54 protein-coding genes, 2 tRNA genes and 1 other RNA gene (1 of these 57 cut by a window edge) are annotated in these 55,696 nt (G+C 67.2%); 37 read left to right on the forward strand and 20 right to left on the reverse strand.

Annotation, left to right across the window (positions count from 1 at the left end):
* The coding region (locus tag ILT43_RS13340; RefSeq protein ID WP_204199474.1) for a transglutaminase-like domain-containing protein at positions 1-745 on the reverse strand (745 nt) is incomplete at its 3' end.
* A 99-nt stretch (positions 746-844) separates the two neighbouring features.
* Positions 845-1,585, reverse strand: coding sequence for a Bax inhibitor-1/YccA family protein (locus ILT43_RS13345; protein WP_204199475.1), 741 nt, complete (start codon positions 1,583-1,585; stop codon positions 845-847).
* A gap of 157 nt (positions 1,586-1,742) precedes the next feature.
* Here ILT43_RS13345 and thpR point away from each other — a divergent pair, with 157 nt between their 5' ends.
* Positions 1,743-2,321 carry an RNA 2',3'-cyclic phosphodiesterase gene (gene thpR / locus ILT43_RS13350; RefSeq protein WP_204199476.1) on the forward strand — a complete coding sequence of 193 codons (579 nt, stop codon included), beginning with the start codon at positions 1,743-1,745 and terminating at the stop codon, positions 2,319-2,321.
* Between the two features lie 13 nt (positions 2,322-2,334).
* Positions 2,335-2,877 (forward strand): superoxide dismutase family protein, encoded by a 543-nt coding sequence (locus ILT43_RS13355; RefSeq protein ID WP_204199477.1) that lies wholly within the window; start codon positions 2,335-2,337, stop codon positions 2,875-2,877.
* 54 nt (positions 2,878-2,931) lie between these two features.
* Here the strand turns inward: ILT43_RS13355 and ILT43_RS13360 are convergent, their stop codons facing one another.
* The 3 genes from ILT43_RS13360 to ILT43_RS13370 all read right to left on the reverse strand — a co-directional run bounded on the left by ILT43_RS13360 (position 2,932) and on the right by ILT43_RS13370 (position 6,527).
* Entirely contained in the window at positions 2,932-4,494 is a 1,563-nt protein-coding gene (locus tag ILT43_RS13360; protein ID WP_204199478.1) for a spinster family MFS transporter, read from the reverse strand.
* Positions 4,495-4,569: 75 nt separating this feature from the next.
* Positions 4,570-5,316, reverse strand: coding sequence for a hypothetical protein (locus ILT43_RS13365; protein ID WP_204199479.1), 747 nt, complete (start codon positions 5,314-5,316; stop codon positions 4,570-4,572).
* Positions 5,289-6,527 (reverse strand): TIGR04063 family PEP-CTERM/XrtA system glycosyltransferase, encoded by a 1,239-nt coding sequence (locus ILT43_RS13370; protein ID WP_204199480.1) that lies wholly within the window; start codon positions 6,525-6,527, stop codon positions 5,289-5,291. Before ILT43_RS13370 ends, ILT43_RS13365 begins: the two co-directional genes overlap by 28 nt.
* 296 nt (positions 6,528-6,823) lie before the next feature.
* Between ILT43_RS13370 and ILT43_RS13375 the strand changes: the two genes are divergently transcribed.
* From ILT43_RS13375 to ILT43_RS13385, 3 genes are read left to right on the forward strand one after another with little or no spacing between them, the layout of a single operon-like run.
* Entirely contained in the window at positions 6,824-6,967 is a 144-nt protein-coding gene (locus ILT43_RS13375; protein ID WP_204199481.1) for a hypothetical protein, read from the forward strand.
* On the forward strand, positions 6,960-8,300 hold the full coding sequence (locus ILT43_RS13380) for a putative O-glycosylation ligase, exosortase A system-associated (RefSeq protein WP_204199482.1): 1,341 nt from the start codon (positions 6,960-6,962) through the stop codon (positions 8,298-8,300). Before ILT43_RS13375 ends, ILT43_RS13380 begins: the two co-directional genes overlap by 8 nt.
* Positions 8,252-9,370 (forward strand): acyltransferase family protein, encoded by a 1,119-nt coding sequence (locus ILT43_RS13385; protein WP_204199483.1) that lies wholly within the window; start codon positions 8,252-8,254, stop codon positions 9,368-9,370. Before ILT43_RS13380 ends, ILT43_RS13385 begins: the two co-directional genes overlap by 49 nt.
* Positions 9,371-9,461: 91 nt before the next feature.
* On the opposite strand, the gene ILT43_RS13390 is transcribed toward ILT43_RS13385, so the two are convergent.
* A complete protein-coding gene (locus ILT43_RS13390) occupies positions 9,462-10,025 on the reverse strand; it encodes a type 1 glutamine amidotransferase domain-containing protein (protein ID WP_211534529.1) in 564 nt (187 codons plus the stop codon).
* 112 nt (positions 10,026-10,137) lie between these two features.
* Here ILT43_RS13390 and ILT43_RS13395 point away from each other — a divergent pair, with 112 nt between their 5' ends.
* Both ILT43_RS13395 and ILT43_RS13400 read left to right on the forward strand, forming a co-directional pair.
* Complete coding sequence (locus ILT43_RS13395) at positions 10,138-11,130, forward strand: DNA topoisomerase IB (RefSeq protein WP_204199484.1); 993 nt, start codon at positions 10,138-10,140, stop codon at positions 11,128-11,130.
* Between the two features lie 11 nt (positions 11,131-11,141).
* Positions 11,142-12,305, forward strand: a complete 1,164-nt coding sequence (locus ILT43_RS13400) for a mechanosensitive ion channel family protein (RefSeq protein ID WP_204199485.1) — start codon at positions 11,142-11,144, stop codon at positions 12,303-12,305.
* Positions 12,306-12,357: 52 nt separating this feature from the next.
* Here ILT43_RS13400 and ILT43_RS13405 read toward each other — a convergent pair whose 3' ends face one another.
* Positions 12,358-12,750, reverse strand: a complete 393-nt coding sequence (locus ILT43_RS13405; RefSeq protein ID WP_204199486.1) for a hypothetical protein — start codon at positions 12,748-12,750, stop codon at positions 12,358-12,360.
* Between the two features lie 222 nt (positions 12,751-12,972).
* Between ILT43_RS13405 and recN the strand changes: the two genes are divergently transcribed.
* The 6 genes from recN to ILT43_RS13435 all read left to right on the forward strand — a co-directional run bounded on the left by recN (position 12,973) and on the right by ILT43_RS13435 (position 22,211).
* Positions 12,973-14,631 carry a DNA repair protein RecN gene (recN, locus tag ILT43_RS13410; protein ID WP_204199487.1) on the forward strand — a complete coding sequence of 553 codons (1,659 nt, stop codon included), beginning with the start codon at positions 12,973-12,975 and terminating at the stop codon, positions 14,629-14,631.
* On the forward strand, positions 14,628-14,795 hold the full coding sequence (locus ILT43_RS13415; protein ID WP_204199488.1) for a hypothetical protein: 168 nt from the start codon (positions 14,628-14,630) through the stop codon (positions 14,793-14,795). Before recN ends, ILT43_RS13415 begins: the two co-directional genes overlap by 4 nt.
* A gap of 151 nt (positions 14,796-14,946) precedes the next feature.
* Positions 14,947-17,073 carry an NAD-dependent DNA ligase LigA gene (gene ligA, locus ILT43_RS13420; protein WP_204199489.1) on the forward strand — a complete coding sequence of 709 codons (2,127 nt, stop codon included), beginning with the start codon at positions 14,947-14,949 and terminating at the stop codon, positions 17,071-17,073.
* Between the two features lie 169 nt (positions 17,074-17,242).
* Positions 17,243-19,843, forward strand: a complete 2,601-nt coding sequence (locus ILT43_RS13425) for a TonB-dependent receptor (RefSeq protein ID WP_204199490.1) — start codon at positions 17,243-17,245, stop codon at positions 19,841-19,843.
* Positions 19,844-20,367: 524 nt separating this feature from the next.
* A complete protein-coding gene (locus tag ILT43_RS13430; protein ID WP_239474816.1) occupies positions 20,368-21,405 on the forward strand; it encodes a sensor histidine kinase in 1,038 nt (345 codons plus the stop codon).
* Positions 21,402-22,211: a LytR/AlgR family response regulator transcription factor gene (locus ILT43_RS13435; protein WP_204199492.1), complete on the forward strand. Its 810-nt coding sequence runs from the start codon at positions 21,402-21,404 to the stop codon at positions 22,209-22,211. Before ILT43_RS13430 ends, ILT43_RS13435 begins: the two co-directional genes overlap by 4 nt.
* Before the next feature lie 346 nt (positions 22,212-22,557).
* On the opposite strand, the gene ILT43_RS13440 is transcribed toward ILT43_RS13435, so the two are convergent.
* The 3 genes from ILT43_RS13440 to ILT43_RS13450 form a co-directional block, all read right to left on the reverse strand.
* Entirely contained in the window at positions 22,558-23,268 is a 711-nt protein-coding gene (locus tag ILT43_RS13440) for a L,D-transpeptidase family protein (RefSeq protein WP_204199493.1), read from the reverse strand.
* A gap of 14 nt (positions 23,269-23,282) precedes the next feature.
* Positions 23,283-24,539 carry a hypothetical protein gene (locus ILT43_RS13445; protein ID WP_204199494.1) on the reverse strand — a complete coding sequence of 419 codons (1,257 nt, stop codon included), beginning with the start codon at positions 24,537-24,539 and terminating at the stop codon, positions 23,283-23,285.
* Between the two features lie 104 nt (positions 24,540-24,643).
* Positions 24,644-26,998, reverse strand: coding sequence for a TonB-dependent receptor (locus ILT43_RS13450; protein ID WP_239474794.1), 2,355 nt, complete (start codon positions 26,996-26,998; stop codon positions 24,644-24,646).
* Between the two features lie 304 nt (positions 26,999-27,302).
* On the opposite strand from ILT43_RS13450, the gene ILT43_RS13455 reads away from it, so the two are divergent.
* Positions 27,303-29,177, forward strand: coding sequence for an ABC-F family ATP-binding cassette domain-containing protein (locus ILT43_RS13455; RefSeq protein WP_204199496.1), 1,875 nt, complete (start codon positions 27,303-27,305; stop codon positions 29,175-29,177).
* A gap of 967 nt (positions 29,178-30,144) precedes the next feature.
* Here the strand turns inward: ILT43_RS13455 and ILT43_RS13460 are convergent.
* Entirely contained in the window at positions 30,145-30,417 is a 273-nt protein-coding gene (locus tag ILT43_RS13460) for a DUF3297 family protein (protein WP_204199497.1), read from the reverse strand.
* Positions 30,418-30,509: 92 nt separating this feature from the next.
* Positions 30,510-30,899, reverse strand: coding sequence for a hypothetical protein (locus ILT43_RS13465; RefSeq protein ID WP_204199498.1), 390 nt, complete (start codon positions 30,897-30,899; stop codon positions 30,510-30,512).
* 125 nt (positions 30,900-31,024) lie between these two features.
* Between ILT43_RS13465 and ILT43_RS13470 the strand changes: the two genes are divergently transcribed.
* Positions 31,025-31,426: an EVE domain-containing protein gene (locus ILT43_RS13470; protein WP_204199499.1), complete on the forward strand. Its 402-nt coding sequence runs from the start codon at positions 31,025-31,027 to the stop codon at positions 31,424-31,426.
* On the opposite strand, the gene ILT43_RS13475 is transcribed toward ILT43_RS13470, so the two are convergent.
* Positions 31,421-32,059 (reverse strand): DNA-3-methyladenine glycosylase family protein, encoded by a 639-nt coding sequence (locus ILT43_RS13475; RefSeq protein ID WP_204199500.1) that lies wholly within the window; start codon positions 32,057-32,059, stop codon positions 31,421-31,423. The genes ILT43_RS13470 and ILT43_RS13475 overlap by 6 nt on opposite strands.
* 84 nt (positions 32,060-32,143) lie before the next feature.
* Between ILT43_RS13475 and ILT43_RS13480 the strand changes: the two genes are divergently transcribed.
* The 3 genes from ILT43_RS13480 (at position 32,144) to ILT43_RS13490 (ending at position 34,657) form a co-directional block, all read left to right on the forward strand.
* Complete coding sequence (locus ILT43_RS13480) at positions 32,144-32,461, forward strand: 2Fe-2S iron-sulfur cluster-binding protein (protein WP_204199501.1); 318 nt, start codon at positions 32,144-32,146, stop codon at positions 32,459-32,461.
* A gap of 418 nt (positions 32,462-32,879) precedes the next feature.
* Positions 32,880-34,037, forward strand: coding sequence for a hypothetical protein (locus tag ILT43_RS13485; protein ID WP_204199502.1), 1,158 nt, complete (start codon positions 32,880-32,882; stop codon positions 34,035-34,037).
* The gene (locus ILT43_RS13490; protein ID WP_204199503.1) at positions 34,037-34,657 is read left to right on the forward strand and encodes a hypothetical protein; all 621 of its coding nucleotides are present in this window, start codon (positions 34,037-34,039) and stop codon (positions 34,655-34,657) included. Before ILT43_RS13485 ends, ILT43_RS13490 begins: the two co-directional genes overlap by 1 nt.
* 118 nt (positions 34,658-34,775) lie before the next feature.
* Here ILT43_RS13490 and rlmB read toward each other — a convergent pair whose 3' ends face one another.
* Both rlmB and ILT43_RS13500 read right to left on the reverse strand, forming a co-directional pair.
* A complete protein-coding gene (rlmB, locus tag ILT43_RS13495) occupies positions 34,776-35,522 on the reverse strand; it encodes a 23S rRNA (guanosine(2251)-2'-O)-methyltransferase RlmB (protein ID WP_204199504.1) in 747 nt (248 codons plus the stop codon).
* Entirely contained in the window at positions 35,522-37,126 is a 1,605-nt protein-coding gene (locus ILT43_RS13500; protein WP_204199505.1) for a M20/M25/M40 family metallo-hydrolase, read from the reverse strand. Before ILT43_RS13500 ends, rlmB begins: the two co-directional genes overlap by 1 nt.
* A gap of 138 nt (positions 37,127-37,264) precedes the next feature.
* Between ILT43_RS13500 and ILT43_RS13505 the strand changes: the two genes are divergently transcribed.
* Together ILT43_RS13505 and ILT43_RS13510 are read left to right on the forward strand one after the other, a co-directional pair.
* Positions 37,265-37,350: transfer RNA gene (locus ILT43_RS13505), tRNA-Tyr, on the forward strand.
* A gap of 28 nt (positions 37,351-37,378) precedes the next feature.
* Positions 37,379-37,452, forward strand: a tRNA-Gly gene (locus ILT43_RS13510).
* Between the two features lie 45 nt (positions 37,453-37,497).
* Here ILT43_RS13510 and ILT43_RS13515 read toward each other — a convergent pair.
* On the reverse strand, positions 37,498-38,019 hold the full coding sequence (locus tag ILT43_RS13515) for a DUF1993 domain-containing protein (protein ID WP_204199506.1): 522 nt from the start codon (positions 38,017-38,019) through the stop codon (positions 37,498-37,500).
* 131 nt (positions 38,020-38,150) lie between these two features.
* On the opposite strand from ILT43_RS13515, the gene ILT43_RS13520 reads away from it, so the two are divergent.
* The gene (locus tag ILT43_RS13520) at positions 38,151-38,708 is read left to right on the forward strand and encodes a YkgJ family cysteine cluster protein (protein ID WP_204199507.1); all 558 of its coding nucleotides are present in this window, start codon (positions 38,151-38,153) and stop codon (positions 38,706-38,708) included.
* 30 nt (positions 38,709-38,738) lie between these two features.
* On the opposite strand, the gene ILT43_RS13525 is transcribed toward ILT43_RS13520, so the two are convergent.
* On the reverse strand, positions 38,739-39,506 hold the full coding sequence (locus ILT43_RS13525; RefSeq protein ID WP_204199508.1) for a crotonase/enoyl-CoA hydratase family protein: 768 nt from the start codon (positions 39,504-39,506) through the stop codon (positions 38,739-38,741).
* A 92-nt stretch (positions 39,507-39,598) separates the two neighbouring features.
* Between ILT43_RS13525 and ILT43_RS13530 the strand changes: the two genes are divergently transcribed.
* Together ILT43_RS13530 and ILT43_RS13535 are read left to right on the forward strand one after the other, a co-directional pair.
* Positions 39,599-40,066: a PaaI family thioesterase gene (locus ILT43_RS13530; RefSeq protein ID WP_204199509.1), complete on the forward strand. Its 468-nt coding sequence runs from the start codon at positions 39,599-39,601 to the stop codon at positions 40,064-40,066.
* Entirely contained in the window at positions 40,063-40,446 is a 384-nt protein-coding gene (locus ILT43_RS13535; RefSeq protein WP_204199510.1) for a PaaI family thioesterase, read from the forward strand. Before ILT43_RS13530 ends, ILT43_RS13535 begins: the two co-directional genes overlap by 4 nt.
* 217 nt (positions 40,447-40,663) lie before the next feature.
* On the opposite strand, the gene ILT43_RS13540 is transcribed toward ILT43_RS13535, so the two are convergent.
* Positions 40,664-41,794: a PQQ-dependent sugar dehydrogenase gene (locus tag ILT43_RS13540; protein WP_204199511.1), complete on the reverse strand. Its 1,131-nt coding sequence runs from the start codon at positions 41,792-41,794 to the stop codon at positions 40,664-40,666.
* A 207-nt stretch (positions 41,795-42,001) separates the two neighbouring features.
* On the opposite strand from ILT43_RS13540, the gene rimP reads away from it, so the two are divergent.
* The 13 genes from rimP (at position 42,002) to pnp (ending at position 54,369) form a co-directional block, all read left to right on the forward strand.
* Complete coding sequence (gene rimP / locus ILT43_RS13545; protein WP_204199512.1) at positions 42,002-42,580, forward strand: ribosome maturation protein RimP; 579 nt, start codon at positions 42,002-42,004, stop codon at positions 42,578-42,580.
* On the forward strand, positions 42,580-44,289 hold the full coding sequence (gene nusA / locus ILT43_RS13550; protein ID WP_204199513.1) for a transcription termination factor NusA: 1,710 nt from the start codon (positions 42,580-42,582) through the stop codon (positions 44,287-44,289). Before rimP ends, nusA begins: the two co-directional genes overlap by 1 nt.
* Positions 44,290-44,337: 48 nt before the next feature.
* Positions 44,338-45,153, forward strand: a complete 816-nt coding sequence (locus ILT43_RS13555; RefSeq protein ID WP_204199514.1) for a DUF448 domain-containing protein — start codon at positions 44,338-44,340, stop codon at positions 45,151-45,153.
* Positions 45,150-48,002: a translation initiation factor IF-2 gene (infB, locus tag ILT43_RS13560; RefSeq protein WP_204199515.1), complete on the forward strand. Its 2,853-nt coding sequence runs from the start codon at positions 45,150-45,152 to the stop codon at positions 48,000-48,002. Before ILT43_RS13555 ends, infB begins: the two co-directional genes overlap by 4 nt.
* Positions 48,003-48,009: 7 nt before the next feature.
* Positions 48,010-48,417, forward strand: a complete 408-nt coding sequence (locus ILT43_RS13565) for a glyoxalase superfamily protein (RefSeq protein WP_204199516.1) — start codon at positions 48,010-48,012, stop codon at positions 48,415-48,417.
* Entirely contained in the window at positions 48,410-48,802 is a 393-nt protein-coding gene (gene rbfA / locus ILT43_RS13570; RefSeq protein WP_204199517.1) for a 30S ribosome-binding factor RbfA, read from the forward strand. The genes ILT43_RS13565 and rbfA overlap by 8 nt, the downstream gene beginning before the upstream one ends.
* Before the next feature lie 31 nt (positions 48,803-48,833).
* Positions 48,834-49,115, forward strand: a complete 282-nt coding sequence (locus ILT43_RS13575; protein ID WP_204199518.1) for an AbrB/MazE/SpoVT family DNA-binding domain-containing protein — start codon at positions 48,834-48,836, stop codon at positions 49,113-49,115.
* Positions 49,112-49,504, forward strand: coding sequence for a type II toxin-antitoxin system VapC family toxin (locus ILT43_RS13580; protein WP_204199519.1), 393 nt, complete (start codon positions 49,112-49,114; stop codon positions 49,502-49,504). The genes ILT43_RS13575 and ILT43_RS13580 overlap by 4 nt, the downstream gene beginning before the upstream one ends.
* 1 nt (position 49,505) lies before the next feature.
* The gene (locus tag ILT43_RS13585; RefSeq protein WP_204199520.1) at positions 49,506-50,105 is read left to right on the forward strand and encodes a thymidine kinase; all 600 of its coding nucleotides are present in this window, start codon (positions 49,506-49,508) and stop codon (positions 50,103-50,105) included.
* Positions 50,106-50,130: 25 nt separating this feature from the next.
* Positions 50,131-50,496, forward strand: coding sequence for a DUF6491 family protein (locus tag ILT43_RS13590; protein WP_204199521.1), 366 nt, complete (start codon positions 50,131-50,133; stop codon positions 50,494-50,496).
* Between the two features lie 32 nt (positions 50,497-50,528).
* Positions 50,529-51,539 (forward strand): tRNA pseudouridine(55) synthase TruB, encoded by a 1,011-nt coding sequence (gene truB, locus ILT43_RS13595; RefSeq protein ID WP_204199522.1) that lies wholly within the window; start codon positions 50,529-50,531, stop codon positions 51,537-51,539.
* Positions 51,536-51,805, forward strand: a complete 270-nt coding sequence (gene rpsO, locus ILT43_RS13600; protein WP_055841353.1) for a 30S ribosomal protein S15 — start codon at positions 51,536-51,538, stop codon at positions 51,803-51,805. Before truB ends, rpsO begins: the two co-directional genes overlap by 4 nt.
* Positions 51,806-51,963: 158 nt before the next feature.
* Entirely contained in the window at positions 51,964-54,369 is a 2,406-nt protein-coding gene (gene pnp, locus ILT43_RS13605) for a polyribonucleotide nucleotidyltransferase (protein ID WP_204199523.1), read from the forward strand.
* Positions 54,370-54,458: 89 nt separating this feature from the next.
* Here pnp and ILT43_RS13610 read toward each other — a convergent pair whose 3' ends face one another.
* On the reverse strand, positions 54,459-54,662 hold the full coding sequence (locus ILT43_RS13610) for a hypothetical protein (protein WP_204199524.1): 204 nt from the start codon (positions 54,660-54,662) through the stop codon (positions 54,459-54,461).
* 318 nt (positions 54,663-54,980) lie between these two features.
* Between ILT43_RS13610 and ILT43_RS13615 the strand changes: the two genes are divergently transcribed.
* On the forward strand, positions 54,981-55,289 hold the full coding sequence (locus ILT43_RS13615; protein WP_204199525.1) for a hypothetical protein: 309 nt from the start codon (positions 54,981-54,983) through the stop codon (positions 55,287-55,289).
* A gap of 383 nt (positions 55,290-55,672) precedes the next feature.
* Here the strand turns inward: ILT43_RS13615 and ssrA are convergent.
* Positions 55,673-55,696: a transfer-messenger RNA gene (gene ssrA / locus ILT43_RS13620) on the reverse strand (it continues 343 nt past the right edge of the window).

The raw sequence follows: 55,696 nt of genomic DNA on the forward strand, positions 1-55,696 counted from the left end.
GAAGGCGGGTCAGGCCCCACACGGTCATGAAGGCGATGTCGGTCGCATCGCGCCCGGCGGTCACGACCGCGATCTCGCCCGCCGATCCCATGCCGGTCGCGTCGACCAAGCGCCACGCGCCGTCGAGCCACAGTTCCGCGACCGCATGGAAATCGGGCGGGTCGACGCCGGGGGCATAGGCCGCGACGCACCGCGCCGGGATTTCCGCCGCACGCGCCAGCGCGACGACGAGGTGCGCGTAATCGCGGCATACGCCCCGGCGCGACGCGAAGGTGTCGAGCGCCGTGGTCGTGCCCTCGCTGGCCCCCATCTGGTAGCGCAGCGCGCCTGCGGTCCAGTCCACCAAGGCTTGTGCCAGCGCACCGCCGGTCAGGCCCGCGAATTCACTGTCGACGAACCCCTCGAGCCGGTCCGACTGACAATAGCGGCTGGGCAGCAGGTACGGCACCAGCGCGCCGGGCAGCAGGCGCGGCGGCGTCGCGCCTAGCGTGGTCAGGTCGATATCGGAGCGCAGGATCCGGACTTCCGCCTCGTACTGTGCCCGGAACTGCCCCTCGCCGCGGCCCCAGCAGCGTTGGCCGATGCCGTCCTCGCCCACCGCCGCGGCGATGGGGTGATCGGACCAGACCGTCAGTTCCGATCGCTCCAGCACCTGCTCGGCGGTCTTCGCAACCTCGACCTGCAACAGCACGTCCGCCGCCGCGTCGAACCAGTAATCCAGCTCCACCGAAATCCCGAGCCGCATCCCACTATTCCCCCGTCACGTGCACAACCCGTCAGGCGCACAAAAAAGAGGCCCGGCGGTGTGTGCCGCCGGGCCTCCCCGATTCGCTATCTCAAGCTATCAGTCGCGGCCGGAGCCGAACAGACGCAGGATGAAGAGGAACATGTTGATGAAGTCAAGATACAGGCTCAGCGCCGACATGATCACGACCTTGCCCACCATGTCGGTGCCCTGCACCTGATAGTAGAGGCTCTTCGTACGCTGCGTGTCATAGGCCGTCAGGCCGGCGAACAGCAGGACGCCGACGAAGCTGATGACCAGACCCAGCGGGCCGGACTGCACGAACATGTTGATGACGCTGGCGACGAGCAGGCCGACGACACCCATGATGAGGAACGTGCCGAACGCCGACAGGTCCTTCTTCGTGGTGTAGCCGTACAGGCTGACCGCGGCGAAGCCCGCGGAGGTCGCGAAGAACGCCTGCGCGATCGCAACCGGGCTATACTGCAGGAAGATCGTCGACAGCGACAAGCCCATCAGCACCGCGAAGCCCCAGAACATCGCCTGAAGCGTGCCCGTGCTCATCCGGCTCTGGCCGAAGCTCATGCCGAATACGATCGCGAGCGGCGCGAACATGATGACGTACTTCAGCGGCCCGGGCTGCATGAACACGGCCTCCGCATAGCCGCTCATCGCGAACAGCAACGCCACGACGCCCGTCAGCAGGACTCCGGACGTCATGTAGTTGTAGACAGACAGCATATAGGACCGAAGACCCGCGTCGTAGGCCGCGTCACGCGGACGTGCCGCGCCTGCGCCGAACGAGGTCGCAGTCGGTCTGGGATCGGACCAGTTGGCCATTTGAATGTAGCTCCTTCGTACCGGCAAGGGGCCGGCCACCCGCATCATATCGGCAATGTTCGGTCCGACTTCAAGCATGAAGAAAATGTCATAAAAGATCGTGTATCGCCATAACGCACGTGGCGGCGCTACGGTCCATCGCGCTACAGCAACGCCTATGATTCGCCTGTTCGTCGCCCTGCGTCCGCCCCTTGCGATCCGGGAGGCGCTGTTCGATCTCATGGACGGCGTGCGGGCGGCCCGGTGGCAGGATGACGAGCAGCTTCACCTGACCCTGCGCTTCGTCGGCGAGGTCGAGCGTCCGCAGGCGGAGGACCTCGCCGCCGCGCTGTCGCGCATCGCCGCGCCGGTACCGGAGGTGGCGCTGGCCGGGGTTGGCAGCTTCGGCAAGGGCAACCGGCCCGATGCGCTATGGGCCGGCATCGCTCCCGCCGCGCCGCTGATCGCACTGCACGCCAAGGTGGAACGCGCATGCGTCATGGCCGGCCTGCCGCCGGAACGCCGCGCGTATCGGCCGCATATCACCGTCGCGCGGCTGCCCCGGTCCGCGAGCGGCGATGGCGACGTTGCCCTTTGGCTGGCGCAGCATGCAGGCCTGACCAGCGAGCCGTTCTCGCTGCCGCACATCGGGCTGTATCGCAGTCATCTGGGACGTGAGCGGGCAAGCTACGAACTGGTGGCGCGCTGGCCGCTCGGAACCCGCGACGCGGCTGCTGGTTGGCCTTCCACGGAATAGAGGGAGAATGACGATGCGGACCACCCTGGTGATGATGACGGCCGGCGCGGCGATGCTGGTGGGCCTGTCCGGCTGCGCGACCGACAAGGCGGAGATGGGCACGGTGACGCCGGGTGGCGGAACCGCGGTCGCCAGCCTGCGTACCGCGACCAACGCCGATGCCGGCCGCGCAACCGCGACGGAGGTCGAGGGCGGCCTGCGCGTCTCGCTCGACGCCAGCGCGCTGCCGCCGGGCACGCACGGCGCGCACATCCACATGGTCGGCCGCTGCGACGCGCCGGACTTCACGACCGCCGGCGGTCACTGGAACCCGACATCGAAGCAGCATGGCACGATGAACCCGGCGGGTCCGCACGAAGGCGACCTCCCGAACCTGATCGTCGGCACGGATGGTCGTGGCACGCTGGCGATCACGATCCCCGGTGCGACGATGGCCGGGCTGCTCGATGCGGACGGCAGCGCGATGGTGGTGCATGCCAGTGCCGACGATCTGCGCACCGACCCCTCGGGCAACAGCGGCGGGCGCATCGCCTGCGGCGTCTTCCAGGCGGGGTAAAACCTAACCTCACAATTCACGTCATCCCGGCATTCGCCGGGGTGACGTTTAAGCTCAGATCACCTCGCCCACCGCCCGTGCACGGTCTTCGCGGGTGGCTTCGGCGCGGGGGACGAGCCGATAGGCCATGATCGCCGCGGCGATGGTAATCGGCGCGCTGAGCATCAGCGACAGCATGCCGGTCGACAGGCTGCCTGAAAGGCTCGATACCCGCCCCGCCAGATACGGCCCGAGCGCCAACCCCAGCAACGTCGTGCCAATGAAGAACGTCGCCGTCGCGGTACCGCGCATTCGCGGCAGCACCAGGTCCTGCGTCGTCGCGGCCGCCGCGCCCAATGCAGTCGCCGCGCAGACCTGACCGATGAACAACATCGGGTAGAGCAGCCACGTCGACGACGCGGTGAACGCGGTCGCCATGAACGGCAACGGCGCGATCGCCCCGAAGATCACGACGATCAGCCGCCCCGCCGGATTGGTCCGCCGCAGCCGGTCCGCAACGATCCCGCCGAGCGTCACGCCCAGGAACCCGCCGAGCGCGCCGCTCGCACCGATAAAGAACCCCGCCTCCGCCGGCGCGGCGTGCAGCACGCGCAGCGCATAGGGCGCAGCCCAGAAGCTGGCGGCATAGGCGAGGAACGCGTTCAATCCGTATGCAACGACCGTCAGCACGAATGCCGGCGTCGCGACGATCAGGGCGAACGTCGCCGCGTCGCGTCGCCGCAACGCACAGCCCCAGGAGAAGACGGCATAGGCGCCGATCCCGACTGCGGTCCATTGCGGCCACGGCTCGCCCGCGCCGATCAGGCCCAGTACGACGGCCACGGTGATGCCCGCCGCCAGCAGGTTCATCGCAAGGGCGCGCGCCCCGCCCATCGCCGCGCCGATCAGCGTCAGCGGCGGGATGATCGTGACCAGCTCTCGCCCGAACTCCGCGAACGGTGCCGGATGCTTGGGCGGCGGCGGCAGACCCTCGACCGCGCCGCGGATCGGTTCCTTCAAGGTCGCGATCCACAGCGCGACGATGAGGCCGGGAAGCCCGACGGCCATGAACGCCGCCTGCCACCCGACCAGCCCCAGCGGCCCGCCGCCCGGATAGGCGCGGTTCCAGTTCTGGACGATCAGCCCGCCGATGAAGAGCGACACGCCACCACCGACGTAGAGGCCCGCCGAATAGATCGACAGCGCCGTCGCGCGCAGCCGCTTCGGAAACCAGTCGGAGATCAGCGAATAGGCGGAAGGGCTCGCCGTGGCCTCACCGATGCCGACGCCGATTCGCGCCGCCGCGAGATGCCCGCCACTGCGCGACAGGCCGGACAGCGCGGTCATCGTCGACCACAGGGCCAGGCCGATCACCATCAGCCGTCCGCGATGCCAATTGTCCGCCAGCCGCCCGAGGGGGATGCCGAACAGCGAGTAGAAGACACCGAATGCGGTGCCGTAGAGGAACCCAAGATCCTCATCGGCGAGGTGCAGGTCGCGCTTGATATCCTCCGCCAGGATCGAAATGATCTGACGGTCCACGAAGTTCAGGACGTAGACGAGAAACAGGATGCCGAGCACATACCAGGCGTAGCCGGACGCCTGCGCATCACCCCGCTCGGGAACCGTTTCGGCCATCACCCTCTCCTTATCGGAAAGGAAGGTATCAGAGGTTTCGAAGGTCGCCTACCGCTTTTCGGCGAATGGGTATGGTCAGCGCCGCGCCAGTTGCGCACGGCGTCCGACGCCCTGCTCCAGCCGGGCGATCAGGCCGTCGAGCGTCGAGGCGCGGTCGCCCGCGGCTGGCGACGGTGCGACCGTCACCTCCGGCATCGGCAATATGAAGGTTTCGATGCGCTCCTCCTCCGCCTTCTCCTCCTCCAGCGTCTCCACGGCGGGCAGCGCGATCGGGGCGACGGGGCGGACGGGCTCCAGCGGCTCGTCGAGGATCGCGCCGGGGTGGAATGCGGCGAGCGGCTGTTCGAGGTCGGCGGGGATCGGCTGCTCGACCGGAGGTGGCGGCGGCGCGATTCGCGGAGTGGGGGGAGATGGCGGCGTCCCGAGCTCCTCCGCCGACAAGGGGCGCCGCGTCGGCGCGTCCGGGTGCGTATCGGCACGGCGAGCGGTCGGCACGTCGCTCATGCCGCCGAACCGCACCGGCTTGGGCGCGAGGAACCCGCCCGGCCCCCAGATCAGGTACAGCGCCGACCAACTGACCGCACCGGCCAGCGCCGCGCCACCCAGCAGGATCAGCGCACGCGCGGTCAGCCCCAGCGGCGGCTTCGCCAGCGGCAGCAACTGCGCCAGACCGCTCGCGTCCACCGCCGCCTCCAGCCGCCAATCCGGCAGGATCAGGAAGAAGATCGCGGTCAGCGCCGCCGCCATGATCGCGCCGATCGTCGGGATCATGCCGGTCGAGAGGCGGCGGCCGGTCATGTGCGGGCGGGGTAAGCGGACCATCGGGACTTCCTGTTCGCGGCCTCGACCAGCCGCTGGTAAACGGTGTCGTAACGGCAAATATTTGACGACCAGTTACGCTCCTGCTCGACAAAGGCGCGTCCCCTCACCCGCCGCGTCTCCCATCCGGAGCGATCCGCGAGCAATCCGGCCAGCGCCGTCGCGATCGCCGCGGGATCGTCCGCCGCGAACAGCGTGCCGGTATCGCCGTCGCGAATCAGCTCGCGGTGGCCGCCGACATCGGAGGCCGCGACCAGCCGCCCCTGCGCCATCGCCTCCAGCGGCTTCAGCGGCGTGACCAGTTCGGTGAGCCGCATCGCCTTGCGCGGGTACGCCAGGACATCGACCAGCGAGTAGTAGCGCTCCACCTCCGCATGCGGGACGCGGCCGACGAAACGGATGCGCTCCGCCACCGGCGACGCCGCCGCCTGCGCTCGCAACGCAGCCTCCGCCGGGCCGCCGCCGACCAGCAGCAGGGTCGCACGCGGCCGCGCGGCGACCAGCGCCGGCATCGCCGCGATCAGGTCGTCCAACCCTTCATAGGGGTAGAAGCTGCCGATGAAGCCGATGACCTCGTCGTCGATCAGGCCTAGCGTCGCGGCGAGCGCGGCGTCTCGCGGGGCGGGGGTGCCGAACAGGGTCAGGTCGACACCGTTGGGCGACACCATGATCTTGTCCGCCGCGACCCCGCGTTCGATCAGGTCGCCGCGCAACCCTTCGCAGATCACTGCGACCGCATCGGCGCGATCGACCACGAAGCGTTCCAGCGTCCGCGTCGCCCGGTATTTCAGCGAGCCTTCTGTGCCGGTGCCGTTCCCGACCGCCGCATCCTCCCAGAAGGCGCGTATCTCGTAGAGCAGCGGCAAACCGTGCCGCCGCGCCACATGCCACGCCGCCAGCCCGTCGAGCGCCGGCGAATGCGCGTGGAGGATGTCCGGTAGAAAATGGGTCACGGCAGCGGCGATGCGCGTCGCGAAGCGAGCGATTCCGGTGATCTCGCCGACCAGCCCGCGCGGCGTGCCGTCGCCCGACGTGCGGTGAAAGGTCAGCCCGTCGACCGGCTCGATCCCGCCTGCGGACGCGCCCTGCCGCGGTCCGGTAACCGCCGCCACGACATGCCCCGCCGCCGCCTGCGCGGTGAGGATCGCCCGCGTGCGAAACGTATAACCGCTCTGCAAAGGTAGCCCGTGGTCGAGGATGTGAAGGATACGCATGGTCGCCGCTTGGCACGGACGCGCTTAAGGTTGCGCTAACCGGGGGGGGCGGGCTGACGCTGACTCTCACCCTCCCGTCGCTACGCTCATCCTTTTCTCTCCCAAGGGGAGAGGGACCGTAGACTACCCTCCTCCCACGGAGATGGGGTCAAGGCAACGGTTCCACCGCGCGCTTAACCCGCCTTCAACTCCCGCGCCCCTACACGCGTCCGGAGGGCACCCCCGCCCCCACCCACTCGCCGCTGCGCGGCTCCCTCCCTCTCAGGGAAGGGATCGAGACACAGGAGCGCGACCGGATGATCGACAATTTCGCGCTCGGCGTCACACATGGCCTGTTGATGCTCGCGGCGTGGCTGCTCCTGAAGCGGCCCGATCTCGACCGCGAGTCGCGTGCCGGCGATCAGCCTGCGACCAAGCCGGGACGCCGTCCGCGTGCGTGATCTCGCGTTCATCGCCTTTCTCGCGGCGCTGATGGGGATGGGGCTGCGGCGACCATTCCTGCTCGTGCTCGTCTACGTCTATATCGACATCGTCGCGCCGCAGCGACTGACCTATTATCTGTTGAACGCGATCCCGATTTCGCTCGTGTCGGTGGTGCTCGCGGTCGGGGCGTTCGCGCTGGCGGACGACAAGCGGGACAGCCGTTTCGCCCCGCGACAGGGCATGATCGTGCTGCTGCTGATCTATTGCTGGCTGACGACGATGGCCGCTGATTTCCCGGTGGAGGCGCAGGACAAATGGGGCTGGGTGTGGAAGGCGCTGGCGTTCGCTGCGTTCCTGCCGTCGACGTTGCGCACCCGGCTGCGGATCGAGGCGCTGCTGCTGTTCATGGTCGTCTCCGCCGCGTCGATCATCATCGTCGGCGGCGTCAAGACGCTCGTCTCGGGTGGCGGCTACGGTCAGTTGAACCTGATGGTCGACAACAACAGCGGCCTATACGAGGGGTCGACGATCTCCACCGTCGCGGTCGCGATCGTGCCGGTGATCTTCTGGCTGATGAGATACGGCACGATCTTTCGGCCGGACTGGCGCGTGAGGATTTTCGGCCTCGCGCTGGTGTTCGCGTGCCTGCTGATCCCGGTCGGCACGTCGACACGCACCGGCCTGCTCTGCATCGGCCTCGTCGCAGCGCTGTCGCTGCGCACCGTGAAGCGCAAGGCGACCTATCTGGCGGCGATCGGCGTGCTCGGCCTCGTCGCCGTACCGTTCCTGCCGTCGGCGTTCACCGAACGCATGGGCACGATCCAGAACCATCAGGCCGACGCCTCCGCCAGCACGCGGCTCGCGGTGTGGGCATGGACGTGGGAATTCGCGAAGACGCATCCCTTCGGCGGCGGGTTCGAGGCGTATCGCCAGAACCGCATCCGGCTCGAACTGGTGAACACGTCCGGCGGCAACTCGACGGAAACCGAGCAGACCGATCAGGGGCGCGCGTGGCACAGCGCCTATTTCGAAATGCTGGGCGAACAGGGCTATCCCGGCCTAGCGCTGTGGCTGACGATCAACCTCGCGGGACTGTTCCGGATGGAGGTGCTGCGCCGCCGGTATCGCACGGGTGACGAGGCGTGGGCCGGGTCGCTCGCCGCCGCGCTTCAGACCGGGCATATGGTGTACCTGCTCGGCGCGGGGTTCATCGCCATCGCGTTCCAGCCGTTCGTGTACATGCTGATCGGCGCGCAGGTCGGGCTCGACACCTATACCGCGCGTCGCCGGGCGGAGGCGACGTGCCGTCGCGTGCGCCCTGCCCGCGCCACGCCGCCGCTGCCGGCATGACGGAGATCCGCGCGCTGACCGGCGCCCGCGGCCTGGCGGCGTGGCTGGTCGTGCTGTTCCACATCCGCGGATCGATCGCAGGGGTGCCGGCGGGCCTCATTCGCGTGCTCGACAAGGGCTATCTGGCGGTCGATTTCTTCTTCCTGCTGTCCGGCTTCGTCATCTGGCTGGCGTGGCATGAGCGGCTACGGGATCGGCGCGCGATCCCGGCCTTCCTGCTCAAGCGGGTGCTGCGCGTGTGGCCGCTGCATGCGGTGATGCTGGCGGCTTTGGTCACGATCGTCGCCGCGCAGGGCGTGCTCGGGCACCCCGTGGGGGCGCAGTTCCCCTATCGCGACCTGCCGCTGCATCTGTTGCTGACGCAGGATTGGGGGCTGGTGCCGCCGACGACGTGGAACGTGCCCGCCTGGTCGATCAGCGCCGAGCTGGTCGCATATGCGCTCTTCCCGTTGCTGGTGCTCACCATCGATTGGCGGCGGTGTCCGACGCCGGTGGTGCTGCTCGGCGTGGCCGTACCGCTAGCGGCACTCGCTTGGGCGATGCGCGGGGAAACGATGCTGGGGCAGGATATCGCCGGCTTCGGCGTCCTGCGCTGCGTGACCGAGTTCGCGGCCGGGACCGCGGTGGGCGCATTATGGCTGCGCTGGCGTGGCGACGTGTCGGCGCGGTGGCCGATGCTCGCGGCGGCGGTCGGCGGGGTCGCGCTGGCAATCGGGGCACCGGAGGTCGTCGACGCGCCGGCCACGCTCGCGGCGCTCCTTCTGGCGCTGGCGCTCGGTGCGGGAACGCCGGGGCATGTGCTGGAGGGGCGAACGGTGCATTGGCTCGGCACGATCAGCTATGCGACCTACCTGTCGCATTACGTGCTCTGGCACGCCTTCAAGCTGGTGGCCGTCCGCAACGTTGCCGACGTCCCGCCGCTGTCGATCGCCATATTCCTTGCGCTGGTACTGGCCGCGTCGGCTTGCCTGTACACCTATGTGGAGGTTCCGGCGCAGCGCTGGCGTGGAGTGCGCGGCTGGTCTCCGCGATCCTCCCCGGCACGGGGAGGTGGCGCGCCGCAGGCGTAACGGAGGGGCAACCACGAACCGTTCGGCCTGTGGATGCCCCTCCGGCGCATTCGCGCCACCTCCCCTGAAGAGGGGAGGATCAAGGGTGCTTTTACTCCGCAGGCTCGTCCGCCAGCTCCTCGACCAGCGCCGCGATGATCGCCCGGTTGAACGCAGGAATATCGTCCGGCTTGCGGCTGGTGATCAGGTTGCCGTCGACCACGACCTCCTCGTCCACCACGTCGCCGCCGGCATTCTCCAGATCGGTGCGGATCGACGGATAGCTGGTCAGCCGGCGGCCATCGATCACGTCCGCCTCCGCCAGCAGCCACGGGCCGTGACAGATCGCCGCAACGATCTTGTCGTCCTCCATGAACTCCGCGACGATCTCGACCGCTCGGTCCTCCTGCCGCAGCTTGTCGGGATTGCAGGTGCCGCCCGGCAGCACCAGCGCGTCGTAATCGTCGGTATCCACCTCATCCAGCGTCAGGTCCGGCGTCGCCGTCTCCGCCTTGTTCAGGTCCTGCTCCATGCCCTGGATCGGGTCCGTCTTGATCGAGGCCAGCGTCACCGTCGCCCCGGCGGCCTCCAGTGCCTTTTTCGGCTCGAACAATTCCACCGTCTCGAAACCGTCGGCGGCCAGCATCAGCACGCGCGCCTTGGAAAGATCTGCCATCGGATGAACTCCTGTCGAGGTGGGAGCCGCCTCAACCCCCGCCTCACGGCCTCGTTCCGGAACGAAGCGACGAGTCCATGCATTGCCCGGACAAGAAGCGACCGGAGCATCAATGGCGACCCGCATAGTCTATTCCGATGACTCGAAGCCCGGCATCACGCGCCGTAAGGTGCGGAACGGATGGGCTTATTACGATGCGGGCGGTGACCGCATCACCGACCGCAACGAGATCGACCGGCTGAACGCGATCGGCCTGCCCCCCGCCTACAGAGACGCATGGTTCAACCCCAGGGCGAACGGCCATATCCAGGCCGTCGGCTGGGACGAGAAGGGCCGCAAGCAATACCGTTACCACACCGGCTTCCGCGAGGCGCAGGAGGCGGCCAAGTACGAGAAGTGCGCCGATTTTGGCCATTGCCTGCCGGCGATCCGCAAGAAGGTCGAGGCGGACCTGAACAAGCGTTCGCTCTCCCGCGACCGCGCCGTCGCCGCGGTCGTGCGGCTGCTGGATGTCGGTCACCTTCGCGTCGGCAATGAGGCGTACGTCGCCAGCAACGAGAGCTTTGGCGCGACCACGCTGCGCAAGCGTCATGGCGAGGTGAAGGGGCATACGCTCCGCCTTCGCTTCAAGGGCAAATCGGGCAAGGAACGCGACATGAAGGTCGCCGACCGCGCGCTCGCGTCGGCGGTCAAGAAGATGCAGGACCTCGACGAACAGCATCTGTTTGCCTGGGTCGACGACAAGGGCGAGGCGCATCCGGTCACCTCGTCCGACGTCAACGACTATATCCGCGAGGCGACCGGCCACGATTTCACCGCCAAGCATTTCCGCACCTGGTGCGCGAGCGTCTGCGCGTTCGAGGCTCTGGCCTCCGCCGAGCGGGACCTGAGCCTGAAGTCGCTGCTGGAGCCCGTCGTCGCAAAGCTGGGCAATACGCCCGCCATCGCGCGTAAGAGCTATGTCCACCCGTCGCTGATCGACCTCGTTAAAAAGGGTCAGTCGGCGTTTCGCAAGGCCACGCGCCTCCCCCGTGCCAAACGCTATCTGACGCGCGAGGAGCGCGGCCTGATCGCGTTCCTCGAAGCCGGCACGCCCACCACCTGAGTAAGTTCGCCATGTCCAAATCCCCCGCCGCCAACGCGCAGGAGCCGCTGTTCGACGCCTCCGGTTTCGCCACTCAGACGAGCGGACTGTTCACCGCCAGCCGGGAGTGGTTGCAGCATCACTGGCTCCAGATCCTGATCGCCTTCGCCATCGGGGCGATCATCGTCATCGTCCTTCACGCGGCCCGCCGCCTCGCCGGCAAGCTGGCGGTGCGCGATCCGGAAGGCCGCGCCGGCTGGGGCTCGATCATCGGCCGCGCGCTGGTGAAGACCAGCAACTTCTTCATCATCATGCTCGCCGCCAAACTCGTCGCGGGCTACGCGGGCGCACCGTCCCAGGTATCGAGCACGATCAACTTCCTGTGGACGATCGCCTCCGTCTTCCAGGCGGCGGCGTGGGTACGGGAGATCGCGCTGGGCGCGATCGAGCATCGTACCCAGTCGGCGCATTACTCGGGCGAGGCGCTGCTATCCGCGATGGGCCTGATCCGGGTCCTCATCACGTTCGCGCTGTTCGCGATCGCGCTGGTGGTGGTGCTCGACAATCTGGGGGTCAACGTCACTGGCCTCGTTGCGGGGCTTGGCGTCGGCGGTATCGCCATCGGTCTGGCGGCGCAGGGTATCTTCGGCGACCTGTTCGCGGCGCTGGCGATCATCTTCGACCGACCGTTCCGGCGCGGCGACAAGGTCCAGTACGACCAGACCGTCGGCGTGATCGAGTCGATCGGGCTGAAATCGACCCGCATCCGCTCGTTCGGCGGCGAAATGCGCGTCATCAGCAACCGGCAACTGCTCGACAAGGAGATCCAGAACATCTCCAACCGCGATCACGTCCGCGTCACCCTGACGATCGGCGTCGCGTACGAAACCCCGCCGGAAAAGCTGGAGGCGCTGCCCGACCTGCTGAAGGCCGTCTTCGAAGACGCCGGCGGCAAGGTTGCACGCGCCAGCTTCGAAACCTTCGGCGCGTCCAGCCTCGACTTCATCGTCCAGTTCGACGTGCCCGGCGACGACTGGCCCACCGCCCACGCGACCCGCAACAAAGCGCTGGTGCTGCTGATGCGCCGCTTCGCCGAACAGGGCATCGTCATCCCCTATCCCACCCAGACCACCTACACCGCCGCGCCCGACGGTACGCTGGTCATGCCCTATGCGGTGCAGAAGACCGAAGGTTAGGGCGGCCTGATTTCACCGTCATGCCGTGCTCGTCCCGGCACGGCGGACGATCCTATTGCTCTTCCACCAGAACCGTCATCGTCAACGGCGCCTGTCCGGAGCGGGTGATGCCGACCGTCGTCGCCTTCCCGATCTGTCCGGTCACTTGGGGAGACGCCACGCGCATCAGCTTGCCTCCGCTCCGAAGCGACAGGTCGGATGCGACCAGTCTCGCGTCTTCCCGACCGCCCGGCACGCGGGACAGCGTTGATCGCAGCGCAAACGCCCCGCTGCCCACCGTGCCGGTTCCCCCGTCGGCGATGATGATATGCGGTCTGCCGATGACGCGGTTTCCATCGACGATCTCGTATTTGATGACGAATGTCCGTGCATCCGATTGAGCTTGTTGAGCAACCGACCCGGTCCCGACGATTAGACACAGCATCGTGACGACCATCGATCGCATGATTTCAGCACCCCTTTATTCATAAGGCATACATCTATTCTCTGGTTACGGAGCGGCGGCAAGACAATTGCATTCGCGTGCTATTGCCCTCCCGGACAACGAAGCTGCGTCGCTGGTTAGGGTATCCCGGATACGCGCGGCACGATCGACGGGTTGCACGCCGTTGCCCCCGGAACATAAGCGGTTCAATTCCCCGCCAACCCGCACTAAACAGCACCTCAGATGCTGACCGCCCTTTCCATCCGCGACGTCGTGCTGATCGAAGCGCTGGACCTCGATTTCGGGCCGGGGCTCGGCGTGCTGACCGGCGAGACGGGCGCGGGCAAGTCGATCCTGCTCGATGCGCTCGGCCTCGCGCTCGGTGGACGCGGCGACAGCGGTCTGGTGCGGCACGGCGCGGCGCAGGCGGTGGTGACCGCCAGTTTCGAGCCCCCCGCCGCCGATCTCGCCGCATTGCTCGACGGCAACGGTGTCGAGGTGGAGCCGGGCGAGCCGCTGCTGATCCGCCGCATCGTGAAGGCGGACGGCGGCAGCCGCGCCTTCGTCAACAACCAGCCTGCATCCGCGACCCTGCTGCGCGAGATCGCGCCGCGCTTGGTCGAGATCCACGGCCAGCACGACGATCGCGGCCTGCTCAATCCCCGCGGCCACCGCGCGCTGCTCGATGCGTTCGGCCGGGTCGACATCGCCGACGCCGGCCGCGCCTGGAGCGCCTATCGCGAGGCGGAGTCCGCGCTGGCTGCCGCGCGTGCGGAGATCGAGACGGCGGCCCGCGACCGCGAGTGGCTGGAACATGCGGTCGGCGAACTGCGCACTCTCGCTCCCGAGCCCGGCGAGGAGGAGGCGCTCGCCGACAAGCGCCGGTCGATGCAGCGCGCGGAGAAGGTGGCGGACGACCTCGCCGCGATCGACGCGCATCTGGAGGGTTCGGACGGCGGCCTCGCGAAGCTGCGTCAGGCCGCCCGCGTGCTGGAGCGGGTCGCCGCCGACCATCCCGCCCTCGCCGAGGCACTGGCCGCGGTCGATCGCGCCGTGACGGAGGCGGACGCCGCCGAGGACAGCCTGCGCGAGGCCCGCACGGCGCTGTCGTACGATCCCCGCGCGCTGGAGGATGACGAGACGCGTCTGTTCGAACTGCGCGCCATGGCCCGCAAGCATCGCGTCCAGCCCGACGATCTCGCCGCCCTGGCCGACGACCTCGCCGCTCGGCTGGAGCGGCTGGAGGCGGGCGAAGGCGGCATCGCCAAGTTGCAGGCGACGGTGAAGACCGCGCACGCCGCCTATGACGCCGCCGCCGCAATTGTGTCCGATCAGCGCCGTGCCGCCGCCACGCGGCTCGACGTGGCGGTCGCGAACGAACTCGCGTCGCTGAAGCTGGACGCTGCGCGCTTCAAGACCGTCGTCGCGGAAGTTGCCGCCGAGGGCTGGTCCGCCGCCGGCCGCGACCGCGTGGAGTTCGAAATTTCGACCAACCCCGGCGCGCCCTTCGCACCGCTGACCAAGATCGCATCGGGCGGCGAGCTGTCCCGCTTCATCCTCGCGCTGAAGGTCGCGCTGGCTGAAACGGGCGGCGCGGCGACGATGGTGTTCGATGAGATCGATCGCGGCGTCGGTGGCGCGGTCGCCTCCGCGATCGGCGAGCGGCTGGCGCGGCTGGCGGAAAGTACGCAGTTGCTGGTCGTCACGCACAGCCCGCAGGTCGCGGCGCGAGGTGCCGCGCATCTGCTGATCGCCAAATCGTCGGACGGCACCGTCACCCGCACCGGCGTCCGCCATCTGGACGAGGACGATCGGCGTGAGGAGATCGCGCGCATGCTGTCCGGCGCGACGATCACCGACGAGGCGCGCGCGCAGGCCGACCGTCTGCTGGAAACCGCATGACCCCGGCGCAGCGCCGTGAAGGCCGGGTTGCGCTGGCCATGCTCCCGGTCGGCGGAATGCTGACGATCGGATCGGGATTGGCCGCGATCGGTTTCGTCGTAACGATGCTGCTCGGGCTTTACTGGGCGGCGATGTCGGGCAGCGGCTGGCGCTACGTCGCGTGACTGGCGGCGGGTGCGGTCGTTGCGGTCCGCAACACCATCGTCTCGATCGAGATCATGAGCGCCTTCGTCTGGCGGCCTGTTTTGTCCGTGCTGCTGCTATGGACGCTGGTCCTGCTCGCATGGCCGGGCTGGCTGCTTTAGGCGAACGCGCATGGACCCGTTGCCTGATTCGCCTGAGGCCGCCGCCGCCGAACTCGCTGCCCTCGCTGCCGAGATCGGCCTTCATTCGTCGCTCTATCACACCGACGATGCGCCCGAGATCAGCGACAGCGAATATGACGCGCTCGTCCGCCGCAACACCGCGATCGAGGCGGCCTATCCCGACCTGATCCGCGCCGACAGCCCGTCGAAGCAGGTCGGTGCCGCCCCCGCCGCGCACCTCGCCAAGGTCGCGCATGCGCGGCCGATGACCAGCCTCGACAACGCCTTCAACGACGAGGAGGTCGAAGAATTCGTCGCGCGCATCCGCCGCTTCCTGAAGCTGCCCAACGACAAACCCGTCGCGTTGACCGCCGAGCCCAAGATCGACGGCCTGTCCTGCTCGCTGCGCTACGAAGGCGGCGCACTGGTGCAGGCGCTGACCCGCGGCGACGGTGCGGTCGGCGAAGACGTGACCGCCAACGTCCTGACGATCGCCGACATTCCCCGCCGCCTCCCCGCCGACGCCCCCGCGATCTTCGAGGTCCGCGGCGAAGTCTATATGGACAAGGCCGCGTTCGCCGCGCTGAACGCCCGCCTGCTCGCCGAAGCGGAGACGACGGGCAAGGAGGCGCGCCAGTTCGCCAACCCGCGCAACGCCGCCGCCGGATCGCTGCGCCAGAAGGACGCCACCGTTACCGCCAGCCGCCCGCTGCGCTTCTTCGCACATGGCTGGGGCGAAGCGAGCGCAGTGCCGGGCGAGACGCAGCACGCGCTCGTTGAAACGCTGCGCCGCTGGGGCTTCCCGATCGCCGACGGGTTCGCACTGGCGGAAGACGTCACCGCCGCCCTCGCCGTGTACCGCGCGATCGAGACGACGCGCGCCGACCTGCCGTTCGACATCGACGGCGTCGTCTACAAGGTCGATCGCCTCGACTGGCAGGCGCGACTCGGTATCGTCGGGCGCACACCGCGTTGGGGCTTGGCGCACAAATTCCCCGCCGAGCGCGCGCAGACCACGCTGGAGCGGATCGACATCCAGGTCGGCCGCACCGGCGCGCTGACCCCTGTCGCGCGGCTCGAACCCGTGACCGTTGGGGGTGTCGTCGTGACCAACGCCACGCTGCACAACGCGGACGAGATCGCGCGGCTGGGCGTGCGCGAGGGCGACCGCGTCGTCCTGCAACGCGCCGGCGATGTCATCCCGCAGATCGTCGAGAACCTGACGCCCGACGCCGACCGCGCTCCCTACACCTTTCCCACAACCTGCCCCGCCTGCGGCTCCGCCGCCGATCGCGAGGAGGGCGAGGTCGTCTATCGCTGCACCGGCGGCCTGATCTGCCCGGCGCAACGCGTGGAGCGGTTGAGCCATTTCGTCTCCCGTCACGCGTTCGACATCACCGGCCTTGGCCAGACCCTGATCGAGGCGTTCTTCGCGGACGGCCTGATCCAGTCGCCAGCCGACATCTTCCGCCTTACCGAGGAGCAACTCGCCGCCCGCAAGAAGGACGGCCGGCTCTGGTCGCGCAAGCTGATCGAGGCGATCGACGCCAAGCGCAGCGTTCCACTGGACCGCGTCCTGTTCGCGCTCGGCATCCGCCATATCGGCGAGGTCACCGCACGCGATCTCGCCCGCCGCTACCGCACCGCCGCGGCGCTCGGCGCGATGCTCCGCTCCGCCGTGGCGCTGCGCCGCGCGACCCAGCCGCAGATCGGCGAGCCGGAACGCAAGTTCGTGCTGCGCCGCGACCGCCTGCTCGTCGCGCACATCGACACCGCCGGCATCGGCCCCGAAGTCGCCCACGCGCTGATCGGTTTCTGCGCGGAGGCGCATAACCGCACGGTCGTATTCGACCTACTGCGTCAGGTCCGGCCCGCCGACGTGGTCCACGAGACGCGCACCTCCGAAGTGTCCGGCCTAACCGTCGTCTTCACCGGCACGCTGGAGACGATGAGTCGCGACGAAGCCAAGGCGCAGGCCGAATCGCTCGGTGCCCATGTCGCGGGCTCGGTATCGAAAAAGACCGACATCGTCGTGGCCGGCCCCGGTGCCGGATCGAAACTGAAGAAGGCGGAGGATCTCGGCATCCGCGTCATGACCGAGGCGGAATGGGCGGAGGTCGTTTCCGCTACGGATTGAGCCGCCGCACGGGTCAGCAGCGTTGCCGTTTTGCAACGCAGCACGACAGAATTATCAAAGCCTTGGAACCATCTCGCATCTGTCACCGAAGCGTCATAATCGTGCCGCAGGGCGCGGATCGAAGCGGCAGTGACCGCCGACCGGAGCGTTGGGCTCAAGGGGACAATAGATGCGAACGAAGCTTTATTGCAGCGTGGCCTTTGCCGCGCTCATGATTCCGGCTGGCGCAATGGCGCAGTCGACCGGCACCGTCGAAGCCGAAGAGGGCGAAATCGTCGTTACCGGCAGCCGTGGCCCCGTCACCATCGACGGCATCCAGATTCCTGAAACTCCGAAGGCTCGCGCCGTGTTGACGCAGGAGCTGATCGAGCGCCGCGCGCCCGGCCAGACGATCCTCGACACGATCAACCTTATTCCGGGTGTCAGCTTCACCAACTCCGACGCTTACGGCGGCTCGGGCGGGCAGATCCGTATCCGCGGCTTTGATGGCAATCGCATCGCGCTGACCTTCGACGGCATTCCGCTGAACGACTCCGGCAACTACGCGATCTATTCCAACCAGCAGCTCGATCCCGAGCTGATCGAGCAGGTCAACGTCAACTTCGGCTCGGCCGACGTCGACTCTCCCACGGCCGCCGCATCGGGTGGCACGGTCAACTATCGCTCGCTGATCCCCACTGACGAGTTGCACGCCGCGGCAGTATACTCGCGCGGCACCAACGACATGAACCGCGCCTTCGTCATGCTGAACACGGGTCAGTTCACCTCTTTCGGCACCAAAGCGTGGCTGTCCGCCTCGACGCAGAAGTACGACCAGTTCCGCGGTCCGGGTACGATCTACAAGCAGCAGTATAACGGCAAGATCTACCAGCCGATCGGCAACAACGGCGACTTCGTGGCAATCGCTGCGCATTACAACCAGAACCGCAGCTACTTCTATTCGAACCCGACTTTCGCCAACATCCGGACGCGCGTCGCGGGTGCCGGTGCCACGATCCCGACGACCGGATCGGCGGCCAACCCCTATACGCTCGATCTGAGCAACAACGAATATGATTACGTGTTCGACGACACGTCCAGCACCTATCGCTACGATTACGCCTGCGACCTCCAGTCGCAGCCGGGCGGCACCGGTTCGCAGACTGATCGCAACAGCTGCAACAACATCTACACGACGGCCTTCAACCCGTCGAACACCGGCAACGTCCGTCTGAACTCCCGCTTCGAAGTCACCGACAAGCTCCTCTTCACGCTCGACGGCGCATTCTCGTTCACGCGTGCGAACGGCGGCGGCTCGGCGTTGCTGGCCGAAACGGACGCCAGCGCCACGAGCGCGAACGGCACCTATGCACAGCAATATGCACAGACATCGGGACGCCTCGGCGCCGGCATTGCGCCCGGAGTCGACATCAACGGTGACGGTGACCGTTCGGACTTCGTGCGCGTCTACTTCCCGTCGAACACGCGCACCCGCCGCTACACGGCGATCGCCGGCCTGCGGTACCAGATCAACGACGATCATCTGGTTCGCATAGCCTATACGTGGGACAGCGCCCGCCACCGCCAGACCGGCGAAGCGTCGCTGCTGACCAACGAGGGTCGTCCGCAATCGCCGTTCAGCTCGCTGGACGACGGCACGACGCCCGTTCTCGATGCCGCCGGCAACGTGTTCCAGAAGCGCAACCGCTTGTCCTATGCGATCCTGCATCAGGTCTCGGCGGAGTATCGCGGCGGCTTCTTCGACGACACGTTCAAGGTGGCGCTGGGCGTCCGCGCTCCGTTCTTCCGTCGCAACCTGAACAACTATTGCTACACGATCGCCGGCCAGTCGAGCGACGCCTACTGCACGTCGCAGACCGCGGCACAGGTCGCGGCCTTCGACACCGCCAACAACAGCGTGTCGCTGGGCGCGCCGTACACGCGCCGCATCAAGACCTATAATGCGGTGCTGCCGAACGTCGGCTTCACCTTCAACGCGACGCCGGCGATCAGCATGTTCGGCAGCTATTCGAAAGGCCTGTCGCTGCCGCGCACCGACAACCTTTACGGCTTCGACGACGTGTCCATCTCGCCCGTCTCGGCGGTCGATCCGGAGAAGACCGACTCGTTCGATCTCGGTCTGCGCTACACCAACCGCCTCATCCAGGCGCAGGTCGCCGGCTGGTACGTCCGTTTCAAGAACCGGATCATCAGCTCGCAGACGCTGCTCGACGGCAATCAGACGATCAACGTCGACCGCAACGTGGGTGACGTGAAGAGCCACGGCGTCGACGCCAGCCTGGCGATCAAGCCGGTCCGCTGGTTGTCGCTCTATGGTTTCGGCTCCTACACGATCGCTCGCCTCCAGGAGGATGCGACGGACCCGTTGACCGGTCGTGTCCTCGTCCCGACCGCCGGCAAGTTCGTGGTCGAGACGCCGAAGTGGCAGTATGGCGGTCGCGCGCAGCTCAACCTCAATCCGGTCTCGGTCGGTGTTCAGGCGAAGCGCACCGGCGACCGCTGGGTTACCGACGTCAACGACCTGAAGGCGGCTGGCTACACGCTCGTCGATCTGGACGCGCGCCTCGACCTCGGCTTCGCCGGGCTGGACCGCACGTTCCTTCAGCTCAACGTGAGCAACCTGCTAAAGGAGCGCTACTTCGGCAACCTGTCGACGGTGTCGAACGCGTTCCCCTACACACAGGGCACGGTGACCACGAACGCAGGCGGTCCGCGCCTGACCTTCGGCGCGCCGCGCACGTTCATCGGCTCGATCCACTTCGAGTTCTGATCCGCACCGACGCCTGAACGGGGCCGCCGCGAACCTTCGGGATCGCGGCGGCCCCTATATCGGGAATCACCGTGGGGTCAGCTATTACCAATATTGCTGGCATTCACCGATGAACGAACCCCAAAGATACCATCCAGCTTCAGACAGGTACGGCTTGGTACAAACCTCGGACCACCTCCTCGTCGCCTCCGTCTCAGCTGTAAGCATTGTGCTTGCTCCCGCTGAAGCAAAAGACAGTCCGGTAAAAGCGATTGCCGCCACGTATTTAAATTTTTTCATCAGACGCCGATCTATATGTGGGAACGTATTTTCCCCGTAAAAATGGTACGGTTATCGCCGTAGGTTGGAAAGCGTTTCCTTGGCAGGCGCTTGAGCGGCCTCGTAGCGAAATGTAGCTAGGCGCAGCTTTGCGCGATTTAGATAGGCGGTGTAGAAGCCGGCGGGTGGCATCGCTAACCGCCCCCTCCGCCGGCCGGACCATCAACGTCCGCCCCTTTTTCGAGAACAAGGCCCGCGCCTTCTGGATGCTTCAGGCAGTGGGCTGGGGCGGGTATCTGTTGCTGCGCGGCGTATCGGCCAGCTTTAACGGCTTTCAGCTTCAGATCATCATCCCGATCATCGTCGAGGCGATCGTCGGCTACTGTATTACGTTGCTGCTCTCGACCTTCTACGGCGCCTATCGTCACCTGCCGCGGATCACCAGCGTACCGCTTAGCATCATCACGCTGCTGGCAGGAGTGGCCCTCTATTCGACGCTGCAAGCCTTCACCTGGTCGTTCATCCAGACTGCGACGGCGTCGATCGATGTCACCCGCGTGCTGGGCTACAGCTTCCTGTACTTCACGGTGCTCGCCGGCTGGTCCGCGCTATATTACGCGATCAACTTCTTCCTGATCCTCGAAGAGCAGATCGACGAATTGCGCGCGCTGGAGCTACAGGCTTCGTCGGCGCAGCTGGCGATGCTGCGCTACCAGCTGAACCCGCATTTCCTGTTCAACACGCTCAATTCCATCTCCACGCTCGTCCTGCTGAAACAGACCGAGCGGGCGAATGCGATGCTGTCGCGCCTGTCGTCCTTCCTCCGCTACACGCTGGCGAACGAACCGACCGCGCACGTCACCATCGCGCAGGAGGTCGAGCAACTGAAGCTGTATCTCGAGATCGAGAAGATGCGGTTCGAGGATCGACTGCGTCCGAAGTTCGACATCGATCCCCGCGCCGAGCGCGGTCGCCTGCCCTCGCTGCTGCTGCAACCGCTGGTCGAAAACGCGATCAAATATGCGGTGACCCCGCAGGAGGAAGGCGCGGAAATCTGCGTCACGGTGCGGCTCGCCGGGGAACGGGTGCAGATCGGCGTATCCGATACCGGCCCCGGCTTGCATGAGGCGCGGATCAGTCCAAGCCTTTCAACCGGTGTCGGGCTCACCAATATACGGGAACGTCTGGTTCAGGCTTACGGCCCGGATCAGCGTTTCGAGACGCGCTCGACGCCCGCCGGCGGTTTCTCGGTCGAGATCGAGATTCCGTACCAGCTGGAAGACGTGAATAGAGAGGCCGCATGACCATTCGCACCATCCTCGTCGACGACGAGCCCCTTGCCATTCAGGGGCTGGAGCTTCGCCTCCAGGCTTTCGACGATGTGGAGATCGTCGAGAAGTGCATGAACGGGCGCGAAGCGATCCGCGCCATCAAGACCCACAAACCCGACCTCGTCTTCCTCGACATCCAGATGCCCGGCTTCGACGGCTTCTCCGTCGTTCAGGGCCTGATGGAGGTCGAGCCGCCGTTGTTCGTGTTCGTCACCGCCTATAGCGACCATGCCCTGCGCGCGTTCGAGGCACAGGCGGTCGATTACCTGATGAAGCCGGTGGAGGAGAGCCGCCTCGCCGACACGCTCGACCGGGTCCGCCAGCGCCTGTCGGAAAAGCGCGGCGCGGAAGAGGTCGACCGGTTGAAGGAAGTGCTCGCCGAACATGCACCCGAAGCCGCCGCGGCGGCCGACATTACCGACGGCGGCAGTGCCGATCTGGCGTCGAACCGGTTCGAAAAGCTCATCAACATCAAGGATCGCGGTCAGATCTTCCGCGTCGACGTCGACACGATCGAGCGCATCGACGCCGCCGGCGATTACATGTGCATCTACACCGGCGACAACACGCTGATCCTGCGCGAGACGATGAAGGACCTGGAAAAGCGCCTCGACCCGCGCCGTTTCCAGCGCGTCCACCGCTCGACGATCGTCAACCTCGACCTGGTCAAGCAGGTAAAGCCCCACACGAACGGCGAATGTTTCCTGGTCCTCGGCTCCGGCGCACAGGTAAAGGTCAGCCGCAGCTACCGCGACGTGGTGGCGCGCTTCGTCCACTAGGCTGGCGGCGGTCAGGCTCTACCTGGCCTTCCGGTCGCCTGCTCGTCCATTCCAGCATCTTCGCCCCGGACGTTCGATACTTAACCTTTCGAACACGACTGCGGCCTGCCCGCCCTCCCATGTGCTCCCGCGAAGGCGGGAGTCCAGTACTGGCTCCCCGCCTTTGCGGGGACACATGGTCGGCATATCTCTCAGGGGATAGACACCGACATGTTCCGGGTCCACCAGCGTCGCCCGCTGAGCCCTGTGCCGATGGGTGGACCCCGGAGCAAGTCCGGGGTGACCGCGTATCTGCGGCGATCGTCATAGTCCCGGCGTGGATGTACGCCCGAGAAGCGAAAGACGGTCAGGCGGCGGTGATCGCGCCGCCGATATCCAGCATCTCGCCGCGGGTGACGATCACCTTCGTGCCCAGCTTCGTCACCGCGAACAGCTTCTTCGCGAACACGGTGGGAACGCCGACGCAGCCGTGCGTCATGTATCCCGCCTGCACGTTCGACCCGTGGATCGACACGCCGTCGTTGGTCAGGCGCAGCATGTACGGCATCGGCGCGTCATAGATGTTGGAGACGTGATCCGCGTCGCGCTGGCTGACCTTGAACACGCCAAGCGGCGTCGGCTTCACGTCGGCCCCGTACAGCGCCACCGCCGTGCCGATCTCGTACCCGTCGCGGAACACGCTGAGCACCTGCGCCTCCAGATCGACGGTGATGACGATCTCCCCGGTCGCCGGTGCACCCGCCTCGTCCCAATGCCATTCGCCGAACTTCATCGGACTGGCGACGGGGAGGACGCGCCTGACGATGTAGGGCGCTTCCGTCGGCGACGGAGAAGGCGCGGGGCGAGGCGCGGCACGCGGAGCAGGCACACGAGCCAGGGGCTTCACCACCACGGGCACCGATACAGGCCGCGCATTGACGAACGCCAGCGCCGCAACGCCCGCCAGCGGCACCGCGATCCCGACCCAAGCCGCTGTTCTGCGCCAGTCCATTCCCACGTTCTGCCCCGATCCGCGCCGCCGTGCCACCCGATCCGCGGCGACGTCCCCCGCCGGCACATACGCCGTCCGGGTTAACGGTCCGGTCGCTCCGTTCCGGCGAGCGTCAGCAGCGCGGTCGCGGCGGAGGCGGGATCGGCCCGCTCCTCCAGCGACTGCCAGATCGCGCGCGCCGTCCTCGGTACCTTGCCCGCGAACACGACGCTGCCGTTCACCGTCACGAGCACCGGCCGGTCCAGATCGAGCAGGCGATCGGATAACCGCAGCGTCAGTCCCGGCGGCACGTCGCCCGCGATCGTGATCCCCTGCCCCGTCGCCGTCGCGACGACCGTACCACCGACCTTTAACTGCCCTGCATCGCCGATACCCAACCAGTAGAAGCGGTCGTGCGGCACGTCGTCCTGTACCCACACCACCCGCTTCGGCCACGGATCGCGCGTGAAGCGCGCCATCCACGGCAGCGCTTCGGCATCCCTGCGATCCATCCAGTGCGGCAAGCCCGGATAGATGCGCGACATAAAAGTGTAACCGCCGGGATCGGCCGCGTGCAGCCGCGCCAGCTCGGCGGTCTTCTCCGCCGCATGCCGGTTGCGATCATAGGCGCCGTCCGCCCCGCCCATGAACACGGCGAAGGGCAGGTTGCGCAGCGGCAGCAGGCTCGCATCGCCCGGATGCCCTGCCATCATCGCCGCCGCCGCGAAACGATCGGCCATGCGCGGCGCGAGTTGCCAGACGCCGTCGCCCCCCGCCGAATAGCCGAGCAGGTACACTTTGTCGGGGTTCACCCCGTTCACCGCAACCTGCGCATCGATCAGCCGCTGGAATAGTCCGTCGATATGCGGCTCGTGCCACAGGTTCCAGGTGTCGGTCGGTGCCCGCGGCGCGAGGTAGATGCCCTCTGCGGGTTCGTAGAGGCGGATCTGGTTGCGCCACTGACCGTCGTTCACGGCGGGCGACGCGTTGCCGCCGCCGTGCATCGATATCCACAGGCTGCGCCCCCCGGCGGGCGCTTCGCCGAAGACACGGGTTTCCCATTTCAGCGTCTTGTCGCCGATCGTCAGCGCCTTGGCAGCGATCGCCTCGCGGTCCTCCGCCGCCACCGTCGCCAGGCGCGCTTTCGCCATCGCGGCCAGCGCCCGCGCGGCGTCGGCCCTGCTCAAGGGCCGCGAGAAGGCGGGATCGTCGCCGCGACGCTCCGCCGCCGGCTGTCGGAGCCACGTCTCCACGCCAGCAACGTCGGTCGAGGCATGCGCCTGCCGCGCAGGCGGTTTGGCCGCCCCGGTGTCGGCGAACACGAACGCGGCAACGAGGGCAAGGATCGACAAGCGCATCGTCCGATCCTTACCCGCCAACCGCGCCCTGTCGACCCCAAACTTCGGCTGGCGAAACGCATTTGCGCCAGCCGAAGTCGTGGTCCATCAGCTCGCTTGACCGATCAGCGGAACTTACCCGACAGCGAGACGCCGATGATCCGCGGCTCGTTGAATACCGCGGCCATGTAATTCTCGATCACACCCTTCAGGTTCTTCTCGTTCGTGATGTTGCGGGCGAACACCGCCAGTTCGTACGCATCGCCGGGCGCGCTGTATCCGACCTTCAGGCCGCCCTCGAAATTGCCGTTCGAGGTGAACTCGGCGGTCTTGTAGAGGACGAACTGCGTGTAGCCCTGGATGTTGAAGTCACCCGCGACGAACGCGCGACCGCCATTGCCCAGCGGCTGGTCGAACCGCGCATTGACGTTGATGTTGTACTCCGGCGCATTCGGCAGCGGCTCGCCGTCGATCTTGACGAGGTACACCGGCCCGAACGCGCCCGGCACCGATCGCACCGGCGCGGACGGCGTGCAGACGACGACGCCGTTCAGCGCGCAGATCTGCGTCTCGGCTCCCCGATCCTTGATCTCGCTGTGCAGCCAGCTTCCGCCCAGCCCCAGCGTGACGTTGCGCACCGGCCGCCACGTCGCATCCGCCTCGACACCGTAAGCGTCGGCGCGGCGCGCGTTGAACAGGATGCCGTTGCCGAACACGTCGTTGCCGTTCAGCTGGATGTCCTTCACGCGGTAACCGAAGACCGTCGCGTTCAGGCTCAGCGTGTTGTTCAGCAGGCGGGTCTTCACGCCCGTCTCCCATGACAGGATCGTCTCCGAATCCGCGGTCGTGAAGTCGGTGTTGAACACCGCGGACCGGCCCTGGATCGTCGGTCCGCGGAAACCGCGGGCGACGCGCGAATACAGACTGATATCATCGCTGGCCGCATACAGCGTGCTGAAGTCCCAGCTCGGCTGCGTATCCTTCAGCGTCACGTCGCGTCGGCCGGTGGCGGGATACTGGTTGACGCCGGTCGCGCTCAGCACCGTCTTCAGCAACTGCGTGCGCTTCTTGTCCTCGGTCACGCGACCACCGGCGGTCAGCGTCAGCCGGTCGATCGTGTAGCTGACCTGCCCGAAGCCCGCCCACGACGTATTCACGTCGTGCAACCGCACCCAGTTGTTGGGATTGCGCGCCGGCGTCGTCAGGAAAAACGTACGCTGGTAGAAGTCCGTGATGTCGCGGCTGTCGAAGTACATGCCGCCGACCTGCCAGCGGAATGCGCCGTCGCCGTCGCTCGCCAGCCGCACTTCCTGCGTCCACTGGTCGAGATCGCGGATCTGGCCCTGTGACTCGCCGAAGCCGTTGGCGACCCCGCGCACCGGGAAATTCGCGCCCGCACCGCCGTCCGTATCGCCGCGGCTGTAACCGGAGGTCGTCTCGTACGCGGTAATCGAGGTCAGCGTCGCCGCACCGAAGTCGTATGCGGCGCGCACCGACCCGCCGAACGTGTCGTAGGACTGCGGATTATCGTTCGCCTCGTCATAGGCGACGCGGCCGCGCGGCTCGCGGGACACGTCGTTCGATCCCCTGGTCAGGGCGGCGCGGTGGAACAGTGTCGACGTGCCGTCATACCAGCGGGCGTGGCCCGACAAATCGACCGAGAAGTCCGATCCCGGCGTCAGCAGCAACTGAAGACGGACATTGCGATCGTCATAGCCGCCCATCGCGTTCTTGCGCGGCGTCGCGGTCGAGTCCGCGCTGGTGCCCGCAAAACTGTTGTCCACCCAATTCTCGCGGTGCTGGATCAGCGTCGACAGACGGAACGCCAAGACGTCGGCGATCAGTGGCCCGCCAACGCCCGCGTCCAGATTGACCGAGCCATAGGTGCCGACCGACGCGCTCGCGCGGCTGTCGAACGTCTGCGTCGGCTTGAACGTGTCGAACTTGATGATGCCGGCGGTGGTGTTGCGGCCGAACAGCGACCCTTGCGGCCCCCGCAGCACCTCCACCTGCTGCACGTCGTACACCGGGTTCGACTTCAGCACGACATGCTCCAGCACGACATCGTCCTGGATGATCGACACCGGCTGTGACGCGCCGAGATAGAAGTCGATGTTGCCGAGCCCGCGGATGTAGAAGCGCGGGAAGATGCGGCCTGTGGTCGATTCGATATACAGGCTGGGGACGCGGCCCGACAGCGACAGCAGCGTGTCGTCGCCGCCCGACGTATAGTCGCGCAGATTGTCGCCCGACACGACGCCGACCGACACGGGGACGCGCAACGTGTTCTCGGACCGGCGTTCGGCGGTGACGACGATATCGCCCAAACTGTCGTCCTGCGCGGCCGGAGCGGCCGGTGCCGCCTCCTGTGCGTGGACGGCGGTCGCGCCGGTGGCGGCGGTGAGCAGAAGCAACGCCCGGAGGGCGGCGGAAGCAGTCACGGTAATCCCTTTCGAAAACAACGACCCGGCACCGGTCATCCCGGACCCGGTGCGGGTCGCCGCTCCCGCTAGGCGTGATTTGTGACAGGATAGGGGCAGCTATGTCCTACACGGCACAGGCGTGACATAGTGGCAACATGCTGGAGATTTGTACCTTCCCGTCATGCGGGCTCGTCCCGGCATCCACGGCTCCGCATATCCGCAGTCCGCTGGCGCGCGGCGCCGTAGATGCCAGGACAAGCCCGGCATGACGGCCGAAGTGAAGCACACCTTCCGGTCGCCTCCACTTCCTCCACTTCGCCCCCTCTTCGCTGCACCGCCGCAATCTGCTATGGTGCCCCGCATGCTCAACCTGAACGGCATCACCGTGCGCCTCGGCGGCCGCACGATTCTCGACGGCGCGACCGCGACGCTTCCTCCCGGCAGCCGCGTCGGCCTGATCGGTCGCAACGGCGCGGGCAAATCGACGATGGTCCGCGTGATCGCGGGCCAGCTCGAACCGGACGGCGGCAGCGCCGACATGCCGCGCGGTGCCCGCATCGGCTATATCGCGCAGGAGGCTCCGCACGGCGAGGCGACACCGTTTGAAACGGTCCTGGCCGCCGATCTGGAGCGCGCCGCGCTGATGCACGCCAGCGAGACGGAGCAGGACGCCGACAAGCTCGGCGACATCTACGAACGCCTGATCGCGATCGACGCCTACACCGCCCCCGCCCGCGCCGCGCAGATCCTGATCGGGCTCGGCTTCGACGAGGCGATGCAGGCGCAGCCGCTCGACAGCTTCTCGGGCGGCTGGAAGATGCGCGTGGCGCTCGCCGCCCTGCTGTTCTCGCAGCCCGACCTGCTGCTGCTCGACGAGCCTTCGAACCACCTCGATCTCGAAGCGGTGATGTGGCTGGAGGACTTCCTGAAGTCGTACAAGGCGACGATCGTCGTCGTCAGCCACGAACGCGATTTCCTGAACAACGTCGTCGATCACATCCTGCACCTTCAGGGCGGCAAGATCACGCTCTACCCCGGCGGCTACGACGCCTTCGAGCGTCAGCGTGCGGAGCGGATGGCGCAGCTCGCCGCCGCCAAGGCCAATCAGGACGCGCAGCGCGCGAAGCTGATCGATTACGTCGCGCGCAATTCCGCCCGCGCCTCCACCGCCAAACAGGCGCAGAGTCGGCAGAAGATGCTCGCCAAGATGCAGCCGATCGCGGAAATGGCGAACGATCCGACGCTGTCGTTCGGCTTCCCCAATCCCGAAGAACTGCGCCCGCCGCTCATCACGCTCGACATGGCAAGCGTCGGTTACGCCGACACGCCGATCCTGCGTCGCCTGAACCTGCGCATCGATCCCGACGACCGGATCGCACTGCTCGGCCGCAACGGCAACGGCAAGACCACGCTCGCTCGCCTGCTGGCCGCGCAATTGTCGGCGATGGAGGGGGAGATGAATGCCACCGGCAAGATGAAGGTCGGCTATTTCACCCAGTATCAGGTCGAGGAACTCGATTCCGACGATACTCCGCTGGAGCATATGACCCGCATCATGCGCGGATCGACACCCGCCGCCGTGCGCGCGCAACTCGGCCGGTTCGGTTTCTCCGGCGAGCGCGCCACGGGCAAGGTCGGCAAGATGTCCGGCGGCGAGAAGGCGCGACTGGCGCTCGCGCTCATCACCCGTGATGCGCCGCATCTGCTGATCCTCGACGAGCCCACCAACCACCTCGACGTCGATGCGCGCGAGGCGCTGGTGCAGGCGCTGAACGACTATTCGGGCGCGGTCATCCTCGTCAGCCACGATCGCCATATGGTCGAACTCACCGCCGACCGGCTCGTGCTGGTCGACGAGGGCACCGCCAAGGAATTCGACGGCAGCCTCGACGATTACATCGCGTTCATCCTCAAGGGCGAACCGAACAAACCCGGTGAGAGCAAGGCCGATCGCAAGGCCGGCAAGAAGGCCGCCGCCGAAGCGCGCGACCGCGACCTCGCCCTGCGCAAGACCGTTCGCGATCTGGAGGAGGACACCGCGCGCCTCACGAAGGAGCGCAACGCGATCGACCGCGCGATGTTCGACCCGTCTGGCGCAGAGCCGCGCTTCGCCAAGCTGTCGATGAGCGATCTCAACCGCCGCCGCGCCGAGGTGCAGGCGAAGCTGGAAACGACCGAAGCCAAATGGCTGGAGGCGAGCGAAGCGCTGGAAATGGCGGGAGCGCAGGCGGCGTGATGGTGGATTCGGGGCGAATGCCTCGCGCTGTCCGCACCACCCCCGCGAAGGCCGGGGTCCAGTTGCCGGGCGCGTCGACGCGCGGGCTGACAGCCGTCACATCGATCGTGGCGACTAGACCCCGGCCTTCGCCGCGGTGGATGCCACTGCTGGCCGCCTCATTCCTCGCGACCACCCCCGCGGCCGCCAAGACCATCCTCTTCGTCGGCAACAGCTTCACCTTCGGCGCCGGCTCGCCCGTCCAGCACTACCACCCCGACCGCGTGACCGACCTCAACAAGGAAGGCATCGGCGGCGTCCCTGCCTTGTTCGCGACCTTCGCGGAGGAAACGAAGCAGGACTGGAAAGTCAGCCTCGAAACCTCGCCCGGCAAGGACCTCGCCTGGCACCTCGCGGAGAAGCGGCAACTGATCGACCGCAAATGGGATGTCGTACTGCTGCAGGGATTCAGCACGCTCGATGCCGCCCGGCCCGGCGATCCGACCAACCACGCCGCCGCCGCCCGTGCCCTCGCGGCGATGCTCAAGGTCCGCAACAAGGCGGCGAGCATCCATCTGACCTCGACATGGTCGCGCGCCGACCTGACCTATCGACCCGGCAGCCGCTGGTCCGGCCAGCCGATCACGCGCATGGCGGACGACCTGTACGCCGCCAATGCGCAGATCAGCGCCGCCGACCCGATGTTCGGCCGGCCGATCCCGGTCGGCACCGCATGGAACATCGCAATCCGCAACGGCATCGCCGACGGCAACCCGTTCGACGGCATCGCGTACGGGAAGGTCGATCTCTGGACCTACGACCAGTATCACGCCAGCAGCGCCGGCTATTACCTGTCGGCGCTGACGATCTTCGGCGCGGTCACGGGCATCGATCCGCGCACGCTGGGCCCGCGGGAGCAGGCGGCCGAGCATCTCGGGCTCGACCCGCTCGTCACGCAGCAGCTCCAGCGCATCGCCGCGGAGGCGCTTCAGCCCTCGTCGGTCGTCGCCTCGTCCGTCGCGGCAGGACGCTCGAACCACGCCTCGACCTCGCCCGACAATTTCAGGGTCAGCGGCCGGCCCTTGCGGTCGACCTTCTTGCCCAGCGCGACGCGGATCCAGCCGTCGGGGATCGAATATTCCTCGACGTCCTTCCGCTCGGCACCCTTGAAGCGGATACCGATGCCGCGCTCCAGCAGCGCTTGGTCGAAATAGGGGCTGTCGGGGTTGATCGAGAGGCGATCGGGGGGCGTATCGGTCATAATGCTGGCGGCTTACCGGGATACGACCCGCTGACAAGAAAAAACGGCGCGGGACCGAAGCCCCACGCCGTTCTCCCCGTGACGAACTGATATCAGTTGCAGACCTGCACCGGCACGCGGTCCCCGTAATAGGGATCGAACTGCCACTGCGTCCAACAGCGCGGCGCATAATAGCCGCCGTCGTAATAGCCGCGGTAGCGCACCGGAGGCGGCGGCGCATAATAGCCGCGATAGCCTCCACGATAGCCCCCGCCGCCATAGTAGCCGCGGTCGTAATAGCGGTTCCGGTTGCTCGATGCGATGGCCGCGCCGACGCCCAGACCCAGGATGCCGCCGAGCACCGCGCCAGCCGCGACATCGCCGCCGCCGCGGTGATGCCCGCGATATCCGCGCCAACGTTGTGCATCCGCGGGCGCCGCCGCCGTCAGGACCGTCGCGGCCATCACCGCACCCAGCCCAGCCTTCTTCCACAAACCCGTCATCTCAGACCTCCATACGCTATACCCGGTCCACCTGGTCAAAACGCACGAGCCGCGACCGTGTTGCCGTCATTAGCGATAACGTGCTGAATGCGCGCGGAACGGGATGTTTAACGGGAGTTCAGCCAATGCACTGGCTGCTGAAGTCGGAACCGGACAGCTATGGCTGGGACGATCTGGTCCGCGACGGCGGGACCGAATGGGACGGCGTCCGCAACCATGCCGCCGCCGGGCATCTGAAGCGCATGAGCGTCGGCGAGCTTGTGCTGGTCTATCACAGCGGCAAGGCCAAGGCAGCGGTCGGGATAGCCCGCATCGCCCGTGCCGCGCAGGCCGACGGCGACCCGGCGGACAATTGGGTGTCCGTCCGGCTCGAGGCCGTCGAGCCCCTGCCCGGCCCCGTCACGCTCGCGGCGATGAAGGCGGAGCCGGCGCTGGCGGACATGGCGATGCTGCGCCAGTCACGACTGTCGGTGTCGCCGGTCACCGACGCCGAATGGACGTGCATCGTGCGGCTCGCCGAATCATAACACCGTCATGTCCGCGCCATAATGGTGCCACGCGAAGATCGCCGCCGCGCCGCGATGCGGTCGCCATGCCTCCGCGACCTCCCGCGTGAGTTTTTCCGAGGGCCGCGTCTCGTGGCCGAGGATGCGACCGACCTCGATCTGGACCGCCAGATCGCCCGCTGGCCAGATATCCGCCCGCCCCTCCGCGAACAGCAGGTAGATTTCCGCCGACCAGCGGCCGATGCCCTTGACCCGCACCAATTGCGCGATCGCCTCCTCGTCGTCCGCGGGCAGCGCCGTCAGGTCGAGCCGCCCGCTCGCCACCTCGTCCGCCAGACTGCGCGCATAGCCCGCCTTCTGCCGCGACAGGCCGGCGGCGCGCAGCTGTTCGTCGCTCGCCGCGAGAATGGCGAGCGGATCGTCCGGCGAGCCGAGCCCAGCTTCGCTCAGCACCGCCTCCAGCTTCGCGTACACGGCGGCGGCGGAGGCGACGCTGACCTGTTGACCGACGATCGTCCGCAGCAAGGTGGAATAGCCCGGCCCACGATAGCGTGGCGCGGGATAGCCGATCCGGGCCAGCGCTGTGGCGAAGGCGGGCTCCACTTCGGCCAGCGCATCGAGGCTGGCGCGTATCTGGTCGGCAGTCAGGCCCATGACGTCGTTCCCGTGAAGAGTGTTGCCGCTTGATCCGCACGCGGCGCGCCGCCATGCACGAGACCGAGTTTCGGAGATACATCAATGCCCACGCTGATCGTCACCACCCGTGAAGGCGACACCCGCGAACTGAACGGCGAAGCGGGCCTGTCGGTGATGGAAGTGATCCGCGACGGCGGCGTCGACGAGCTGCTGGCGCTGTGCGGCGGCTGCCTGAGCTGCGCGACCTGCCACGTCCATGTCGATCCCGCCTTCGCCGACAAGCTGCCGCCGATCGGGATCGATGAGGACGATCTGCTCGACTCCACCAGCGACCGCGACGCGACCTCGCGCCTGTCGTGCCAGATCCCGTTCGGCCCGGCGCTCGACGGCCTGCGCGTGACGATCGCCGCGGAAGACTGATCGCGGCGGATCGCGCCTACCGGCTCCGCGCGCCGCAAAAGGTCCCAAAGGTCACGGGATAACGCGCGCAGCCGGGACCTTTCGCGCGTGGTCGCCGGCGATGATCCGGGGAAACACGGCAACGGGCGGGTGGCGGACATGCCCCACTGTATATCCGGCACCGTGCTGTAGGACAGCGTTAGCCGCACCAATCCGAGGTGAGGTTGCCGACATGATCGTCCTGCAGCGCCATCGACCCAGGCCGTCCGCCAGCCATCCGGCGCGTACCGGGCGATGATCCGGCGGATGACGGGCATGCCGTCGATATACGACCGACCGGGCAAGACAGGACCGCTGCCAGCGTGTCGGGCTAACCGAAACGCTTATGGAGCAGCTGGCAAGCGAGGCGTAGCGAGGGATTACCGGCAAGGAGTGAGCCATGACCTCAGTACTCTCGCTATTCACGTCCTCCGCAGCGGCAGCGGGAACACTCCCGCCAGGAAAAGGCGATCTCGCGACGCTGGCCAAGACGGCGGATGTGCCCACCCTGACGGTGCACGTCCGCCAACATCCGCAGGACCGCGATGCACTGGAGTCGGCGATGGTCAGGGCCGGTCGGTCGGGCGACGTGTCCCGCATGGCGCAGGCTTTGAAAACGCCGGATTACGAGGTGGCTGTGTGGAACCGGTATGGCAAGATCGGCGGGCCGGCGTTTCCCAACCGGGCGGCGGGCGACCCCGCATTCCGCGTGGGCGAGAGCGCGGCGTGGGAGACCCTGCAAGCCGCGGGCAAGGTGACTGCGCCCGAGCGCCACGTCATCAGCCATATGTCGGCCAGCGAGGGGCGGCTCGATTCGGTGCAGGCCTATGACAACCAGATCGTGTCGGTCGGTGCGATGCAGAAGACGGTCAACCCGCAGGGAACCGGCGAATTTCCGCGGCAGGTCTGGGACTTCAAGGAGGCGAATCCCGACAAATACCGGACGCTGTTTGCCGACCGGGGCTGGACGGTCGAGCGGGTTGCCAAGGGACATAGCGACGCATCGTTCGCACTGCGGCTGACGGTCGACGGCAAGACGCCCACCGCGCCGGAGACCGCCGCGTACATCAAGGATCGGAGCGCGCCGGACCATTGGGGCACCGCGCTCGATCCGCTGCAAAAGGCGGGTCGCGACCCCGATTTCCAGGCGCAACAGATCAAGGATTTCCAGACCCGGCTCACGGCGGCGGTCGGCACGGTTCCCGCCGGTGCCGCCTATACGCGCCCGGCCGGCGACTACGTCACGTCGGAACAGGGAGCGGCGATGATCCTGAACCACCACGTCAACCGTCCCGCCCATGTCGACAACGCATTCGGGGCGGCGCTCGACACCTTCTACGCCGCCAACCCCAAGGCCTCGCGTGATCCCGCCACCTGGACAGCCGAACAGCGAACGACCTATGAAGCGGACATTCTGGCCAATTACAGCACCGAGCGAGCGTCGACGAACTACAAGCCCCAGATGACGCATGCCACCGAGCGTGCCGAGCGGATCATGGGTCCGTCGTCGCCGCTCAGTGCCGTTCCCGGCTCCTTCACCCGGACAGCGACACCGTGATGATCCCTATGCTTCTCGCCACCGCCGCCAGTCAGGTCGCGGCACCCGCCGCCCGCTGGACGATCGATGGCCAGCCCGGCGCGGTCCGATCGGTCACCGCCGCGGTGAAGACGGGCGGGCGTATCGTAGCGGACGGTTTCGTCGCGGATGCGGCGGCGGCGCGCGCGGAGAAAAGCGAACTTGCGACGACCAAGGCACCCGCCGGCTCCTGCGCGCGGGCGGCGGCGGTGCGGCCGTTCACGCGGCTGCGCCGCTTCGCCAGGGATGGCCGCCTGCTGTGGCAGTGGCGTGTATCCGGTGAACAGCAGGCGCTGCGGCTGTTGTCGGGGTGGCCCGGCGATTGCCTGTCGCCCGATGGCGGGCGGCTGCTGGTCGTCAGCTATCGACTGGCCCCGGGCGAACCCGTCTCCGAACTGGGTGGCGCGATCGTCGCGGTGGATCGACGACCGCGCTTCGTCGAGGCAAAGGGACGCCGGACGGGTGAGGTCTTCGGGCGGCTGCGGGCCTTGTCCGATTATGGCTGGCGTCGCCGCGGCGATGCGACGCTGGCGTTCACGATCTACGATGAGGGCACCGGACGCGAGACGCCGGACGAAGCGGTCTTGGGGCGCCGGCTGTAAGAGGGGACGGCGTCGGTCGCCCCCTCCTCTACACAGGTGGATGCCTTCGCCTGCGACCTGCCAAGGCTCTTCCACCCCGGCCCTCCCCTGAAGGGGAGAGTGAAGGCGGGCATGGCGGCTAGCCCCGCGTCGCCACCGCGTAGAGCGCGATTGCGGCGGCGTTCGAGACGTTCAGGCTCTCGACCTTGCCGCCGATGGGCAGCTTCGCCAGTTCGTCGCAATGCTGCTCGGTGTTCTGGCGCATACCCTCGCCCTCCGCGCCCAGCACGATGCAGATGCGCTGCGTGCCCATGGTCTCCGCCAGCGTCTTGGGGGCATGGCCAGTCAGGCCGATCCGCCAGAAGCCGGCCTCCGCGATCTCGTCCAGCGCGCGGGCGAGATTGACGACGCGGACCCACGGCACCGTCTCCAGCGCACCCGAGGCCGCGCGGGCGATCGTGCCGGATTCGGGGGGCGAGTTCCGGTCCTGCGTGACGATACCCAGCGCATCGAACGCCGCCGCCGAGCGCAGGATCGCGCCGACATTATGCGGATCCGTCACCTGATCGAGTACGACGAGCGGACGTTGATCGTCGCGACCGGCCTCCAGCAGGTCGGCCAGCCACATGTCGTCGAGCGGATCGACCTCAGCCACCACGCCCTGATGCGGCGCGTCGGAGGGCACCAGCCGGCCGAGGTCGGCGACATCGGCGAAGGTCACCGGGATCGCCGGCGGCACGTCCAGCGCAGCCGCCGCTTCCCGCGTCATCCACAGCTTGCGGACGGTGCGGTCGGGGTTCGCCAGCGCGGCGGTGACGGGGTGGCGCCCCCAGATGCGCGGGCGATTGCCCACGCCGGTCGAGGGGCGGTGTCCACGCTTGGCCATCAATCGTCATCCTGCGAATAGGCATACGGGTCGGTCACGACGGGTTGCGTCGGCACCGGCTTGCGGGGGAGCGGCTTGTCCGCGTTGGCGGCGGACAGCAGGACGGAGGCGAGCACGATCGAACCCTGACGCATGTCCTCCGCCTTCAGATGGTCGAACGTGTCGACCGAGGTGTGGTGGATGCGCGGGAAATAATCGAGCGGGTCCTGGATGAACTGGAAGCCCGGTACGCCGACCTGCTGCATGAACACGTGATCGGTACCGCCGGTCTGGCGCATGACCACGGTCGACGCGCCCATCGCCGAGAACGGCGCGAGCCACTCGCGGAAGATCGGCACGACCGCCGGATTGTTCTCCGCATACAGGCCGCGCAGCTTGCCCGAGCCGTTGTCGATGTTGAAATAGGCGGCGAGGTCGCGATAACCCGGCTGCGGATTGACCGGCCAGCGGTTCGACCACGTGTAATAGGCGTTGCCGCCGCTCGCGACCGGATCGTTCGGGGCGCCGCGCGTGGCGAGATGCTTCTGCACATAGGCGAGGCTGCCGAGCAGGCCCTGCTCCTCGCCTGCCCACAAAGCGAAGCGGATCGCCCGCTTCGGCCTGACGCCGGTCGCGGCCAGGATGCGCGCCGCCTCCATGATCATCGCCGAGCCGGCGGCGTTGTCCGCCGCGCCGTCCGCCGCGACCCACGAATCCAAATGCGCGCCGGCCATGACATAGCCGGCCTTGGGGTCGCTACCCGGGATTTCGGCGATGATGTTGTAGCCGTTCGTATCGCTATCGTTGAAGCGCACGTCGCTGACGATCTCCAGCGTCGGGGCGGCGCCGGTCTTGGCGAGGCGCGCGAGGCGGCGGTAATCCTCGGCGGCGATCTGGATACCGGGCAGCGCGCCCGTCTCGCCGACGCCGAACAGGCTGCCCTCGCCCGTCACCAGCTTGCCGTCGCGGTACGATTTGGTGGCGTAGGCGACCGCGCCCTCCGCCGTCAGGAACGCGTCGAGCTTCTTGGCGTAATCCAGCCGCTTTAGGCGACGGTCGTTGGCGGCGGGGTCGTAGCTCGGCTGCTGGAACTGGTCGAGCTTCGACAGGTCCTCGCCCGACAGCCGCTTGAAATCGGGCGTGGTCGGCTCGTCGCCGGTGCCGGGTTCGGTGATGAGGACGATCTTGCCGCGCAGCTGGCCGCGATACTTGGCGAAGTCGCGCTCCTTCTCGATCGGCGCGACGATGACGGGTGCGGTCAGCGTCCCCTGCGTCGCGGGTGTCCAGGCGATCGGGATCGCCGTTAGCTGCACCACGCGCGGCGTCGTCATGCGCACGCTGGACCGCTCGATCGTCCAGCCGCGACCGAACGGGAACGCTTCCTTGTGGACGTTCTTCAGGCCCCATTGCGAAAATTTGTCGGCGGTCCACTTCTCCGCGACGCGCATCGCAGGGGAATTGGTCATCCGCGGGCCGATCACGTCGGTCAGATGCTGCACCGTCGGCATCACCTGGCTGTGGTTCGTACCCTCGTCGATGATGCGATTGGTGACGTTCTCCTGCGCCGACACGGCGACAGGCATGGCGATGACGGCCGCGGTCGCGGCAAGCAGCAGGTGACGCATGATGGGTTCCCCTTCGTTGCCGCACAGCTATGCGGACGGCGGCACGCGCGCAACCTTTCTCGGCGGCGATCGGACCGGCAGGCGTTGACAGCAGGTCCGCGCTTCGCCAAGGAGCCGCCTCGCCGTGGGCGGCCCAATGGACAGGTGGCCGAGTGGTTAAAGGCAGCAGACTGTAAATCTGCCCGTGCAAGCGTACGCTGGTTCGAATCCAGCCCTGTCCACCACCGCCCACCGATGCTATCGGTACGGCACGCGGGTGTAGCTCAATGGTAGAGCAGAAGCCTTCCAAGCTTACGACGAGGGTTCGATTCCCTTCACCCGCTCCAGCCTAGACCGACACCAGCCCGCCCGGAACGATCGGGGCCGCGCGCCTAGCGCTTGATCCGCGGAATGCCCAGAAAGTCGCGCTTGCCGATCTTCACGCCCTGCGCGCGCAGGATCGCGTACGCCGTGGTGGCGTGAAAATAGAAGTTCGGTTGCGAGAACGAGAGCAGGAAGTTGGCGCCGGTGAAGGGCATGCGCGTTTCGCCGAACGCGAAGTGGGTGTCGCTGTCGACCAGCACGTCGACCATGTCGCGGTCCAACGCCTTCAGGCTCGCCATCGTGGTCTGCAACAATGCGTGAAGCCCCGCAAAGTCGGTCGGCCATGACGACCGGTCGGGGGAGAAGCTGCCCGCCCGAACCCCTTCGATCCCGCCGATCGAGTGCGCCGCACAGGATTTCACCTGATAACCGAACGGCAGCATGTCGGGCGACAGACGTGCGTCGATCAGGTCGGCCTCCGCCGTACCCTGGTCCGCACAGAATGCCGCAGCCTTGTCGAGCAGCGCGTCGATCGCGCTCAGGATCTGGAGGTTGGACGGTATCACGGCGTCGTACAGCGAGAAGGTCATCGGGCGGCTCCCATGCAGGCGGGCACCTTATGGGGACTCGCGACGCCCCGGTCACGCGCGTTCGCGATACAGGACACGGACGGTGGAGATCGCGCTTGTGTCGCAGTGCGGCTGGAGGCAACCCACGGCGGATGCACGCACCGGCCGATCTGGAAACCATGCTGCTCGGGCCGGTCCTGCCCGATCGCGATTGCGGAGCATGCACCGCGTGCTGCACGACGCTGACGGTCGATACCCCCGAGTTCAGGAAGGCCGCGGGCACGCCATGTGTTCACCTCGGCGATCGGGGCTGCTCAATCCATGCGGTGCGCCCCGACATCTGCCGGACATGGTTCTGCGTCTGGCGCAGGGACGCCCGCCTGCCCGATGACGCCCGGCCCGACCGCTCGGGACTCCTCGTCTCGCTCACCTTCAATCGCGCGCCGCAGAATTGTTTCGAGGGGGTGTCGATTACCGTCCGGGCGCTGGCGGGCAGCGCGGCGATCGAGAACGGCATGGCCCGCACCGTCCTCGATGTCGTCTGCGATCGATTGATCCCGGTCTGGTTCAGCGACGGATCGAGGAAGATGCTGATGCACCCCGACCAGGAGGTCGCCGCGCTCGTCATGGGCGACGGCCCGGCCCCCGCCCACCTGCACGATGAAGTCGCCGCGTGGCGCGGGCGGTATGGCGTGTTCGCTCCAAGTTAGAACTGAGGCTCGCCCGGCAGATGCCGGCGATCAAAACCGGGCCGGACGCCTCTCCATGTTCGCACGCACCTGTTCGGTCTGCTCCGGCGTGCCGATCAAGCGTTGCTGCTCCTCCGTCTCGGCCATGAGCAGTGTCGCGGCATCACCCTCGGCCCCCGCCAGCCGCTTCGCCGCGCGGATCGCGGCGGGGCTCCGGCCGGCGATCGTGCGGGCCAGCGCCAGCGCCTCCGCCAGCGGATCGTCCGCCAGCCGGGTCACGAAGCCGAGCCGCTCCGCCTCCACCGCCGCGAACTCGCGCGCGGCGTAGATCGCCTCGCGCAGATGATCGTCGCGCACGGTGCCGCGCCACAGGGCGAAGCCGGCCATGTCCGGCACGATGCCCCAGTGCAGCTCGCGCACCGAAAGTCGCGTCTCGGGGTGGGCGATGCGGATATCCGCGCCCGACGCGATCTGGAGCCCGCCGCCGAGCGCGACGCCGTGCAGCGCGGCGATCACCGGCTGCGGCAGCGCGCGCCAGCCCCACGCGACGTGCTGGACGAGATTGGCCGGGCCATGCGTCCGCTCCGCCGTCAGCAGGCCGGAGCCACCTCCCGCCATCGCCGCCATGTCGAGGCCGGCGCAGAAGCCCCTGCCCTCACCGGATAGCACGACCGCGCGCACGTCGGTCATCGCCCCGATGCGGTCGATCGTTGCGGCGATGTCCGCGAACATCGCCGCGTCCAGGGCATTGAGCTTCTCCGCGCGGGCGAGCCGGACATCCGCAACACCGTCCTCCACCGTCATCGTCACGCGCGTCATGGCTGCTCTCTCCCGATCGTTTTCCGATGCGTAGCGCAGGCGAGCGGTCAGGACGAGAGCGACGCATTTGCCTTTCACGCGCAGGCCGGGGCATGAAGCGCCGGATGCCCGGCTTCGACCCAGAACGTTTCTTCGACCTCATCAAGGGCGGCCATACCGGCCAGCTCGCGATCGGCTTCCATGCGCAGGGGCCGGGATGGATCGACCTGATCCTGCCCTATGATGCGAAGCTGGTGGGCGATGCGGCCACCGGCATCCTGGCGTCGGGACCGATCGTCGCGCTGATGGATATGGCGACCAGTTCGGCGGTGTGGATCCGGCGCGGCCGGTTCGCGCCGCATGTGACGCTCGACCTGCGCGTCGACTACCTGCGGCCGGCGACGCCAGAGCGCGCGGTGATCGGGCGCGGCGAGTGCTACCGGCTGTCACGGTCGGTCGCGTTCGTGCGCGGGGTCGCCTATCACGATGCTCCGAACGATCCGATTGCGCATGTCGCCGGCACCTTCATGCTGATGGATGCACCCGCCAAGGATGTTCCCTTGCAGGATCAGCGCACATGATCGCGCTTCCCCCCTATGCCGCGACACTCGGCGCGCGCTTGGAACGCGACGAGGCAGGGGCGCCGCTGCTGGTGCTGCCGTTCGGGGAGCCCGTGCTGGGGCGGCCCGGCTTTTTACACGGCGGCGCGATCGCCGGTCTGCTGGAGGTCGCGGCGATCGCCGCGCTGGCGCATGTCCTGGAGGCGGACGGCGGCGGACGGATCAAGCCGATCAACGTCACCGTCGACTACCAGCGCGGCGGGCGCGACCGCGTGACCTATGCCGCAGGCGTCGTCACGCGGCTGGGCAACCGCATCGCCAACGTAGAGGCGACGGCGTGGCAGGACGACCGCGCCAAGCCGATCGCGGCGGCGCGGCTGAATTACCTGATCGAGCGGTGATGTAGCGGGGGGCCATATTGCTGGCTCACCGCCAAGGAGGGGGTCGCGATCCGGAGCCTCCACCGTCATCCCAGCGAAAGCTGGGATCTCAAGCAACGGCGCGATCCGCTCGCCACAAGGAGATGGCAGCTTGCGCCGGGATGACGGGTCAGGAGGAGGGCGAACTTCGCCGGGCTGATTGCGAGGGACTGGGCAGACCTGATGATTGCCCCCCTTCCTACCCCTTCGGCGTCAACCGGATCAGCCGCCCCTGCGACTGACCGCCATCCTCCAGCACATAGATCGCGCCTTCGGGCCCCTGCTCGACCTCACGGATGCGGGCGCCCATCGGAAACTGGTCGCCCTTGGTGGCATTGGTGCCGTTCAGGTCGACGCGCAGAAGGGCCTTGCTTGACAGGCCGCCGATGAACGCATCACCCTTCCATTGTGGAAACAGCGCGCCCGAATAGATCATTAGCCCGCCGGGCGAGATCGACGGGTTCCACCACACTTTGGGCGCTTCGTAACCGTCGCCCGCCTTGTGATCCGGAATGTCGCGACCGTCGTAATGCGACCCGTTCGACGCATTCGGCCAGCCATAGTTGCGACCCGGCTGGATGAGGTTGACCTCGTCGCCGCCCTTCGGCCCCATCTCCTGCTCCCAGAGATTGCCGGCCTTGTCGAACGCGAGCCCGAGCAGGTTGCGGTGCCCATAGCTCCACACTTCCGGCGCGAACCCTTTGGCCGCCAGCGGGTTGCCCGGCGCGGGCTTGCCGTCGACCGTCAGGCGCAGCACCTTGCCGAGCGTGACCTTGGGGTCCTGGGCGGGATCGAACTTCTGCCGCTCGCCATTCGTGAAGAACAGATATTTCCCGTCAGGCGAAAACGCGATGCGGCCGGAGAAATGGCCGCTGCCGTCGACGAACGGACGTGCCTGGAACAGCACCTCGATTTCGCCGAGCCGCTCGCCCCCGCCACCATCGGCGCGCAGACGACCGCGCGCGAGCGTCACGCCCTTGCCCCCCTCTCCCGCCGCCGAGTAGCTTAAATACACGCGCTTGCTGGTCGCGAAGTCGGGCGCGAGAACGACGTCCATCAAGCCGCCCTGCCCGGCGCTGTCGACGGTGATCGTCGCCACCGTCTGCTTCTGCTGGCCATCGGCGGAGACGAGCAGCATCCGGCCGTCCTTTTCCGTTACGAGCAGGCGCTCGTCGGGCAGGAACGTCATCGCCCAGGGCGAGTCGAAGTCGGCGACGACCGTCTCCACGAACGGCTTGGCGGAGGTCGATCCCGAAGCGGGTTCCTGCGCCGAACAGGCGGCGGCGGACGAGAGGAGCAGCGTGGCGGCGAAGAGGCTGTGTCGAAGCACGGATCATCCTGTGACAAGAGCGAAGTCGGCGGGAATACCAGCGACATGGTGTAGCGGTTCCGGTCCGCGGACCAAGGGGCGGCAAAGGGGATTGTGCACCCCTCGTGCTTCCTCTATATCGGCCATGCTTTCTCTACATCGTCGGATGAAGAGGCTGCGGGGCCAAGCTCCGCGGCGCCGAAGCCGCATACCTGTCCGGAGCATGATTTGGCCGATATCGCCGCACTGACCGCCTTGATCGAACCCGAAGCGCAGGCGCTCGGGTTTGCCTTGGTGCGCGTGAAGATGACGGGCGGCAAGTCGGACCCGACGTTGCAGGTGATGGCCGAGCGCCCCGATACGCGCCAGTTGAACATTGATGATTGCTCCGCCCTTTCGCACCGGATCAGCGACCGGCTCGACGAACTGGAAGCCGCCGGCAAGGACCCGATCGCGGAGGCGTACCGGCTGGAGGTGTCGTCGCCCGGCATCGATCGTCCTTTGACCCGGCTCAGCGATTTCGCCGACTGGGCCGGGCACGAGGCGCGCATTCGCCTGACCGAGACGATCGACGGGCGCAAGCAGCTGACCGGCGATCTGGCCGGTGTCGAGGGCGACGCGATCAGCGTCGACCTGGGCCAGCACGGTGTCGTCACGATCCGCTTCGACCAGATCGACAATGCCAAGCTGGTCATGACCGACCGGCTGATCGCCGCCACCGCGCCCCTTTCGATGGAAGGGGCCGACGAATTGGAAGACGCATCGGACGACCAGGAGTCGTCGATGCCAGTAGAGGATAACCACTGATGGCCACGGCCACCGCCAACCGCGCCGAACTGATCGCGATCGCCAACTCGGTCGCGACCGAGAAGATGATTGATCGCGCGATCGTCATCGAGGCGATGGAAGACGCGATCCAGCGCGCGGCCCGTACCCGGTACGGGCAGGAGATGGACATCCGCGCCAAGCTGGACGCGAACTCCGGCGACCTGCGCCTGTGGCGCGTGGTCGAGGTCGTGGAACTGGTGGACGACCTGTACAAGCAGGTCGACGTGAAGGGCGCGCAGAAGCTGAAGCCCGGCGCGGTGGTCGGCGACTTCCTCGTCGATCCGCTGCCCCCGATCGAGTTCGGCCGCATCCAGGCGCAGGCGTCGAAGCAGGTCATCTTCCAGAAGGTCCGCGACGCCGAGCGCGAGCGCCAGTTCGAAGAGTTCAAGGATCGTCAGGGTGAGATCATCACCGGCGTCGTCAAGCGTGTCGAATTCGGCCATGTCGTCGTCGATCTCGGCCGCGCCGAGGGCGTCATCCGCCGCGACCAGCAGATCCCTCGCGAAGTCGTCCGCGTCAACGATCGCATCCGCTCGCTGATCCTGAAGGTCGTGCGCGAGAACCGCGGCCCGCAGATCTTCCTCAGCCGCGCACATCCCGACTTCATGAAGAAGCTGTTCGCGCAGGAAGTGCCCGAGATCTACGACGGCATCATCACGATCCAGGCTGCCGCCCGCGATCCGGGATCGCGCGCCAAGATCGGCGTCATCAGCCGCGACTCGTCAATCGATCCGGTCGGCGCATGCGTCGGCATGAAGGGCAGCCGCGTCCAGGCCGTCGTGCAGGAGATGCAGGGCGAGAAGATCGACATCATTCCCTGGTCGCCCGACATCGCGACCTTCGTCGTCAACGCGCTTCAGCCCGCGAGCGTCAGCCGCGTCGTGATCGACGAGGAGGAGGAGCGGATCGAGGTTGTGGTCCCCGACGACCAGCTGTCGCTGGCGATCGGCCGTCGTGGCCAGAACGTGCGCCTCGCGTCGCAGCTGACCGGCAAGGCGATTGACATCCTGACCGAGGCCGATGCGTCGGAGAAGCGGCAGAAGGAGTTCGTCACGAATTCCGAGCTGTTCCAGAACGAGCTGGACGTCGACGAGACGCTCGCACAGCTGCTGGTGGCCGAAGGCTTCAGCAGCCTCGAAGAGGTCGCGTATGTCGAGCTGGAGGAAATCGCCGGCATTGAAGGCTTCGACGACGATCTGGGTGCGGAGCTTCAGAGCCGTGCGCAGGAAGCGCTCGACCGCCGCGAGCAGGCCAATCGCGAGGAACGGACCGCACTGGGCGTCGAGGACGCGCTGGCGGAAATGCCGTATCTGACCGAGGCGATGCTGGTCACGCTGGGCAAGGCGGGCATCAAGACGCTCGACGATCTCGCCGATCTCGCGACCGACGAACTGGTCGAGAAGAAGCGCGTCGAGCCGCGCCGCCGCAACGAGGACGCGCCGAAGCGGCCGGAGCCGAAGGGCGGCATCCTGGCGCAGTACGGCCTGTCCGACGAACAGGGTAACGAGATCATCATGGCCGCCCGCGCGCACTGGTTCGAGGACGAGGCTCCGGCCGCGGCTTTGGGCGAGGGCGAGGTCGACGCTGAGGTCGAGACGGCAGACGCCGCTCCGGTGGCCGCAGCCGAGGCGGGCGCCGACTCCGACGCCGACTCCGACGCCGGCTCGGACGAGGACAAGACCGCCTGATGCCCGATCGTCGCATCATCGCCGTGGCTCATTCGAGGGAGGACGCGCATGCGGACCCCTCGCAATGAGACCCTGACGAACGCCTCTTCGCGGCCGGACGCGTCCTCGCGAGAGGACGATCCTACCCGCAAGTGTATCCTGAGCCGGGAGCACGACTCGCGCTCTCAGTTGATCCGGCTAGCGCTCGCCCCCGACGGGCGGGTGCTGCCGGACGTGCGCGCCAAGGCCCCCGGCCGCGGTGCGTGGATCGGCGTGGATCGCGCCGAACTGATCGCCAGCTACAATAAGGGTCGCCTGCGCGGTGCGTTGGCGCGGGCATTCAAGACCGGCGAGTTCGAACTGGGCGACGATCTGCCCGCGCTCATAACGTCGGCGCTGGAACGCAATGCGCTCGACCGGCTGGGGCTGGAGGCGCGTGGCGGCATGCTGTTGACCGGGTTCGACCGGATCGAGACGGCGGCGCGCTCCGGCCAGCTTCACGCGCTGTATCATGCAGCCGACTCGGGCCTCGACGGCCGCGCCAAGCTGGCGCAGGCGTGGCGGGTCGGATCGGATCGTGAAGGTTCCGCCCTGAAGGGGTTGGCGTTGCCGGTAGAACGCCCCATATTGTCGTTGGCGCTGGGCCGCGAGAATGTGGTACATATCGGCCTGACCGACCGGCTGGCGGCGAAGCGGGTGAGCGATGCGCTCGGCCGCTGGCTGCATTTCATCGGACCCGAACCCCAACCGGGATCGCCGCAGGACCATCTGCGCGAACCCACGGCCCCTTGCGAAACGGCCTCGCAAGGCGCATCGGCGCACCGCCCGGATGACATCCGGGCCGGGGCGTCACCGGCCGCGACTGTGCACGAGGAATTTGAGTGAGCGACACCGACAACGACAAGCCGAAACTCGGAATGCGCGCGCCTTTGGGGCTGCGACGCACGGTCGAGACCGGCAAGGTGAAGCAGAGCTTCAGCCACGGCCGCTCCAATACGGTGATCGTGGAAACGAAGAAGGCGCGCGTCCTGCGTCGCCCGGGCGATCCCGCGCCCGCTGCCGAGCCGCAGGTAGAGGCCGCCGCATCCGCGCCGGTCGAGGCCGCGCCGGCACCTGCCGCCGCGCCTGCCCCCCGCCCCGCCCCGTCGAACGAGACGGCACAGGAGCGTCAGGCCCGCATGCTGCGCGAGGCCGAGGATCAGCGCATGCACACGCTGGAGGATGCGCGCCGCCGCGAGGACGCCGACCGGGCCCGTGCCGCCGAGGACGAGCGTCGTCGCGCCGAAGAGCGTGCGGCAGCCCTTGCCGCCGCGCCCGTCGTCGAGACGCCGGCTGCCCCGGAGCCCGCTCCGGTCGCAGAAGCCGCGCCTGCGCCGGCTCCCGCCGCCCCCGTCGTGGTGCCGACCCCCGCGGGCCGTGGCTTCCGCCCGGTCGAGCGGCCGGTGCCGCCGACGCCCGAGCCGCAGCCCGAGGCAGCACCGGTCGCCGAAGCAGCCCCTGCTCCCGCGGCACTGGCTCCCGCCCCGACACCGGCCGCTACGCCGGCCCCTGCGCCAGTGCGGGCGGCGCCGACGCCCGCACCTGCCCCCGCGCCTGCGCCGACGATCGAGTTGGCCCGTGATCCGTCGATGCCGGCCCCGCGCCGTTTCTCGCCGGTCGCGCGTCCGGAGATCCCGAAGCCTGCGCCCAAGCCCGTGGAGCAGCCTGCTGCCGCTGCGCCGACGTCCGCTCCCGCGGCATCGGGTGGGTCCGCCCAGCCGCGTGCGTTCACGTCCGGCTCGGCCACGCCGCGCAACAGCGTCCCCAGCCGGCCGACGCAGCGCGATCGCAAGGGTGACGAGCGTCGTGGCGGCAAGCTGACCGTCAACCGCGCATTGGGCGACGACGGTGCGCGTTCGCGCAGCCTCGCCGCGCTGAAGCGCGCGCGCGAGAAGGAGAAGCGTGGCTTCGGCGGCAATCGCGAGCCGCAGGCCAAGCAGGTCCGCGACGTGCAGGTGCCCGACGCCATCACCGTGCAGGAACTCGCCAACCGCATGGCCGAAAAGGGTGCGGATCTGGTCAAGACGCTGTTCAAGATGGGCATGCCCGTCACGATGACGCAGACGATCGACCAGGATACGGCCGAGTTGCTGGTGACCGAATTCGGCCATAACATCGTCCGGGTCAGCGATGCCGACATCGATCTGGTGCTCGACACGACGGAGGACGCCGCCGACACGCTGCGGTCGCGTCCGCCGGTCGTCACGATCATGGGTCACGTCGATCACGGCAAGACGTCGCTGCTCGACGCCCTTCGCGGCACCGACGTGGTCCGCGGCGAGGCGGGTGGCATCACCCAGCATATCGGTGCGTATCAGGTCACGCTGAAGGACAAATCGAAGGTCACGTTCCTCGACACGCCGGGCCATGAAGCGTTCAGCGACATGCGCTCGCGCGGCGCCAACGTCACCGACATCGTCGTGCTGGTGGTGGCTGCGGACGACGGGCTGATGCCGCAGACGATCGAGGCGATCAACCACACCAAGGCGGCCGGCGTGCCGATGATCGTGGCGATCAACAAGATCGACAAGCACGAGGCGAATGCCCAGAAGGTCCGCGAGCGCCTGCTGGAGCATGAGGTCGTCGTCGAGGAGATGGGCGGCGAGACGCAGGACGTCGAAGTGTCCGCGCTGAAGAAGCTCGGCCTCGATACGCTGATCGAGAAGATCCAGCTTCAGGCCGAACTGCTCGAACTGTCCGCCAACCCCGATCGTCCGGGCGAAGGCACCGTGATCGAGGCGAAGCTGGACAAGGGCCGCGGGCCCGTCGCGACGGTGCTCGTCAATCGCGGCACGCTGAAGGTCGGCGACGTGTTCGTCGTCGGCGCGGAGAGCGGCAAGGTCCGGGCGCTGGTCGACGACAAGGGTCGCCAGATCAAGGAAGCCGGGCCGTCGATGCCGGTGGAGGTGCTCGGCCTGTCCGGCGTGCCGTCCGCGGGCGATCCGCTGCAGGTCGTCGAAAACGAGGCGCGCGCCCGCGAGGTCGCGGAGTATCGTCAGGGCGTCATCACGCAGAAGCGCACGACGACCGCTCCCGCCAGCCTGGAGAGCATGTTCTCCGCGCTGAAGGACAAGCAGGCGATCGAGTATCCGCTGGTCGTGAAGGCCGATACGCAAGGGACGGTCGAGGCGATCGTCGGGGCGATCAACAAGATCTCCACCGACGCGATCCGCGCCCGCATCCTGCACTCGGGCGTCGGCGGCATCACCGAGAGTGACGTGACGCTGGCCGGTGCCAGCGGCGCGCCGATCATCGGCTTCAACGTCCGTGCGAATGCGAAGGCGCGAGAGATCGCCGAGCGGCACAAGGTGGCGTTGAAGTACTACGACGTCATCTACGACCTGACCGACGAGATCCGCGCCGGCATGGCGGGCGAACTCGGGCCGGAAGCGTTCGAGACGGTGGTGGGCCGCGCGGAAATCCGCGACGTCTTCTCCGCCGGCAAGCACGGCAAGGCGGCGGGTCTGCTGGTGGTCGACGGTGTCATCCGCAAGGCGCTCAAGGCACGCATTACGCGCAACGACGTCATCATCTACCAGGGTGAGATCGCGTCGCTGCGCCGCTTCAAGGACGATGTCCCTGAAGTGCGTGCGGGTCTGGAGTGCGGCGTGACCTTCACGTCGAACTTCGTGGACATCAAGCCGGGCGACTTCCTGGAGACGTTCGAGGTCGAGATGCGCGAGCGGACGCTGTAAGGCGACGATGCTCGAGGCGCCGATCCCGATCCTGCGCAGCTTCGACGAGGCGCGGACCACGGCGTTCTACATCGACTTCCTCGGGTTCGAGACGGTGTTCGAGCACCGCTTCGAACCCGGGTTGCCGTTGTATCGAGGCGTGCGGCGCGGCGATTGCGTGCTGCACCTGTCGGAACATTACGGCGATGCCACGCCGGGGTCGGCGATCCGTGTTCCCGTCGACGACGTAGTGGCATTCGCCGCGGACCTGCTCGCCAAGCATCACGGCAATGCGCGACCCGGCGTTCCGGGCGAGACGCCGTGGGGTACGCGCGAGATCACGATCACCGATCCGGCGAGCAATCGCCTGACCTTCTACACGCCCACCACTTTCTACGAGGCGGTGTCAGCACCGCAGGACCAACACGATGCGTAAGGACGAAGCCGCTCCCGAAAAGTCCGTTCGCGTTCTGCGCGTGGGGGAACAGGTGCGCCACGTCCTGTCCGAAATCCTCGCCCGCGGCGACGTGCACGACGATGTGCTGGCCAAGCACGTCGTGTCGATCACGGAGGTGCGCATGTCCCCCGACCTTCGCCACGCGACGGTGTTCGTGAAGCCGCTGCTCGGCAAGGACGAGGAGGCGGTGCTGAAGGCACTGCGCACCAACACGGCGTACCTCCAGCGCGAAGTCGCAGCCCGCGTGCAGAACAAATACGCGGCCAAGCTCAAATTCCTGGCGGATGAAAGCTTTGACGAGGGCAGCCATATCGACGCGCTGCTCCGTCAGCCGACCGTCGCGCGAGACCTGATCGAGGATTGACGCAGGCACCGGTAAGACGCATCTTACCGGTATGAACGCGCAGACAATCATCTCTGGAAAAGGTCAGGTCGTCATCCCCAAGGATGTTCGCGACCGTCTGCATCTCTCGCCCGGCGACCGGCTCGACGTGATCGAGCGACCGGACGGCGTGCTCTTGCGACGCCGTCCGGCTGGGCTGAAAGAACCGTTCGATGTGGTTACGGCGCGAATCCGCGCGCGCGTCCGGTATGATGGTCCGCCTGTTCCGCTCGAAGACATGAGCGCATCAATTGCAAAGATGTGGGCGAATGGCGGACCGGACTGGGACCGGTGAAAGCAGTCGATACCAACATCATCGTCCGCTACGTGACGCAGGATGATCCCGTGCAATCGCCCTTTGCCGAGCATTTTCTACTAACCCAGGATTGCTTCATCGCCGACACCGTCCTTCTCGAGACAGCGTGGGTCCTGCGCTCAAGTTACCGGATGCCACGCAGCGACCTTGCGGCCACGCTAAAGGACGTTCTGCGCCTCCCCTCCGTTTCTGTCATGAACCGCGACTTGACCGAATGGGCGATCGACCGGTTTGCGGCGGGAGCCGATTTTGCGGACATGATGCACATCCTCGGCGGACGCGACACCGACGGCTTCGTCAGCTTCGAGGCAAAACTGGCCAGTCTCGCCGGGTCATCGTCCCCCATCCCCGTCGAAACCCTCGGCTGACATGGCCAAGCTGTATTTCTACTACGCGTCGATGAACGCGGGGAAGTCGACCAACCTGCTCCAGGCCGACTTCAACTATCGTGAGCGCGGGATGGCGACGATGCTGTTCACCGCGGCGATCGACGACCGGTTCGCACGGGGTACGATCACGTCGCGGATCGGCCTGACCCAGCCGGCAACGGCGTTCGACGCGCTGACCGACATCGAGGCGTGCGTACTCTCCCGGCATGCAGCGGAGCGGATCGCCTGCACCCTCGTCGACGAGGCGCAGTTCCTGACCGCCGGGCAGGTCGACCAGCTCGCCCGGCTGGCGGACGTCCACGATATTCCCGTGCTCGCCTACGGCCTGCGCACAGACTTTCAGGCGCGCCTGTTCGAGGGCTCGGCGCGGTTACTCGCGCTGGCGGACTCGCTGGTCGAGATCAAGTCGGTCTGCCAGTGTGGGCGGAAGGCGACGATGAACCTGCGCGTCGATCACGAAGGCCGTCCCGTCGCGGAAGGTCGCCAGACCGAGATCGGCGGCAACGACCGCTACGTCGCTTTATGCCGCCGCCATTACTGCGCCGCACTCGCCGGAACGGAGCCTGTCAGCGCCGGTTAAGCGGCTACCAAATAAGGAGAAACTTATGCTTCTTCCGATCCTCGCCGCCGCCCTGATCCAGACCGCCACAGCCGCGGCGCCCCCCGAAAAGGAAACCGTCATCAGCTTTGCCGGCAACGGCGGTCTGCGGGATTGGGAGTTCGGCCCGACCCGCGACGTTCTGCTGGTCCGGGACCGCACGGAGCATTGGTACCGCGTGACCACGACCGGCCCCTGCCCCCATATCGGCAATCTCGACACGCTGAGCTATACGACCGACAGCAACGGCACGTTCGACCGCTTCTCGCGCATCCGCTTCCTCCGCTATCCGAACGTCACCTGCGGCGTGAAGAGTATCGTCGCCACCGTCGCGCCCCCGTCGAAGGGTGGAAAGCGCGTCGCGAAGCGCTGACGTTTGCGCCCGCGTCGGGTAGAGGCGCGGCGATGCACGGATGGATCATACTCGACAAGCCGCTGGGGCTCGGCTCCACGCAGGGCGTCAGCGCGGTGAAGCGCGCCCTGCGACAAGGCGGCTACGGCAAGTTCAAGGTCGGCCATGGCGGCACGCTCGATCCGCTCGCCACGGGCGTGCTGCCGATCGCTGTCGGCGAGGCGACGAAGCTGGCCGGCCGCTTGCTCGACGGCGACAAGATCTATGCCTTCACGATCCGTTTCGGCGAGCAGACCGACACGCTGGACGCCGAGGGCGTGGTGATCGCGACTTCGCCGGTCCGGCCGACGGCGACGGCGCTGGAGGCGGCGCTGGCACGTTTCACCGGCTCCATCGAGCAGGTGCCGCCGGCTTATTCCGCGCTGAAGATCGACGGCGAGCGCGCCTACGACCTCGCGAGGGCGGGCGAGGAGGTGGTGCTGGCCAGCCGCGATGTGACGATCCATTCGCTGAAATCCTCCCCGGCACGGGGAGGGGGACCAGCGACGCTGGTTGAGGGGGAGCCGCAAGCAGCGCCGCTCGTGACCGCCCCTCCATCCCGCCCTGCGGGTGCGCCACCGCCCCGTATCGCGGAGGAACTGGAAGAAGCCACCCTCGTCGCCCATGTCTCCAAGGGCACCTATATCCGCAGTCTCGCACGGGACATCGCGCTGGCGCTCGGCACGGTCGGGCACGTGACCATGCTGCGGCGCACGAAGGCCGGTCCGTTCGACCTGGTGCAGGCGATATCGCTGGACAAACTGGACGAACTCGGGCAGGCGCGCGCCCTTGAACAGATACTCCTGCCGTTGAGGGCGGGGCTGGACGACATCCCGGCTTTTTCCCTCACCCCCGACCAGGCAGGGGCGCTCCGACAGGGGCGTGTACTGGCCGGGATCGCAGCCACCGACGGCGCGGCCTTTGCGATGCTCGACGATGTGCCCGTGGCGCTGGTCGATGTGCTCGCAGGAGAGGTGCGGGTCGTCAGGGGCTTCAACGTGACGATGTCGAAGGAAGATTCATGACGATTACCGCAGAGCGCAAGACCGAACTCGTCAAGGAGCATGCGCGCCAGGACGGCGACACCGGCTCCCCCGAGGTGCAGGTCGCGATCCTGACTGAGCGTATCCGCAACCTGACCGAGCATTTCAAGGATCACAAGAAGGACAACCACTCGCGTCGTGGCCTTCTGATGCTCGTCAACAAGCGTCGCTCGCTGCTCGACTACCTCCGCCACAAGGATGGCGACCGGTATCTGGCACTGATCGCGAAGCTCGGCCTTCGCAAGTAATTCGGAAGGGCGGCCTGCGGGTCGCCCTTCTCGTATCGGCCAGCCCGCAATCCGGTGGCGCTGGCGCGGGGGCGACAACTCGCCCCACACCGCCGCGGACCGGCTAAGTCCGCACATAGGCCCCCGTCGCATCTGGCGTCGGGAGTGAAGGAAACGATATGTTCGATACCAAGACCGTGACCACCCAATGGGGCGGCAAGACGCTGACGCTGGAAACGGGCCGCGTCGCCCGCCAGGCCGATGGCGCGGTGCTCGCGACGCTCGGCGAAACCGTCGTGCTGTGCGCGGTGACCGCCGCCAAGTCGGTGAAGGAGGGGCAGGATTTCTTCCCGCTCACCGTCCATTATCAGGAGAAGTATTCGGCCGCGGGTCGCATCCCCGGCGGCTTCTTCAAGCGTGAGCGTGGCGCGACCGAAAAGGAAACGCTAACCAGCCGCCTGATCGATCGTCCGATCCGCCCGCTGTTCCCGGAAGAGTTCCTCAACGAGATCAACGTGATCTGTCAGGTGCTCAGCTATGACGGCGAGAACGAGCCGGACATCCTCGCGATGGTCGCGGCGTCCGCGGCGCTGACGATTTCCGGCGTGCCGTTCATGGGCCCGATCGGTGCGGCGCGCGTCGGCTATGTCGAGGGCGAGTACGTCCTGAACCCGACGATCGATCAGGTGAAGTCGGGCGAGCTCGACCTCGTCGTCGCCGCTACGCACGACGCGGTGATGATGGTCGAATCCGAAGCGAAGGAGCTGTCGGAAGAGGTCATGCTGGGCGCGGTGATGTTCGCGCACAAGGCGTCGCAGCAGGTGATCGACGCGATCATCGACCTCGCCGAGCAGGCCGCCAAGGAGCCTTGGGAGCTGAAGGCCGGCGTCGACGCTAAGGCCGTCAAGGCCAAGCTGAAGGCGATCATCGGCAACGACCTGACCGCCGCGTACAAGCTGCGCGACAAGCAGGCGCGCCAGACCGCGATCAACGAGGCGCGCACCAAGGCGCGCACGGAGCTGGAGGGTCTGAAGCACGAGAACCCGGCCGAGTATCTCGCGTCGCTGAAGCTGGTGAAGAAGCTGGAGGCGGACATCGTCCGCGGCGCCATCCTGAAGGACGGCGTGCGGATCGACGGTCGCACCACCACCCAGATCCGTCCGATCGAGGCGATGGTCCACTTCCTGCCTCGCGCGCATGGTTCGGCGCTGTTCACCCGCGGCGAGACGCAGTCGATCTGCACCACGACGCTGGGCACCCGCGATGCGGAGCAGATGATCGACGGCCTGAACGGGCTGAACTACGAGCACTTCATGCTCCACTACAACTTCCCGCCCTATTCGGTCGGTGAAGTCGGCCGCTTCGGCGCGCCGGGCCGTCGCGAAGTCGGCCATGGCAAGCTGGCGTGGCGCGCGCTGCACCCGGTGCTGCCGACGAAGGAGGAGTTCCCGTACACGATCCGCGTCCTGTCCGACATCACCGAGTCGAACGGCTCGTCGTCGATGGCAACGGTGTGCGGCGGTTCGCTGTCGATGATGGATGCCGGCGTGCCGCTGAAGCGCCCGGTGTCGGGCATCGCGATGGGCCTGATCCTGGAGGGCAAGGACTTCGCCGTCCTGTCCGACATCCTGGGCGACGAGGATCACCTCGGCGACATGGACTTCAAGGTGGCCGGTACGTCGGAGGGCATCACGTCCCTTCAGATGGACATCAAGATCGCCGGCATCACCGAGGAGATCATGAAGGTCGCGCTTGCGCAGGCGCATGAGGGCCGCGCCCACATCCTCGGCGAAATGGCGAAGGCGCTCGATTCGACCCGTTCGGAACTGTCGGCGCACGCACCGCGTATCGAGAGCTTCACGATCGACAAGTCGAAGATCCGCGAAGTCATCGGCACCGGCGGCAAGGTGATCCGCGAGATCGTCGCCACCACCGGCGCGAAGGTCGATATCGACGACGAGGGCGTCATCAAGGTGTCGTCGTCCGATCCGGCGCAGATCGAAGCCGCGATCAAGTGGATCAAGGGCCTGGTCGAAGAGGCCGAGGTCGGCAAGATCTACGACGGCAAGGTCGTCAACCTCGTCGATTTCGGGGCGTTCGTGAACTTCATGGGCGGCAAGGACGGTCTCGTCCATGTGTCCGAGATCAAGAACGAGCGCGTTGAGAAGGTCGCCGACGTCCTGTCCGAGGGGCAGGACGTGAAGGTCAAGGTCCTCGAGATCGATCCGCGCGGCAAGGTTCGCCTGTCCATGCGCGTCGTCGATCAGGAAACCGGTGCCGAGCTGGAGGACACGCGTCCGGCCCGCGAGCCCCGTGAGGGCGGCGATCGTGGTCCCCGCGGTCCGCGCAGCGGCGGTGGCGACCGTGACGGTGGCCGTGATGGCGGCCGTGGCGGCGACCGCGGCCCGCGCGGCGGCGGCGAAGGTGGCGGCCGTGGCGGCCCGCGTCGCGATCGTGGCGATCGTGGCCCCCGCAGCGACGGTGGCGGCGACCGCGCACCCCGCAGCGGCGGCAACGATGCCAATGACGATCGCGGCCCCGCGCCCGAGTTCGCGCCAGCCTTCCTGACCGGCGATCGCGACTGATCCTCGTCTTGGAATGACGAAAAGGGGCTCGGGCGACCGGGCCCCTTTTTTTTATTGGCGACCGCGTGGAGCCACCAACGCCCGCCGCGCTACGGTCGTGCTGTGACCTTGCGTGCGGCCCAGACCCCGAAAGCTACCCCGAACAGGGCGAACGCCGCCGTCAGGGCCAGCGCCCCCATCACCAGACGCTGATCCTGTGCGTACGCCGCAAAGATATTGAAGCCCGTCACCAGGGCGGAGCCGGTCCACAGGATCGCCGCTCGCCGCATCACCAGTATGTTCGCCTCTTGCATGTCGGCCTCCTCTTCGGACGCCGAGCGTCGCATCGACGACGGACGCTGGCAAGTGCCGCCCGACGCCGCGGTGAACGGTGCGGACCCGGAGCCGCTTCAAGCATTTACCGGCAGGGCTTGACCAAAGATGACGGAGTTGTCATCTATGTCCTGTGTACGCCCCCGCGACATATTTGCGCTTCCGCAACCACGCCGGCCAACTCGCCGCGCGCCTGTAGCCCGGGCTCGGGCATCCGGTCCGAGTCCGGGACTTATTCGATCTGACGATCCACGGTCGCGCTCTTGCGCCCGTGTTCTCGAATAAGCGGATAACGCACCATGTCTGACGATAACGCATCGGCGATGGATCGCCGATCGGAGCCCATTGCCCCCGCCGGCTCCACCGCAACCACCGAACCGCACCTGATCATGCGGCCGGAGAGCTTCTTCTCCCACCGGTTCCACCTTCACATCGAGGACGTGGAACACCCACAACCGCCCAGTGCCCGCCCGACTGCCCGCCCCGATGCTCGGCCGCGTGCCCACGCCACCGGCCTGGAACGTCTGATCGATCTCAACCTCTTGCTGATGATCCTGCTGATCGGCGTTCCCGTACTCGTCTACTGCATACTGGCGGCGGCGACGTAAGCCGTGCCCTGGAGGGAGGGTGCGTCGAAGCGCACCCCGGACGTGTTCCGGGTCCATTACGCGGCTTTCGGCCCGACAAGTAGGCGAAACTCCGGGTTATCCGCGCGGTGCCACCCGGAACGAGCAGGTAATTATCCCCTTCGAACAGGCACGGGACATCCCATGTGCTCCCGCGAAGGCAGGAGCTCAGTGGTGAGTCCCCGCCACCGCGGAGACATAAGATCGGTACGTGTCTCGAAGGGATAAGTCGCGAACGAGTCCGGGGTGACGGTGAGTAGACGGCGAAAGCTCATCGTCGACCCACCCCAGCGCGAGCGGGTCGCAAGCCCGGTAGTACAAGGGGGAAGTGGGGAGCTTCTGTTGCCCGGTGCTCCCCGTACCGCTGGATTCCCCTTCTGTTGCCCGGT

The sequence above is a fragment of the Sphingomonas longa genome (genome assembly GCF_016892685.1).
In the GTDB taxonomy this organism is placed as follows: Bacteria; Pseudomonadota; Alphaproteobacteria; order Sphingomonadales; family Sphingomonadaceae; genus Sphingomonas; species Sphingomonas longa.

Coding starts and splice junctions, on each gene's coding strand:
- ILT43_RS13370 (WP_204199480.1), bottom strand. CDS start 6,527: ATGCGTATCCTTCACATCCTCGACCACGGGCTACCTTTGCAGAGCGGT.
- ILT43_RS13365 (WP_204199479.1), bottom strand. CDS start 5,316: ATGGTCCGCTTACCCCGCCCGCACATGACCGGCCGCCGCCTCTCGACC.
- ILT43_RS13415 (WP_204199488.1), top strand. CDS start 14,628: ATGACCCCGGCGCAGCGCCGTGAAGGCCGGGTTGCGCTGGCCATGCTC.
- ILT43_RS13445 (WP_204199494.1), bottom strand. CDS start 24,539: ATGCGCTTGTCGATCCTTGCCCTCGTTGCCGCGTTCGTGTTCGCCGAC.
- ILT43_RS13455 (WP_204199496.1), top strand. CDS start 27,303: ATGCTCAACCTGAACGGCATCACCGTGCGCCTCGGCGGCCGCACGATT.
- ILT43_RS13375 (WP_204199481.1), top strand. CDS start 6,824: ATGATCGACAATTTCGCGCTCGGCGTCACACATGGCCTGTTGATGCTC.
- ILT43_RS13525 (WP_204199508.1), bottom strand. CDS start 39,506: ATGACGCGCGTGACGATGACGGTGGAGGACGGTGTTGCGGATGTCCGG.
- ILT43_RS13390 (WP_211534529.1), bottom strand. CDS start 10,025: ATGGCAGATCTTTCCAAGGCGCGCGTGCTGATGCTGGCCGCCGACGGT.
- ILT43_RS13450 (WP_239474794.1), bottom strand. CDS start 26,998: ATGACCGGTGCCGGGTCGTTGTTTTCGAAAGGGATTACCGTGACTGCT.
- pnp (WP_204199523.1), top strand. CDS start 51,964: ATGTTCGATACCAAGACCGTGACCACCCAATGGGGCGGCAAGACGCTG.
- ILT43_RS13520 (WP_204199507.1), top strand. CDS start 38,151: ATGCACGCACCGGCCGATCTGGAAACCATGCTGCTCGGGCCGGTCCTG.
- rbfA (WP_204199517.1), top strand. CDS start 48,410: ATGCGTAAGGACGAAGCCGCTCCCGAAAAGTCCGTTCGCGTTCTGCGC.
- ILT43_RS13360 (WP_204199478.1), bottom strand. CDS start 4,494: ATGGCCGAAACGGTTCCCGAGCGGGGTGATGCGCAGGCGTCCGGCTAC.
- ILT43_RS13565 (WP_204199516.1), top strand. CDS start 48,010: ATGCTCGAGGCGCCGATCCCGATCCTGCGCAGCTTCGACGAGGCGCGG.
- recN (WP_204199487.1), top strand. CDS start 12,973: ATGCTGACCGCCCTTTCCATCCGCGACGTCGTGCTGATCGAAGCGCTG.
- nusA (WP_204199513.1), top strand. CDS start 42,580: ATGGCCACGGCCACCGCCAACCGCGCCGAACTGATCGCGATCGCCAAC.
- ILT43_RS13465 (WP_204199498.1), bottom strand. CDS start 30,899: ATGACGGGTTTGTGGAAGAAGGCTGGGCTGGGTGCGGTGATGGCCGCG.
- rlmB (WP_204199504.1), bottom strand. CDS start 35,522: ATGGCCAAGCGTGGACACCGCCCCTCGACCGGCGTGGGCAATCGCCCG.
- ILT43_RS13400 (WP_204199485.1), top strand. CDS start 11,142: ATGTCCAAATCCCCCGCCGCCAACGCGCAGGAGCCGCTGTTCGACGCC.
- ILT43_RS13575 (WP_204199518.1), top strand. CDS start 48,834: ATGAACGCGCAGACAATCATCTCTGGAAAAGGTCAGGTCGTCATCCCC.
- ILT43_RS13470 (WP_204199499.1), top strand. CDS start 31,025: ATGCACTGGCTGCTGAAGTCGGAACCGGACAGCTATGGCTGGGACGAT.
- ILT43_RS13425 (WP_204199490.1), top strand. CDS start 17,243: ATGCGAACGAAGCTTTATTGCAGCGTGGCCTTTGCCGCGCTCATGATT.
- ILT43_RS13535 (WP_204199510.1), top strand. CDS start 40,063: ATGATCGCGCTTCCCCCCTATGCCGCGACACTCGGCGCGCGCTTGGAA.
- ILT43_RS13610 (WP_204199524.1), bottom strand. CDS start 54,662: ATGCAAGAGGCGAACATACTGGTGATGCGGCGAGCGGCGATCCTGTGG.
- ILT43_RS13460 (WP_204199497.1), bottom strand. CDS start 30,417: ATGACCGATACGCCCCCCGATCGCCTCTCGATCAACCCCGACAGCCCC.
- ligA (WP_204199489.1), top strand. CDS start 14,947: ATGGACCCGTTGCCTGATTCGCCTGAGGCCGCCGCCGCCGAACTCGCT.
- ILT43_RS13530 (WP_204199509.1), top strand. CDS start 39,599: ATGAAGCGCCGGATGCCCGGCTTCGACCCAGAACGTTTCTTCGACCTC.
- ILT43_RS13615 (WP_204199525.1), top strand. CDS start 54,981: ATGTCTGACGATAACGCATCGGCGATGGATCGCCGATCGGAGCCCATT.
- ILT43_RS13345 (WP_204199475.1), bottom strand. CDS start 1,585: ATGGCCAACTGGTCCGATCCCAGACCGACTGCGACCTCGTTCGGCGCA.
- thpR (WP_204199476.1), top strand. CDS start 1,743: ATGATTCGCCTGTTCGTCGCCCTGCGTCCGCCCCTTGCGATCCGGGAG.
- ILT43_RS13395 (WP_204199484.1), top strand. CDS start 10,138: ATGGCGACCCGCATAGTCTATTCCGATGACTCGAAGCCCGGCATCACG.
- ILT43_RS13480 (WP_204199501.1), top strand. CDS start 32,144: ATGCCCACGCTGATCGTCACCACCCGTGAAGGCGACACCCGCGAACTG.
- ILT43_RS13585 (WP_204199520.1), top strand. CDS start 49,506: ATGGCCAAGCTGTATTTCTACTACGCGTCGATGAACGCGGGGAAGTCG.
- ILT43_RS13500 (WP_204199505.1), bottom strand. CDS start 37,126: ATGCGTCACCTGCTGCTTGCCGCGACCGCGGCCGTCATCGCCATGCCT.
- ILT43_RS13435 (WP_204199492.1), top strand. CDS start 21,402: ATGACCATTCGCACCATCCTCGTCGACGACGAGCCCCTTGCCATTCAG.
- ILT43_RS13475 (WP_204199500.1), bottom strand. CDS start 32,059: ATGGGCCTGACTGCCGACCAGATACGCGCCAGCCTCGATGCGCTGGCC.
- ILT43_RS13515 (WP_204199506.1), bottom strand. CDS start 38,019: ATGACCTTCTCGCTGTACGACGCCGTGATACCGTCCAACCTCCAGATC.
- truB (WP_204199522.1), top strand. CDS start 50,529: ATGCACGGATGGATCATACTCGACAAGCCGCTGGGGCTCGGCTCCACG.
- ILT43_RS13355 (WP_204199477.1), top strand. CDS start 2,335: ATGCGGACCACCCTGGTGATGATGACGGCCGGCGCGGCGATGCTGGTG.
- ILT43_RS13590 (WP_204199521.1), top strand. CDS start 50,131: ATGCTTCTTCCGATCCTCGCCGCCGCCCTGATCCAGACCGCCACAGCC.
- ILT43_RS13405 (WP_204199486.1), bottom strand. CDS start 12,750: ATGCGATCGATGGTCGTCACGATGCTGTGTCTAATCGTCGGGACCGGG.
- ILT43_RS13490 (WP_204199503.1), top strand. CDS start 34,037: ATGATCCCTATGCTTCTCGCCACCGCCGCCAGTCAGGTCGCGGCACCC.
- ILT43_RS13485 (WP_204199502.1), top strand. CDS start 32,880: ATGACCTCAGTACTCTCGCTATTCACGTCCTCCGCAGCGGCAGCGGGA.
- ILT43_RS13430 (WP_239474816.1), top strand. CDS start 20,368: ATGCTTCAGGCAGTGGGCTGGGGCGGGTATCTGTTGCTGCGCGGCGTA.
- ILT43_RS13555 (WP_204199514.1), top strand. CDS start 44,338: ATGCGGACCCCTCGCAATGAGACCCTGACGAACGCCTCTTCGCGGCCG.
- rpsO (WP_055841353.1), top strand. CDS start 51,536: ATGACGATTACCGCAGAGCGCAAGACCGAACTCGTCAAGGAGCATGCG.